Raw genomic sequence first — 57,468 nt, 5'->3', positions numbered from 1 at the left:
ACGAATACGAGGTAGGCGGATTTCATGAGCTTCCCCTTGAATGGCTTCAACGATCGGTGGACTGGGGTTCCGTGCCTGCCCGCGCGATCTGCGCGTGCGCGGCGGCCGGCAAGCCGTGCTTCGAACGCGGCGCGGGTTTTGCCGGCGCGGCGGAGCCGGCGGCCGCGAGACGCGCGGCAGCCGCTTCGATGCGCGCGATCCGCGCCGCGGTGGCTGCGGTGGCTGCGGTGGCCGCTTCGGCCTGCGGCTGCGACTGCTGTTGCGGCTGCGACTGCGGTTGCTCTTGCGGCTGCGCGGCCGGCGTCGGTTCTGCGCTCACCGCCCCTGCCGCGTCAGCCGCCGCGGCCTTCTGCGGCTCCGCCGGCACCGGCGCCGGTGCATCGGCGGGCTGCGGCGCACGCGGTGCGGGCAGTGCGGCGGCCGGTGCGGCCGGCTCGGCCGATTGCGGCGCCGGAGCAGGTGCGGGAGCCGGCGTCTGCGGTGCTTCCATCGCGCCGCTCGCCGGTTGTGCGCCCGCCCGGCGGACACCCTTGCGGCCTTCCATGTTGCCGGTCGCATACACGTCGGCTTCGTTCGGCTTCGAGAAGCTGTCGGTCGGCAGCGGCACGTCGGCGGTCTGCAGCGGCCTCACCAGGTGCGGCGTGATCACGAAGATCAGCTCGGTGCGATCCTGCTGGAACGACGTGCTGCGGAACAGCGCGCCGAGCACCGGTACTTCACCGACACCCGGGATCGCCTTCAGCGCACCAGTCCCGTTGTCCTTGATCAGCCCGCCGATCGCGAACGACTCGCCGTCGCCCATCTGGACCGTCGTCGACGCGCGCCGCGTCGTGATCAGCGGCAGGATCGACGTGCCGCCGATGTTGGACGCGCTCAGCGTCACGCCCGTCTGAGACAGTTCCGACACTTCCGGCGCGACCTTCAGGCTGATCCGGCCGTTCCCGAGCACCGTCGGCGTGAACTTCAGCGCGACGCCGAACTCCTCTTCCTGCAGCACGATCGACGACGTGCCGTTGCCGCTGCTCTGCGGCACCGGGATGAAGATCCTGCCGCCGGCGAGGAACGTCGCCTCCTGGCCGCTGATCGTCACGAGATTCGGCTCCGCGAGGATCTTGACGAGGTTGTCGGTGTTCTGAACATCGGCCGCGATGCTGAACGGCCTGTTGTTCGCCTTGTTGAAGACCGCGCCGCTTGCGACGCCCGCGAGCAGGTTGCTGACGAGCGCGCCGCTCCACGAGCCGAAGCCGCCCTGGATGTTGAATGCGCTGCCCATCTGGTTGATCAGCGTCTTCGACACTTCGGCGACCTTCACCTCGAGCATCACCTGCTGCGGCGACGTGACGGCCAGCATGTTCAGCACGCCGGCGCCCTTGCCGCTGCCGTCGCCGGCGCTGTCGCTGTACGCACGGGCGATCTGCACCGCCTGCTGCGCGGCCTGCGAGTTCGATACGTTGCCCGCCAGCACGATCGTGCCGGCGGCGGTCGATACGTGAATGTCGTGCTCGTTCGGCATCAGCTGCATCAGCGACGCCTGCAGGCCGCCGGCGTCCGCGCCGACCGCCACGTCGATCACGCGGCACGCACCGCTGCGACCCTGCACGATCATGTTGGTCGTGCCGACCGACAGCCCGAGGATGTACAGCGTCTGCGGCGACACCATCGTCGCCTGCGCGACGGCCGGGTTGCCGATGGTCCGGTTGCGGACCGGCTCCGGCATCGGCACCAGCAGCGACTTGCCGAGCGGCACGCTGACGCTGGTCGACTCGCGTACCGCGCCCACGCAGTTCGGCCCGCGCAGCGGCCCCGCCGCCGCCGCGGCGGGCGCGGCGGCCGGAGTCGGCGTCATGCTGATCGTCATCTGCATCGGCCCCTTGGCGGCCGCCGCCGGCGCGGCGGCACCGCCCTTCATCAGCGCGGCCGATTCGGCGGCTTCCTGGGCCAGTGCGCTGTATACGGTCAGCGTTCCGGCACAGAGGATCGCGGCCATCATCGCGCCCCGTGCGATACGCGTGCGCACCGGGCCGGTACCTGAATGTTGCGGATTGATCTTCATTTCGTCTGATCCCCCGAGTGACCGGCGAGACGCCGGTTGTCGACTTTCAAGGCCGCCGTGCCCTGACGGCGGCCGATCTGGTTAATGTGGTTATCTGGATGTGTGTTCTACCGTTTCAGAAACATTCGACGCTGCCGCGCACCCCGGTCAGCACGCCGACGCAATCGTGGCGCGCCTCCGGTGCCGCGTGCGACGCGACATGCACGCGCACGGTCTTCACGCGAACGGGTGCGGGTGCCGGCGCGTCGGGTACCGGTGCCTTGCCGAGCAGCGTGAGCTTGGTCGCGCCGTCGGTGGTCAGCGTCTTCTGGTCGACCTGGTTGCGCAGCACGAGCGACAGCGTGCCGACGCTGCGTGCGAGATCGAGGCGTTCGGCCTGGTCGGGCGTGACTTCGAGCGTCACCGCGTTGACGACCTTCGGTGCGGTGTCGTCGCGGCTGACCTGCTGCGCGACGGCCAGCACCAGGATGTGCTCGAGCACGATCTTGGAGATGCTCTGCCCGTCGGTCTTGCCTTGCTGTTCCTGCGTGTTGACGATCACGTCGACGTAGTTGCCCGGCAGCGCGAAGCCCGCGACGCCAACCACGTCGTTCACCCGCACGGTAATCGCGCGGCTGCCGTCGGCGATCACCGCGGACAGCCCGCCCTTCGTGCCGACCGGCGCGAGCTTCGACTCGATCACCGGCTCGCCGCGGGCGAGGCTCGTGCGCACGACGCGCCCTTCGAGTTCCTTCGTGTCGGTAAACGCGCCGGTCGGCACGCTGCCCGACGGCCAGCTCACCATGCGGATCTGGTTCGGCCCGAGCGGCTCGCCCAGGTTCAGGTCGGTGGTCGCCACCGCGACCGACGTGACCGAGCTGCTGGAGGTATTCATCAACCAGCGCGACGCGAACACGACCGCGGCAAGCCCCGCGACCATCGCGACGATCAGCATCATGAGCGCTCGACTGTTTTTCATGGCAATGCTCCTCAACGAATCGTGAAAGAAACGGCTCAACCGGTTACGTGCGTGCGACCGCCTTGGTCGGCAGGCGGCAGATACACGCCGTCGCGCTCGGGCGCCGTGCCGAAATAGCTGGCCCACGCGTCGTGCAGCGCGTCGTGCGTCACTTGGAGCGGATCGCCGCGATACCGCGCGCCGGCGGCGACGAGGCGCAGCAGATCCATCGGGAAGCATGCGAGATAGGCCTTGCCGGTCGGCAGGTGCAGCCGGTGCAGCAGATAGTCGAATGCGTCCTGCGTCGATACCAGGCCGAGCGACGCACATGCGGCGTCGAACACCGCGCGATAGTGGTCGATCGACAACGCGCCGACGTGAAGCTTGGAACCGAGCCGGCGCAGGAATGCATCGTCGGCGAACTGCTCCGGCGCCAGGTTGCTCGAGAACACCGGCCAGACGTCGAACGGCAGCACGAAGCGGTTGCCTGACTCGAGCGTCAGGAAATCGACGCCGCGATCGAGCGGGCGCAGCCAGCGGTTGAGCAGGTCGCGCGGCTCGACACGCTGGCGGCCGAGATCGTCGACGATGTACATGCCCATGTTCGCCTTCATGTGCGGCGGCGCCTGGTAGAAGCCCGCCGCGTCATCGCGGCGCAGGTCGAGCTCGTCGAGCGTCAGCTCGCCGCCGGACATCACGACCGGCCGCTCGCACAGGCGCCAGCGGCGATCGACCGATTGGCCGTCCGTTTGCGCTGCCGCATCGACATGCACGAGCGGGTCGTAGATCTGGATCACTTCGCCGGCGGCGCAAATCGCATACGGCACCGGCACATGGCCGCCCATCAGCGCGCCGAGCCGCTCCGCGAGGAAAGTCTTGCCGCTGCCGGCCGGGCCGTAGATCAGAAGCGGACGGCCGGAGTTCAGCGCGGCGGCCGCCGAATCGAGGATCGCCGTATCCATGACGACGCCGTCGAAGACGGCCCACACATCGTTCTGGGCCACGCGCAGCTTGCGCACCGAATGGGTGGACACGCAGTCGAGATACGCGTCGAGCGTCACCGGCGCAGGTCCGCTGTAGCTGCTGCGCGCGCGCTCTTCGAGCGCGGCCAGGCGGCCCGCCTCGGTCAGGCGGAACGTCACGTCGAGGTCCGTCTTGCCGCGATGGGTCAGTTCGACCAGATGCTCGCGCACCAGGAATGCGAAGATGTCGTCGAGCACGGCGAGCGGCAGGCAGTGACGCTCGATCAGGTCGCCGTAGGACGGGCGGCCGAGCACCAGCGTCGACTTCAGCACGAGCCCGGCGATGAACGCCTGGCTCAGTCCGGTTTCCTCGAGCGAGCGCGGTGCCGCCGGCAGTTGCGCGCCCGGCTTCGCGTGCGCCTCCCGCAGTGGCGACGGAAGCGGCAGGTGTGCAACCTGCGCGTCGCGTCTCGGTTCGGTGGGGTTAGTGTTCATGTTCGGTCCATCCTCGTTGCAGGTTCGGCGCGCTACGCGCACGATACGAACAGCATGCCCAGCGTGCCGGCGGCAATCGCCACGCCATACGGCAACGCACCGACCGACGCGCACTCCACGGGGCCGTCGGTTGCCCCTGCACGCGCCCCGGACGCGCGACGCGCGATCAGCGCCGCGACGTTCGCCCACATCTGGCGCATGCGTCCGCGCAGCAGCGCGAAAGCGATCGCGCCGATCCCGCCGGCCAGAAAGGCGGCCAGCACCATGTAGAACGTCATCTGTGCGCCGACCCATGCGCCGATCGCGAGCATCAGCTTCACGTCGCCTGCAGCCATCCCGCGCAACAGATAGAACGGCAGCAGCAGGCCGAAGCCGGTCGCGGCGCCGGCAAGCCATGCGAGCGCGCCAGCCTGGATGCCGTGCAGCGCGCACTGGGCAATCAGCGCACCGGCCAGCCCGAGCGCGACGAGCCGGTTCGGGATGCGTCGGCTCGTGATGTCCGTGCTGGCCGCGACGACGACGAGCAGCGTCACGCACAACGGAACCGGGTAAGGCAGCGCGGCAGGCAACATGGCGAACCTCGACGGGATGTAATGATCAGGATCACTGACCCAGTGCGGTATTGACCGCCGCGGTCACGATCGACGCGATCATGTTGTACATGTCTTCAAGCGAACCCTTCAGTACGACCACGCTTCCCAGCACGATGGTGGCGAACACTGCCGCGATCAGCGCATATTCGATCGACGTCACCCCCTGCTCGTCGTCGATCCATCGCGATACCGCTACCGCCCATCCCCTGGTCCGCATGACGGCCTCCGATTCGGTTGATCATGAGCACGGGGAGACTCGAGCAGTGCACCGGCCGAGTCATCCGCCGTTCGATCCATTCGACATCTGTTGGTTGGGTGTCCGGCCCTGCCCGAGCGACGGGATGGCGACGAACGGGCCGGACCCGCCGTTCGCCGCCCCGCCATTCAGATCGCCGCGTTGAGGTCGTCTGCAATCGTGTTGAAGACGTCCTTGAGATCGTTTCCGACCAGCGTCAGTGCTGCAACGAGGCCGACTGCGATCAGCGCGGCGATCAGGCCGTATTCGATGGCCGTCACGCCTTGTTCGTCTTGAACGAAACCGCGGATTTTCTGGATGAACGTGGACATGGCTACTCTCCTTTCGCACTACTATTGGAATCCCGTTGTCGGGAATCGACGCAGGGAGCGGGGTACTACCGGCACAGCGGCACAACAAAAGGATTCGATGCGGCGCTCAGCGACGCACACGGCAGGGTACGAGCCTGGCCGGGCGAACGATCGTCGGTGAGCTGATGCGTGCGATATGCATGCGCGCTGCGATCTGGCGAATGACGCGATCGAGCAGAACGGCGTAATGACCGTACCGGGCATGCATACGGATTGAATGCTGCTGCGGATAGCCTTCGCGGCATGCAAGCCGCGGCGTGCTCTGGTCTTTCATTTTTATTCCCCAAATGCTGTCATGTGATTCTTGTTGCGCGGACGATGCCGTCGTCTATTCGCTCGGTCGACGTTTCCGCCGGTTTTCACGGCCTGGGCGGCGCATTCCCCGACGCGCCCTCGAGCCGTTGCTTTCCGCAGGTGATTGAGTCCGGTCTTGTCAGCCTGTTGCTTCAACCGGTCTTTCACCACGTCGTCGACTTTCGTGCGGACCTTGACGCAAAGAGCAGGCCAGCCGGAAGGAAATCCAGACCCAGCAAGGGTTCCGGAGATTCACCCGTCAGTCGGGTTTCGGCGCGCTGCACAAAATGTTTCAGATTTGATATACGCACACAGGCCGCCCCGGGGTGCCGGCGGGGCTCCGCCGTGCTGTGCAAGGGCACCCAAAAATTTTCTCGGGACTTTCCCGAATCCGCGCAGCCCGTCGCCCGACGCGAGTTCCGCACACCGCCGGACCGGCGAAAAACCCGGAATGTTTCAGGCGAGAAACATCATTTGCGCCGGTACGGTTTTCTCAGACATGAAAACCCGGTTTTCCGCACTGTCGCTGCCGAGTCGATATCTCACGAGTCAGCCCGCGGTTTGCGTCGCGCGTTTTTTTCTCCAACAATGCATTCACCGGACAGCGCCATCGAATGCGATTCGATCCGGATACACGACAACACAAAAAGGTTGCGGCAGACCACGCAGCCTTCACTGCAAACGGGGCATCATGTACACAGCCAATCGTGGAGTGCGCTATCGCGCCAAACGCTGTGCTCAATGGCTGACAGCCGACCGGATCATTCCGTACAGCTGCATCATGCTGATGCTGTGTGTCGGATTCCTGATCACATGGGGCTTCGTGACGAATACCTTCACGTCACAGACCACCGCACGACCGGGTGTCGACTTCTCCGTCTTCTGGACCGCGTCGCAGCTCGTGCTGCAAGGTCATGCCGCAGCGATCTACGATCCGGTCTTCTTCTCCCATGCCGAGGTAGCGCAATTCGGTGCCTACATAGGTCACCAGTCGCTGCCCTGGCTTTATCCGCCGACGATGCTGCTGTTCATCGCCCCGGTTGCCCTCGTGCCTTTCCTGCCCGCGTATTTCCTCTTTTTTGCGGGCAGTCTTTTATGCTATGCGTACGCCGTCCTGCGACTGTCGGGTCTGCGTGCGCACCTGCCCGCTCCGCGCGCCGCCGCGCTCGTCGTGCTCGCCTACTCGGGCGTGTTCGCGTCCGTCCTGTACGGGCAGAACAGCATCCTGACCGCCGGCATCGCCGCATTCGCGCTGCATTTCCTCGGCCGACGCCCGATCGTCGCCGGCATGCTGATCGGGCTGCTCGCCGTCAAACCGCAGCTGGCGGTGGTGTTTCCGTTCGTGCTGGTCGCGACCCGCTCGTGGCGCACCTTCGCGTCGGCAGCGATCACCACGGTGCTGTTCACCGTGGCCGGCATTGCGCTGACCGGCATCAGCTCCCTGCACGGCCTGGCTCAGGTGATGTCGATCGTGCGCGGCATGCATTTCACCAATCCGGCCTACTGGTTCGTTTCGCCCACGACGTTCGCGGCGCTGCGGCTCGCTGGCGCATCGATTCCGGTCTCGCTCGCCGCCCAGGCCGCCGTGGGGCTGCTCGCAATCACCGCCGCCGTCCAGGTCTGGCGGCGCACGGTCGACATTCGGCTGCGCGCCGCGGCGCTGGTGATCGCCACGCTGTTGACGACCCCCTATCTGTGGCACTACGAACTCGCCTGGCTCGGCATCGCGTTCTTCTGCGTGATCGCCCACGGGTTCGACGAAGGCTGGCTGCCGGGAGACCAGATCGTGATCGTGATCGCGTGGCTGCTGCCGATCTTCGAGGTATTCAACCGGATCACGAAGCTGCCGCAGATCGGCCCGGTCGTGCTGCTCGCCGTGCTGTTCGTCGTCGTGCGTCGCTCGACGCTTGCATCGGGGGGTGCGCGATGAAATCACCACGCGCCCTGTTGCACGTCGATTCGGCAATCGACCCACATCCGGAACTGCCGATCGCCGGCCCGCACCGGTTCCCGCACTGGCTCAATCGTGATCGGGTACGCCTCTATGCGGCCGCGGTACTGCTGACCGAATTGCTGTTCCTCTGCGTCTACCTCGCACGCGTGCATTGGTCGCATACGTCCGTGCCTGAACCGCTCGCGCAGGATCTCGCGCCGCTCTGGGCCGCCGCCCGGCTCGGCGTGCACGGCCATGGGATCGACGCGTGGCATTTCCCCTCGCTGTTCGTGATCGAGAAGCTCGCGATTCCGACGATGAATGCCGCGGACGGTTCGCTGCCGTGGCTCTACCCGCCCACGATGCTGCTGTTCGTGCTGCCGCTCGGCTGGCTGCCGTATATGCTCGCGCTGGTGTTGTGGCTCGGCGTCACGTACGCGCTGTTCGTGGCGACGATCCGGGCAACCGTGCAGCGCGACGCGGCGCTGCTCTGCGCGCTCGCGTTCCCCGGCGCGTTTCTCGCGGTGATCGTCGGACAGACGAGCCTCCTGACCGCGACGCTCGCCGGCTGCGGGCTGCTGATGCTGAATCGCCGCCCCGTCGTCGCCGGCATCTGTTTCGGCATGCTGACGATGAAGCCACAGATGGCGGTGCTGTTCCCGCTCGCGCTGCTGTGCGCCGGACAATGGCGCGCGATGACCGCGTGGGCCGCGACGATCGCCGGCGGCATCGCACTGTCGACGCTCATGTTCGGCGTCGACGCGTGGGTCGTATTCGCGCATGGCTTGCACGACGCATACCAGATGATCGGCACCGGCCACGCACGGCTCGCACGCATGCCGACCGTGTTCGTGCTTGCCACGAGCGCCGGCTGGCCCGCTTCCGTCGCGCTCGGCCTGCAGCTGCTGTCGGCCGCGACCGCCGTGATCGTCGTCGTGTACTCGTGGCGCGGCGCGTGTTCGTATGCGCTGCGCGCCGCGACCCTCGCCTGCGCGTCCCTGATCGTCGGCCCCTATCTGTACGACTACGACCTGACCTGGTACGGGCTCGTGATCGCATGGTACGCACGCTATGCGTGGACGCACGGCTGGCGGCGCTTCGATCGCGAATGGCTGCTGCTGATGTGGGTGATGCCGCTCGCCGGCCTCGTGCTGGTCCCGCATCTGTCGTTCCAGTTCATGCCGCTGGTCACGCTGGCCTCGCTGGCACTGCTCGTCAGCCGGATTGCACAAGAAAGGCACGACGTGCCGTCGATGCCCGACGCACACGACAACTCGACCGAGACCAGCTTCCCGCATCCGGTCCGCCCACACCACCGCCCGGCGCACGGACTGCGCCGCAGCGGCCGCCCGACCTTCGGCGTCGGCCGCTGACACGTCATCACAGGGGAACCCATCATGCGCGAATCGCTCTACACACCGCTCGTCTCGCTGGTCGTACCGTTCTACAACGAAGGCGAAGCCGTCGAACGCTTCTTCGATGTCGTGATCCCGCTGATGGCCGGCCTCGACGCGATCCGCTTCGAGATCGTCTGCGTGAACGACGGCAGCCGCGACGACACGCTCGAGCGCCTGATACGGGTCAGTATGGGCGACCGCCGCGTGCGCGTGATCGATCTCACGCGCAACTTCGGCAAGGAAGCGGCGCTGACCGCCGGTCTGGACGAAGCGGCCGGCGACGCGGTGATCCCGCTCGACGCCGACCTGCAGGATCCGCCGAGCCTGATTCCGGTGATGCTCGAGCACTGGCGCGACGGCGCGGAAGTCGTCGCCGCGAAGCGCAGCAACCGCGCGTGCGATTCGTTCGCGAAGCGCACCGCCGCCGCGATCTACTATCGCGTGCACAACGTGCTGTCGGACGTGAAGCTGCCGGAGAACGTCGGCGACTTCCGGCTGATGGACCGCAAGGTCGTGAACGCGCTGCGCAGCCTGCCCGAGCGCCATCGCTTCATGAAGGGGCTGTTCGCGTGGGTCGGCTACCGGACCGTGATCGTCGAGTACCAGCGCGACGCGCGCAGCGCCGGGCATTCGAAGTTCTCCGGATGGAAGCTGTGGAATTTCGCGATCGAAGGCATCACGAGCTTCAGCACCGTGCCGCTGCGCAGCTGGACCTACATCGGCCTCGGCATCGCCGCGCTCGCGTTCCTGTACGGCGCGTTCATCGTGGGACGCACGCTGCTGTTCGGCAATCCGGTGCACGGCTACGCGTCGCTGCTGTCGGTCGTGCTGTTCATCGGCGGCATCGAGCTCATCGGCATCGGCGTGGTCGGCGAATATATCGGACGCATCTACGACGAGTCGAAGCAACGTCCCGTCTACCTGATCCGCCGCCGCTACCAGGCACACGGCAAGGTGATCGAACTGCCGGTCGCGCGCGATACGCGCCGCGCGGCCGCACGTCGCCGCGTCCAGCCGGCCCGCGTGCGGGTCGGCGCCCGCTGAGCGGCGGAGCCGGCGATGTTCGCACTGCTCTACGCCGAGCGCGTGCGGCTGGCGCGCTTCGGCCTGTCCGGGCTCTGCTCGACCGCGCTGCACGTGCTGATCGCGTCCGCGCTGTACGCGCTCTTCGATGCGACGCAAGTGATCGCGAACGCCGTCGCGTTCGTCGGCGCGACGGCGTTCTCGTATCTCGCGAATACGCTGTGGAGCTTCTCGTCGACGGTGCATTCGCGCAACCTGGTGCGCTATCTGACCGTGGCGCTGGCCGGCTTCGCCGAAACGATGGCGCTCGCGCGCGCCGCCGAACTGCTCGACGTGCCGCGCGGCTGGGCCATCGTCGCGATCGCGCTGCTGATCCCGCCGACGATGTTCGTGCTGCACCGGGTGTGGACGTATCGGTGAATCCTTCACGCCGGCGTCGCGATATGCGATTTCGGCGATTGCAAACGCGCAATCGATACAAGGTCCGCCGGCGCGGCCGGCTGCATGCCCTCGTGACATCGCCGAGCCATTCCACGCATCGCGACGAACGCATCCGCATCGGATTGCGTCGTCGGGGAGCAGGCCGGTTTCATCGCGAAGCCGGTCGCCGGATGCGCATGGACGATGTCGAGCATCGCGTTCGGGACGGCCCGCGGTAGGGTCGAAGCATTCATCGATCCGTCACGGAACCATCGCACCAGAGACGAGCGATGCCTGCTAGCATGGCGCGTGGCCTGTCCGAATCGCGATGCTACCGGCAACATGTCGCGCGGCGGTACGGGTCGCGCCGTCGCCTCCGTGTCGGTCATGCCGGAGCACGTCGACGCGGACGCTTCCCGCGGCACGCGTCGTGCGTGGCCATCATTCGCCCTCCACCCGACGGCCGGCTTCGCCGCATGCTGTCGCGCGCGCCGCCGGCACGAGATCCGTCCATGCCCAGGAAAAAATCCAGTCTCTGGCTGCGGCCTTTCGACCTGTTGACCGCCGCGACGCGCGCGCGGCCGAAAAGAAAGACCGCCAAACCAGCGCCATCGGCGAAGCGCCCCGCCACCGCACGAACCACGCGTCCCGCCCGCGCGCCGGCGCCTGCCGCCCGCACGTCGCCGCGCCAGGCACCGGGCACGTGGCTGCGCTCGTTTCATTCCGCGCGCCCCGCCGCCGGCCAGCTCGTCAACCATCTCGCGTACGCGCTGTACCTGCCCGCCGCACCGGCGACGACCGACGGCCTGCCCGTCGTCGTCATGCTGCACGGCTGCAAGCAGACCGCCGAGTCGTTCGCCGCTGGCACCCGTATTTGCCGTGTCGCCGAGCGCGCCGGATTTGCCGTGCTGTTTCCCGAACAGGCGAAGACCGCCCACGCCCATCGCTGCTGGAACTGGCATGGCGATGCGTCGCAGTCGGAGGCCCCGGCGATCGCATCGCTCGTCGACGCGATCGTGCGGGAGCGCGGGTTCGATCGCGACCGCATCTATCTGGCCGGCATCTCGGCCGGCGCCGGGCTGGCCGCGCGTCTGGCGCTCGACTTTCCCGATCGCTTCGCGGCCGTCGGCCTGCACTCAGGGCCGGCCATCGCGCCGCCGTTGTCGACGATGGCCGCGATGAGCCTGATGCGCCGCGGTCTGCGCGACGATCCGGTACGCGTCGTCGATGCCTGCGTCGACGGGCGCGCTTATCCGGGCATGCCGGCACTCGTCGTGCACGGCGGGCTCGACACGGTCGTCGCCGAGCAAAATGCGCTGCAGCTGGGTGTCGCGTTCGCGCGGATCAATCGGCTCGTCGACGCGCAGGGTGATCTGCGCGTCGGCGAGCAACATACTTACGCGCACGACGATGCGGATTACACCGACTATCTGCGCGGCGGCACGCTGATCGTGCGGGTCTGCATCGTGCGCCGCCTGGCGCACGCGTGGAGCGGCGGCGATCCGCGCGAAGCATTCCACTCCGCGACCGGGCCGGACGCGACCGCGATGTTCTGGAATTTCTTTCGAAGGCGGCGGCGCAAGCGGTAGCGGAGCGACGCGTCGCCTGTCATTCACGCGCGTTGCCCGACTGCCGCCGCCGCGTCCGCATGGCCCTGCGCGCGCCGGATCGGCAGTCGAACGCGGAACGTCGTGCCGCGCCCCGGCTCGCTCGTCACGTCGATTGTGCCGCGATGACGCTCGACGATCCCGTGCGACACCGACAACCCGAGCCCCGTTCCCTGCCCGACCGGCTTCGTCGTGAAGAACGGATCGAAGATCCGCCGGACGATATCGGGCGTCATGCCGGTTCCGGTATCGCTGATCGCGATCGACACCTGCTCGCCGTCGCTCGACGTGCGGATCGTGATCACGCCGCGCGTCGGCATCGCATGCGCCGCGTTGACGAGCAGGTTCATGAACACCTGGTTCAGCTGCGATGGAAGACATTCGACCAGCGGCAGGTCGCCGTACTCGCGCACGATGTCGGCCTTGTACTTGAGTTCGTTGTGGACGACGTTGAGCGTGCTTTCGAGGCCCGCGTGGATATCGGCCACGCTCCACTCGCCGCTGCCCGGCCGCGAGAAATCGCGCAAGTCCTGCACGATCCGGCGCACGCGCACCGCGCCGTCGATCGATTCGTCGATCAGCGTCACGATCTCGTCGCGCACGTAGTCGAGATCGGCCGCGCCGCGCAGCGCCGTCAGCGCGTCGCGCACCGCGGGTTCGAGCTGCGGCAGCGCGGCTTCGTGCGCGGCGATCACGTCCAGCAGGCTGCGCACCCATGTCCTCAGCGTATTGAGGTTCGCGCTGATGAAGCCGATCGGATTGTTGATCTCGTGCGCGACGCCGGCCGCGAGTTGGCCGATCGACGCGAGTTTTTCCGATTGCAGCAGCTGCACGTGGGTGTCCTCGAGCGCGCGCAGCAAGCGCCGCTGTTCGTCCTTCTCCTGTTCGAGCCGACTCTGCGCCGCGCGGCGCTCGTCGATCTCGCTCGCCATGTTCTCGCGCGTGCGTTGCAGCATCGCCGTCGTCTGCTCGTAGCGCCGCAACGCCGTTTCGAGTTCGGCGGTGCGCAGTCGCACCAGCCGTTCGAGCGTGTCCGTCATGCCGCGCAGAAAGGTTGTGCGCGCATCGAAGCGGCAAACGAGCAGCGTGACGATCAGCGTCGCCGTCGTGAACAGCGCGATGGTCGTCGCGAGCCACGGCGCGTCGATGCCGTTCGCGGCGCCGCAGCGCGCGTCCGGCGCGAAATGCGCGGCCGCCATCGCCGTGTAGTGCATGCCCGTGATCGCGATGCCCATGATCAGCGCGGCGCCGATGCGTTGCGCGGTCGCGTGGCGCGCCTGTTGCGCGCGCAACGTCTGCGCCATCCAGAGCGCGGCGGTCGACGCGATCACGGCCACGCCGATCGATGCCGCGAACAGCGCGGGCTCGTAGCGGATGCCCGGCGCCATGCGCATCGCGGCCATGCCCGTGTAATGCATCCCGACGATCCCGGCGCCCATCAGCGCGCCGCCCGCGAGCAGGTGCCGGCGGCTCAACCGCGCACGCGTGACGACGTTCAGCGCGAAATACGACACGAGCACCGCGATCGCAAGCGACGCGCCTGTATCCGGCAGCGCATAACCGAGCGGAATCGGCAGCGACAGCGCCAGCATCCCGACGAAATGCATCGACCAGATTCCGGTGCCCATCGCGGCCGCACCGCCTGCCAGCCACGCGCGCTTGAGCCGCGGGTCGTCGAGCAGCGAGATGAACGCCGCCAGGTCGAGCGCCGTATAGGAGGCCAGTGTCGCGATGACGAGCGACAGCAGGACCAGCAGCAGGTTATAGGTGCCATGCATGATCGGCGTCCCGGTCGAAATGAACGCGGTGCCGCGGCGGAGCGGCCCCGTGCAGCGTCACGCGGGCGGCGCGGCGGCGCTCGCCGGCGTCGACGCGGCCGCGCCGGTCTGCACGAGAATGTCGAACGACGTGCCCTCGCGTGCTTCGAAGCGCCGCACGAGCTCGATCTGGTGCGCCGACATCACGCTGCCCTTCGTCATCAGCAGCACGCCGCGATGCGTGCGCAGATCGTCGGCGAGCTGCATCCCTTCGCGCAGTTGTTCGGACCGGATCTCCGCGACGGACGCCGCGATGCGCAGGCTCGCCGGATCCCGCACCAGCTCGATGAAGCGCGCGACGAGCAGCGGGTCGTAACGCACGCCGGCCTGCGAATGCAGCACGTCGATCGCCTGTTCGACCGAATGCGGCGAGCCGATCTCGCCGTTTCGCAACCCCTCGAAATCGCGCGCGATCGCGACGATCCGCGAGCCGAGCGGGATCGCGTCGCCCGCCAGGCCGTCGGGCGTGCCGCGGCCGTTGAAGCGCTCGTACTGGTGCAGCACGATCGACGCAACCTTGTGCAGCTGCGCGACCGGCGTGAGCACCATCTGCGCGCGCAGCGGATGCTGCTGGAACAGGCTGTGCTCGTCCGTCGTCATCTTGACGAGCGGCTTGTGCAGCAGTTCGTCGGGCAGCGACAGCTTGCCGATGCCGTGCAGCAGTCCCGCGTAATACACGTCCTGCGCGTGCAGGCTGCTCATCCCGGCCGACAGCGCGAGACGGCGCGCGATCTCGCCCACGCGCATCGCATGGCCGCTCGCCGATCCGCAGCGCATTTCGATCATGCTCGCGCAGACCTGGACCATCGCGGTGAAACTGCTTTTCAGGTCGTGCTGTGCGGCTTCGAGGAACATCACGGTTTGGCCGAGTTCCTCGGTGCGCGCGCGCACCTGCGTTTCGAGTTCCGTGTTGAAACGGCGCAGCGCGTCGTTCTGCGCTTCGGTCAGCGCGGCCAGCCGCGCGGCTTCGCCGCGCAGGCGCCGCTGCTCGAGCGCCTGCTCGAGGGTCATCAGCAGGTCGTGATCGTCCCACGGCTTGTTCAGGTAGCGATACACGCCGCCTTCGTTGACGGCCGCCACGATCGATGCGATGTCGGAATAACCGGTCAGCAGGATGCGCATCGTGTCCGGATACAGCGCGCGGGCGCGGGCGAGAAACGCCGCGCCGCTCATGGTCGGCATGCGCATGTCGGACACGATCAGGTCGACTTCGGTCGACGCGAGGATCTCGAGCGCGGCTTCGCCGCTTTCGGCGGTCAGGATTTGGTAGCCCGCAGGCCGCAGCACGCGCCGCAGCGCGGACAGCACGCTCGGCTCGTCGTCGACCAGCAGGATCGATGCGGCGGCGGCGGGGGTGTCGGATGCGGCTTCGGCGATCGATTCGGGTGGTGTAACGTTCGTTCCGTTTGTCGCGGATGTCGTCATGGCAGGCCTCGGATTGTTTATCTTCACCACCTCTGTGACATCGGCGCGTGCCGCGTATTCCGTATTGGGGAAAACGCTGATTCGTATGAACCGAGGCGGCATGCGCCGCACGACCGGCAGCGCGCGAGCCGGTCATCCGGAACGCGCGACCACGACTTCCGGTATCGTTGCGGAACGCGTCGATCGCGGCGCCCCCGTCGCATCGCGATCCGTTCGCCTCATTCACCCCACAGGAGCATTCATGATTCTGGAAATGGCATCGCTCGAAATCGATCCGTCGCAGGCCGAGCCATTCGAGGCGGCGGTCCGCCAGGCCCTCCCGCTGTTCGCCCGTGCGCGCGGCTGCGGCGGCGCCGAGCTGCATCGCGTGATCGAGCGCAGCGGCGGCTACCTGCTCGTCGTCAAATGGGACAGCGTCGACGATCACATGGTGCATTTCCGGCAGTCAGACGACTTCCAGGCGTGGCGCCAGCTCGCCGGGCCGTTCTTCAAGAGCCCGCCGCAGGTCGTGCATACGGAAGTCGCGGTGAAGTAAGCGCGGTGAAGCAACCGCCGCAACGAGCCAACCGATCCATCGCGGATGACGCTGCGTCGGCGCCCTGACCGTCCGCCGCGCCAGCGCACCCGCCTTCCCAACGAGCCCTTTCATGACCGTCGACCCTTCCGTCCTCTCCGCGTTTACGCCGACCGGCAAGCTGCGCGCGTCGATCAATCTCGGCAATCCGATCCTCGCGAACCGCGACCCGGTGACGGGCGAGCCGTTCGGCGTGTCGATCGACCTCGCGCGCGCGTTCGCCGACCGGCTGTCGGCCGAACTCGAACTCGTCGTGTTCGATACGGCCGCCAAGTCGGTGCAGGCGCTGACCGAGGAGCGCGCCGATTTCGGCTTCTTCGCGGTCGATCCGCTGCGCGGCGAAACGGTCGCGTTCACCGAGCCCTATGTGCTGATCGAAGGCTTCTATCTCGTGCGCGACGCTTCGCCGATCCGCGGCAACGCGGACGTCGACCAGCCGCACAACCGCGTGGCGGTCGGCAAGGGCAGCGCGTACGACCTGTTCCTCACGCGTGAGCTGAAGGCGGCGCAGATCGTGCGCGCGCCGACGTCGCAGGCCGTCGTGCCGACCTTCGTCGAGCAGCAGCTCGAAGTCGCGGCCGGCGTGAAGCAGCAGCTCGAGGCCGATGCGGCGAAGACGCCGGGCCTGCGCCTGCTCGGCGAGCGTTTCATGGTGATCCGCCAGGCGATGGGCGTGCCGAAGAGCCGCGGCGAAGCGGCCGCGGCGGTGCTCGGCGCATTCGTCGAGGCAATGAAGGCGTCGGGCTTCGTCGCGGAGTCGCTGCGGCGGCATGGCATCGTCGGGGCGTCGGTCGCACCGCTGGCCTGATTCGCACACTCGTCAAGTGTCGACGACGATGCCGTCGCGTCAGGTTCGCGCGGCCTGTCGACCACCCGGCGCCACCTGGCACTCGACACTTCGCTCGCGCGGCTGAACGTCGTCATCGGCGGGATTCGGCGCGGCACGGCGTTTTGCGAACGGCTGCCCGTGCGCGCGTTCATGATGCGGCGCGATGTCCCGCTGCTGTTGCGCCGGCGGGCGATCGAGGTGCTGCCGTCGCGGGGTGCGCGGACGATGGGGACGCCGCGGCGCCCGGCCCGGCAGGCGGCTGCGACGCGGAAGCGGAAGCGGAAGCGGAAGCAGGCGCCGGATTCGGCGGCGACGAGGCGGGTTGGCTCGTGCGGGCACTCCCTGCCGAGCCTGACGCCGCTGATCCAGAAGCTGCTGGTCCTGAGCCCGCTGATCCCGACGCCGCCGACCCCGAACCTGCTGACCCCGAACCCACTGCCCCTGAACCCGCCGCCCCCGAACCCGCCGCCCCCGAACCCGCCGCTCCCGAACCCGCCGCTCCCGAACCCGCCGCCCCCGAACCCGCCGCCCCAACAGCCGGCGGCGCACGCAGCCCACCGTCCAGCGCGGTCCTACGAGCGGCCATGTCGGCCTGTTCGGCACTGCGCTGGGCGGCGCGATCGGCGGACAGGCGCGCCGCTTCTGCATCCGGATTGATCGTGTTGACGCGGATGCGTTCGACGTCCCCCACACCCGCCAGCCGGTTCAACGGCACGTAATCCGTCCGAAACACCAGTTCGACGCCGCTGCTCAGGTTGAGATCGGCGTGCGAGCTCTCGGTCGTCTGGGTCCGGTCGGTCGACACGTAGCCGATCGTGCTCTGCACGTTGGCCTCCGCACCCCACGGCCCGAAGCGCGCGCCCCCGCTCACGCCCACCGTGTTGCGCGTGTCGAACTGCGAACCGCGGTCGTTGGCGGCGACGCTGCTCGCGTCGATATGGAAATTCATCGCGGCGTTGAGCCGCCCGCTCTCGATGACGATGCGCTGCAAACCCATCTGCACCATCGTCGCGAGCAACTGCTGGCGGTTGCGGGCCAGCACCTGCTGGGCGAGCGGCACCAGGCGCTCGGGATCGGCGGCCGTCACCGCATCGCCCGGCCCCAATCCCAGCGCGGTGCGCAGCGCCGCTTCCGCCGGCGGGGTCGCGCCCGCACGCAACGCCAGCCGGGTCGACGCATCGCGCTCGGCCTGCAGTTCCTGCTGGCGCTGGCGGCGCTCGTCCGGCGGCAGGCCCGCCAGTTCGTCGGCGTCGTCGGCGGCCTCGTCATCGCCGGTGACCTCGTAGGCGGTGGGGAAATGCTCGGCCAGCCACTGCCGCGCGCCGGCGATGCCGACGTTGCTGTCCGCGAAGCCTTCGGTGGTCTGCGCGACATTGCGGATCAGGTCGACGAACGCGGTCAGCTGCTGCTGGTTCGAATCGTTCATCGCCTTGAAGACGCCCGTGATCAGCTCGGTCACGAAGCGCGGGAACGACACCGCGTTGAGCACGGCCCGCGTGGTGCCGGCCATCCGGTCGATGGCGGTGCCCGAATACGCCGAGCCCGCGTCCTGCGCGACGGCCAGTGCGGTGCCGGGACGCGCCGCGAGCTCGTCATGATCGACCGCGAGCGAGCCGATCCGTGCCAGTCCGGACGCGAGATCGCGGCGCATGGCCGGATCGAGTGCGCCGAAGCCCTGCTGCGCGGACAGCAGTTCACGGACACGGTGGCGAACGTCGGGCCGCGGCACCGGCGAACGCGCAAGGTGGGCGGTTGCCGTCATTTCGGCGGCTCCGCCGCGCATCGCGCATTCCGCGTCCCGCAACACGTGAAGCACGGCCAGACGGGCGACGGCACGTCCGCCGCCGTCGGCACCCGGGTTCTGCCGCCCGTCTCGCGACGGCCTGAGCGACGCGGTTCCATGTCAGCTTCCGAGCGCCGCCCACGGGTTCGACGGCGCGGCCGGGCGCGCGGCCGGCGGCACGGCGCGGCCGTCGTCCGGGACGGAAGACACCTGGCCGTCGGGTTTCTCGCCGAGGCTGAGCGTCGCCTCGATCCAGTCGGCGGCGGAGGCGATCACCGGATTGTCGGTGCGCAGCAGCGGCGACGCGCCGTCCAGCGCATCCGCGACGTCCGCCAGCCATGCGATCACGGTCATCCCGGCTTTGCCGCGCCGGACATAGGCGGCAGGCTGGGCCGGCGGCTGCCGCGAAAGCCGGCCGATGCCGGCCACCACGCCCCAGATGTCGCGCGCGGCGAAGCCGTGACGCAGGTCGGCATGGCCGAGGATCGCGAACGCGTCCCTGAGCATGCCGACGATCTCGCCGGCCATGAACGCGGTCACGCCGGTACAGGCGGCGCCGAGATTCTGCGCGAGCGCGCGCGCGGCGTTGCGGACCCGCGCCTGGCGCCCGGGATCCCCGCCCGGGTCGGCACCGGGCGTCTCGTCGAGCTTGTAGAGCGCCTCGCAAAGCACGAGCATGCATTCCTCGAACTGGACGTTGCGCTCGGCATCGGCGGCGGCCGGGCCGTACGCGGTGCCGAACAACCGTGCATAGAACGCCGCGCGCTCGCCGGCCGCGAGCTTCTCGGCGCGGTGACGCCACCAGTTGGCGACCAGCGGCTCCGCGCCGCCGAGATCGACGCCGACGGCGCCGCTCGCCGACAGGCCGGCGAGCGCCTCGACCGCGGGGATCACGCCCGCGGGCTCGAGGTCGGCCGCCAGATAGAGCGACGCGAGCGCCCGCAGCTGCGCCTTGTCGATGCGCGCGGCAACGGGATCGGGAATCGCGATGTCGCCGAGCTCGTCGAGCGCGAACGCGAGGCCGTGCGCGGTCGCGCGCTCGACGAGCCGCTCCCCCGACCGGATGGCCGCCGCGAGCCCGGCATCCACCGGCGGGACGATGAGCATGCGCGCCATGATTCAGTGCTGCCCGGCCGGCACGCCGGCGGCGGGGGCTGGCTTGTTGGGGTTGTACGGCGTCGAGTTGCCCTGGATCACCGACATCATCTCGGGCGTCGCCATCTTGTCGAGCGGCAGGTAGTCGCTCTTGAAGTTGACGCGGACCTCGCCCGACAGCTTCGCCTTCACCTCGGCCTTCGATTCGCTCGTGTCGTCGAGCGCCGACCCGACCGTGGCCACGTGTTCCTGCTGCCCCTCGAACGCGGCGTCGGCCGAATACGGCGTGTACCAGCTGCCGTAATGGGCGTTGAGCGATTCCTTGTATTTCTGGCTCTCGCGGTCGTGCATCGACGCGGTGTAGGTGCGTTTCGCCGTGTCGCTGGCGCGCATGTCGAACACCACCTTGGCGTTGATCGACCCGTCGGTGACGACGATGCGGTTGATGCCGAGCATGACCATCGACGACAGCAGCTGCTGGCGCTGCTTCGCCATCTGCAGGCGCGCCGCGGTGACGAGGCGCAGTTCCGACTTGTCGTCGGACAGGTCGGTCACGGGCGGATCGAGGTTGTAGTTCCGGCTGATCTCGGCAAGCCGCTGCTGCGCGTTGTCGCCCTGCGCCACCAGCCGCGTCGGGGCCGCCGCCGCGGCCGCGCCGGCGCTGTTCGCGTCGAACGCGTCGGCGCCATCCTGCGCCTGCACCGACAGCACGTCGGGAAACGAATCGGCGAGATAGTCGCGGCCGGCGCCTTCGCTGATGTTGTCGCTCATGAACTGGGCGGTGGTCTTGGCGACATTGGCGATCAGCTCGCCATACGCACGCATCTGCTCGATCGAGCTCTCGACGATCGCCTGGAACACGTTCTTGATCAGGCCTCCTACGAATTTCGGAAAATCGACCTTCTGCACCATCTGGCCGAACTGCTCGACGCCCTGCTTCACCGCGCCGGCCTGGAAGTCCTTGCCGGCGAAGCCGGGATCCTGCGCGAGCTGGCGCTTGGTCGCGGTGACGGGATCGTCGGCCAGCGCCGCGGCGGCCGGCGCCGGACCCGGCTGCGCGAGCGGGTGCGCGAGGCCGGTGGGCGGCAGTTCGCCGTTCGCCTCGCGCTCGGCGATCTCGGCATGCACGCCGTTCGGGTCGGCCAGGTAGGCGAGCACCCGCACCGTATCGGCGGCGATGCGGCGGCGCTCGTCGTCGGGCAGGTCGAGGAACGACGGAATCGCGGTGAGCAGGCGGCGCACCTCGGGCCGCGTCGCGTCGAACGCGGCGGCGCTCGTGGGCGGCCGCACCGGGTGGAGCGCGTCGGGGGGAGCGGGCAGGCGCATGGCTCAGTTTCCCCTGGCCGCAGCCGGCGCCGGCGCGGCGGCCGGCGCCGCCGCCGGGGCTGAAGCCGCCGCGGGGGCTGAAGCCGCCGGCGGCGTTTTCGGGCTGGGCAGCACGTTCGGATCGGCCGGCGTCGCGTTGCCGGTGATGGTGGCGATCATCTGCGGCGTCGCCATCTTGTCGAGCGGCAGGTAGTCGCTCTTGAAGTTGACGTCGACCGCGCCGGACAGCTGGATCTTCGTCTGCATCGCCGCGTTGCTGGTTTCCGACGCGGCCGTCGACGCGGTGATGATCGGCTTGTTCTCGTATTCGTAGTCGCCCTTCGCGTAGTAGTCGGCGCTGTACTGGCGGCCGTTGTCCTTGTCGTTGCTGGAGTCGTACTTGCCGCCGCGATCGTAGGTGCCCTTGCCGGCGTAGGTCGACTGGACGTTGCCGTCCTTGTCGCGGGCGAGGTCGACCGCGGTGGCGCTGCGCTGCTTCGAAAGCGTGTCCTGCGCGCGCACGTCGTAGATGATCTTCGCGGAGATCTTGCCGTCGGTGACGACGATGCGGTTGATGCCCATCAGCACGATCGACGCCAGCATCTGCTGGCGCTGCTTGGCGAGCTGCATCTTGAAGCGGTTGACGATCGCCAGCTCGGAGGCCTCGTCCGACAGGTCGAAGGTATCGCCGTCGCCCATCTGCAGGCGCGCACGCACGGTCTTCGACGCTGCGTCCGGGTCGACGCCGTCGCGCACCTGCACGCGCGGGCTCGGCGTGTCGCCGCTGTCGTCCATGCCGATCTCGAACAGGTCGGGAAACTGGCCGACCATATGATCGCGCGCCTGGTTCTCCGTCACATGTTCGTCGGCGAACTGGCCGAGCGATTTCGCCACCTGCGCGATCATTTCCTGATACGCCTTCATCTGCTCGATCGAGCTGTGCGTGATCGACTGGAACACGCCGCTGATCAGGCTCGCGACGAAGGTCGGGAACTTGACCTGGTTCAGCAGCTCGCCCGCGACCGCCGCGCCCTCGTGCGCGGCCGCCGCGGTGAATTTGGACTTGCCGATGCTGTCGACGGCCTGGTTGTGCGTCGAGAAATCCGCCTCGTGCGCGGAATGATCCGTGTTGTCGTCGAGCGCGCGCGCCGGCGCGGTGCCCACCCCGCCCGGAATCTCGTGGCCGGCGAACCCTTCGGGCCGCGCGAGGTAATCGGCGATCAACGCGGTGTTGCGCGCGATATCGCGGCGATCGGCGTCGGGCATCGCGTTGAACGCCTGCGACCGGGTCAACATCTGCGCGACGCCTTGGCGCACCTCGTCGGCGGGCACCGGCGGCGTGTGACGCGGAGCGGCCGCCGCGGCGCGTGGCGGCGGCGGCGCGATCGGCGTGGAACGGGCAGCTTGCGGGAACATGGCGACCTCGCGGGAAACGCGTGACGACGCGATTCGGATTCAGTTGGCCTGGGCGGGCGCGTCCACAGGCAGTTCGAACTCGATGGGGCGCAGGTAGAGACTCACCCGTGCCGGGCAGGCCGCGTCCGTGCGCAGGCTGATGATCGAGAAGCGGCCCGGCCAGTGCGCGTCCTCCGGCGTGAACGCGCCCATCCAGCGCTCGAGCGCCTGCAATCCGCGCGGACGCTCGGCGAGCCCCATCGTCAGCAGGCTGAGGAACGCGGGCGGCACGTCGGGGATCGCCGACAGCAGCACGTAAAGCTCGAAATCCGGCCCGTCCGGGCCGAGCCCGAACGCGAGCAGCGCGCCGTGCGGCGGCAGGTCGAAGCGCCCGCCGAGCACCAGCCCCAGGAGCTGCATGATGCCGGGCAGCCGATGGCCGATGCCGAGCGCATCCATGACCGGCTGCAGATCGGCGAGCCGCAGCGCGCGGGTGCACGCGAACGTGAGCCGCTGGCCGCCGAGATCGCGCTGGGCCGCCATCGTGGTGAAGAGCGGCTTGAGCCCCGGCACCATCTGCAGCGCGGCCTGGACGATGCCGGCCAGGTCGCGGGGCAGGTTCTCGATCGTGCCGGCATCGCCGGGCAGCTCGTAGTACACCTTGGACGCATAGAGCCCGTCGCGGTCGTAGCTGGAGCCGAAGAACGCGCCGTAGTCGAGGTTGCCGCCCGGCCGCGCGAAGCCCCGGAACGGCTCGCTCGCCTGATCGAACCAGTGCAGCGCCTCGCGGCCGATGAAGTCGCGGATCAGCTTGCGCATTTCGCGGGTCGACTCGTCGCGCCGGTCGATCGCCGACGCCTCCGGCGGCAACGGCTCGATCGTGAAGCGCAGCTTGCCCGGCTGGCTTTCCGAGAAGCTGGGCTCGAACGGCACCGCCATCGGCATCAGCGCGTTGTCGCGGAACCGCAGATCGTCGGCGCCGTCGCCGAAGGTGCGCAGGAACAGGTCGCGCGACGGCGCGAATGGATCGGCGGTGCCGAGGCTTCGCGCGGCGCTTTTCAGGCGGCGTTCGACCCGGGCGACGACCGGTTCGCGGATTGAGGTCAGGGGCATGGCTCGGCTCCGGCAGGGTTCGAAAATGGCGCGGCACACGCGACGCCGCTTCAGTGCGGACGGTTCGAGTAGTAGCTCGCGCCGTTGTGCGTGCCGACACCGTAGCCCGCCTTCACCGGCACGCCCGCGCCGAGGCCGATGCCGGCGCCGATGTCGCCGACGCCGTCCAGCATCTCGCGCGCCATCGCCGGGATCGGCACCGGCTTCGAGGTCATCTGCGGCGCCTCGCGCGGCTGCGAGAACTGCTCGATCTGCGTATCGGTGGTCGCGGTATCGGCCAGCCACAGCTCGCATGCGTTGACCAGGTCGTAGTCGGTCGGGTCGACGGTCGACTTGTGGTTCGACGAGACGTCCGGATTGGCGATCTGGTCGATGCTGAGCAGCGGGCCGGTCGCCTTGTTGACGCGATCGACGTTGTTGGCCAGCCACGCGGTGATGATCGTGCCGCAGGTCGCCAGCGTGCGATAGCGCGAGCTGGTGCGCGCGCCGCCCAGGTCGTAGGTCGCGACCTGGTCGATCACCTGCCACATGTCCTTCGCGCCGTAGCAGCCGCGGATCTCGGGGTCCTGCAGCAGGTCGATCATGAACTTGACCTGCGACTGGATCTCGCGCGCCGCGTAATGCGCCATGCCGTAGCCGTGCAGCGACAGGTTGCCGGCGAGATCGCGGGCGGCCTTGCGCACCTGCTGGTGGTTGATCGGGTTCGGCACGCTCGCGCGCAGCAGCGAGTCGACTTCGGTCTGGCGCACGAACGACGACACCGACGACACGAAGCGGATCCACAGGTCGTTGAACTCGCGGTTGCCGGCCGTGTTCGGATCGCCGCCCGGCACGCCGAGCGTGATGGCCGCGAAGTTCTTGCGCTCCTGCTCGGAGATGCGGTTCGGCGTTTCGCGCCAGTAGCGATAGAGCAGCTTGCCGGCATTGCCCGGGCCGATCGGCAGCGTGCCGTGCTGGAACTGCTCGACGATGCGGTCGACCACCTGGAACACCTTGAGCTCGTCGAACATCGCGGCGACGATCATCGGGCCCATCACGCGCACGTTGTCGGCGACGATGTTCGCGTCTTCCAGATCCTCGAGGTTCGGCAGGTCGATGCCGAGATCGGCGATCGCGTCCTCGCCGCCGATGTTCTGGACGGTGTTCAGCTCCTCGTTGATGCGGCGGCGCAGCTGCGGCTCGTCGGCCTGGATCTTGCGGGCCTGCAGGCCGCGCATCACGCGCGCGAATTCGGTGGTGACCACGCCCGGCTGCTCGCCGCCGCGGCCGTCGGGATCGCCCTCGATGCACAGCAGCGCCAGCACCCGCTGCGCGAGCCCACCGTACGAATTGGCCTCGCCCACCGCCGCGAAGAACTGGCGGGTAAAGGCGTTCATCAGCACGTTGTCGCCGTCCGGCACGGTCCGGCCATCCTCGACCTTCACGGGCGGCGGCGTGGCCCCGTCCACCGCGAGGATGCCCAGCACCAGCGCGACGAGCGTGATCGACACGGCCTCCGGGTCCGAGCCGTTCGCGCCATTGGCGCCATTGGAACCGTTGGCGCCGCTCACGTCGCCCGCGTCGAACACGAGCTGGCCGTTGACCTCGGACAGCAACGGCGGATTCACCAGCGACTTGCTGGCGAGCAGTTCGCGGGTGGCGACGAACAGCGGATCGCACACCTGCGGCACGCCGTCGGACGGCTTCGTGTCGTAGACGACCGCGAGGATGGCCTTGCACAGCGCGAGCTGCTCCCGCTCGGCGGCGACCGGCGGCCGCTTCAGCGACTCGAGCCGGTTGACGATATCGACCAGCCCGTCGCGTGCCCGGGTCTCGAGGTCGACGAGGTCGAGGAAGCGGACTTGATTGTTGACATGAAACATTTAACTTCTCCTTGAAATCCGGTCGGTTCGGGGGAGTGAGCGGGATCCCGTGCGCCAGTCAGCCGTCGTCGGCACGGCCGTCCTTGCCCGTGCAACCGTCGTCGCCCGCCGCTTCGTACGCGTCGATGCGGCCGGACAGCGCCTGCAACGCCGCCGCCGCGTCGAGAATGCCGGCGCCGCAGCCGTCGGCCGCGCCGGGCGCGAACGGGCGCGCGGTGGCGACGACCAGCTCGCGTACCGTCGCGCCGTCGAGCGGATAGGCGCGGCGCTGCGCGTACGCGACCAGCAGCGCCGCGGCGCCCGCGACGAACGGCGCGGCGAAACTGGTGCCGGTCGCGAGCTGATAGGCCTCGATCGCGCTCGTCAGCACCCGTTCGCCCGGGGCGCACAGCGCGACGTGCGGGCCGCGCGTCGAGAACGGGGTCGGCCGGCCGTCGTCGCCCACGGCGCCGACCGCGATCACCTGCGGATAGGCGGCGGGCCAGTAGCGGGTCACGGCGCCGTTGTTGCCGCTCGCGGCCACGAGGATGCAGCCGCGCGCGGCCGCATACGCGACCGTGTCGGCATGCGGTTTCGGGCGGTTGGCGGCGATCGTCGCGTCGTCGGTGCCGAAGCTCATGTTGATCACCTTCGCGCCGAGGTCGACCGCGAGCTTGAGCGCGCGATCGAGGTCGGCGATCGCGCCGAGCCCGATCGCATGCGCCTTGCCCGGCAGGCGGGCGGCCGCCAGCGCGCGCATCGGCAGGATGCGGCAATCGCCGCCGAGCCCGCGCGGCATCGCCACGCCTTCGGCGGCGATGATGCCCGCGCAGCCCATGCCGTGACCGACGAAGCGGTCCTCGGGAAAATCGCCGCGATGGCCGTGACCGCTCAGCAACTGCACGCCGGGCGACAAGTCGCCGGGTTCGAGCCGCACCGTATCGGCGCCCGCGCGGAAGGCATGCGCGAATTCGGGATGCTGGCGCGCGATGCCGCTGTCGATCAGACCGACCGTGACGCCGCTGTCGCCCGGCTCGATCGCGTGCGCGTCGTCCATGCGCACCAGCGCGCGCGCATCCTGCGCGACCCGCGCGGCCGGCGGCACCGGTGCGAGGCGGCCGGGCGCGTCCATCGGGACCGTCGCCACGTAGTTGGGCGTCACGCTTTCCACGGTCGCGAGCTGGGCGAGCGAGTCGCACAGCGCACCGATCGGCGTGCCGGCCGGCACGCGCAGCAGCAGCGTGCGGGCCATCCCGGTCGTCTGTTCGAGCGCGTCGTAGCCAAGGTGCGCGTGCCCGGGCACCCAGCGCCCGGCCGCCGCGCTGAACGGGCGCACCGCGAGAAAGCGGCCGGCGAACGCAACCACGATGCGGTCGACCGGGCCGCCGTCGATGCATTGCGCGGCGGCCAGCGCGCCGCGCGTCACGTCGCGGATCGACGGCACGTGCTCGGGCGCTTCGCCGAGCGCCAGCTTGACGAGCAGGCTGGTCGGCAGGCTGAACTGACGCTCGCCGGGCGATGCCCACGGCGTGCCGAGTGCATGGATCGTCATGGCCGCGCCTCCTCCTGGCCGGGCACGGCGGCCAGGGTCATGGGCCTGGCCGCGGGCGCCGGCGGCGGCGCGAATGCGCTCAGGTCGAACGCGAGCGCGGCGGCATGGCGGCTCGTCGGCGAGACGGCGAGTTCGCCGGCCCACTGGTCGCGGCTGGGCGCGAGCAGCAGCTCGTCGTCCGCCGATTGCAGCACGGCGACCGGGCGATTGCCGATCCGCACCAGCGGCGCGTGCGTGCCGTTGACGAGATTGCGCCCGATCACGCGCAGCAGCGGCGCCGCATCGGGCTGCGCGTCGGTGGCGGGCGCCACCGGTTCGATCCGCTCGACGCTCGGCGCGGACGCCCGGTCGAGCGCCCGGCGCAGCCGGTCCACGGACAGGTTGGTGACGCGGCCGATCGCATGCACCATGTCGCGCTGCTCGGCCTGCCGAAATTGCCGGACCGTGCGCACGCCGGCCCATTCCAGCCGCTTGCGGTCTTCGGCCGTGAGCTCGTCGCCCAGCGCGTCGAGCGGCTGGTCCTTGCTGTCCTCGGACAGCGCGATCGCGTTCTCCTCGATCGCCGGCCGCGTGATGGTCGTGAACACGAGATGGAAGGTGCTGCTGTCGGTGTCGCCCGGGCCGGCGGGACGAATCCACACCTCGCTTTCGACGAATTCGACATGGGCGCGCAGATCGAGGTTGACGTCCTTGATCGCGAAGGTCAGCGGCAGGTTGAGGTTGCGCGCCTTGATCGCCATCGCCGCCTGCGCGTTGTCGAGCTGGCTCTGCACGGCCTGGATGAAATCCTCGAGGCGCAGGCTGGCGTTGCTGTTCATCGCACCGCTCCGTCGACCGGCACGGCTTCGAGGACGATCGCGAGCCGCGCCGGCTCCGCATCGAAGGCCGTGCGGGTCAGGAACTGCGGCAGGTCGCCGACCAGCTCGATGCCGTCGGCGCCCCATGCGATGCGCAGGTCGAGCGGCAGTTCCATCGCCATCGAGCGCACCCGCAGCCCTTGCGCCGCGCCCGCGGCCAGCTGTCCGGCAACGTCGGCGAATGCGCCCAGCGTCTCGCCCAGCGGCCGCGGCGCAATCATGTGGGTTCTCCTCGTGCGGATGCGGGTGCGGGTGCCGCCGGCGCCGATGAAGCCGACGAAGCCGATGAGGCCGACGCGGCCGACGGGGCGGCGGACGCGGCCGGCAGCGCAGGCACGGCAGCGGGCGCCTGCGTCGCGGCGGGAACGAGCGCCGCCACCGGCGCCGCGGGCTGGGCGGCCGTCGCCGCCGGCGGCGCGATCCGCACCGCCGGCCGGCTGTGCCGCTCCAGCAGATTGCGCGACGCCTCGTCGACGAAACGGTCGAGCGGCAGCGTCTCCGATGCGAAATTGATGCTCACCTTCCCGGTCAGCGTCGCCTTGAGATCGGTGTCAGTTTGCGCATTGACCGCAACGGTCGAGACCGTCGTGACGACATCGCCCGACGTTCCTCGTCCGCCCCAGGTCGTCTGCCCCGACGACGGGTCGTTCGACGTCGCATACTGCACGGCGGCGCGGTCGCGCGCCTTGGCCTGGAAATTGAGGCTCGCCGCGATCGTGCCGTCCTTGACCACGACCCGCTGCATGCCCAGCAGCACCATCGTCGACAGCGTCGACAACCGATGCTGCGCGACGCGCTCGCGGGCGCGGGGCAGCACCACCGATTCGAGCGTCTGGGTATCGAACGCGCTGTCGGCCGCACCGAAATCGGCGAGCCACGTGGGCGCGGGGGCCGCGTCGTCGTCGCCGGGCCGGACGACCGGCGCGAGGCGGTAATCGCCGCCGTCCTGCGCCAGCGTCACGTCGTGCGGATACTGCTCGACCAGCCACGCGCGCGCCTGCCCGTCGGTCACGTTCTCCTGCGTGAACTGGTCCAGCGGCTTGGCGACCGCGCCGACCAGGTCGGCGAAACTCTCCACCTGCTTGATCGAGCTGTCGACGATCGCGTCGTAGGTGCCATGCACGAGGCTCGCGACGAAGGTCGGGAAGTCGATCGCATCGGCCAGCGCCGCCGCACGCCGGCCGATGGCGTCCGTCGCCTTCTCCCTGGGGGGCGCCGACCCGCCCGGGGCCGCGGGTGCCGCGCCGCCGGCCGGCATCGCTTGCGGCAACGCGCCGTCCTGCCTGCCCGGGTCGCCCGATCCGGACCCGTCGACGATCTCGCGGCCGAACGCGTCGCGAGCAAGAGCCACCGCGGGCGTGATCGCGCCGCGGGGTGGCGGAGGGGGAATGTGGCGAGCCATCGCGCGTGTCCCTCGGGGTCAGGCGGGTTGCAGTTCGCGCGGCGCCGGCTGCGTGCCGCTGGCCGGAAGCGGCGGCGCGCCGTCGGCGCCATGCACGGTCTGGAAGCGGCCGTCGCCATTCAGCGTCACCTCCGTCACGCCGACCTGGTCCTCCTCGCCGGCATGCCGGAACGTGGTGGTGATGCGCAGCCTGACGCTCGCCCGTTCGGGGGTGCCGGAACCGCGGCCGATATCCGCGCGCACGAACGCGCTCCAGCCGTCGAGCATCTGGCCGTGGTCCGCGGCGATCGTCACGTCGCCGACCGCGCCGCCCTGCCACGCCCAGTCGATCGACACCGGCGCCGACGTGCGGCCGCTCGGCCCGTCGATGTACGGCCAGTCGTCGAGGGTGATGCGCTGGCCGGCCATGCGCGGCTGCCCCGCGCCGCCCGCCAGCGCATTGGCCGGCTGGACCAGCCCGGCGAGCTGCGCGAGATCGTAGCTGCGCCCGTCGCGGCTCTCGGTGCGCCGGGTCAGGCTCACGCCGAAGCCGAATTCGCCGCCCGCGGCCGGCGGCTCGACGCCGAGCGCATAGCCCGCGCCCGCCGCGCTGCCGCGATTGATCATGTGGCCGAACGTGCCGCCCGAATGCATTAGCTGGATCACGCCGATGCCGGCCGCCGCCTCGTATTCCGACACGAAATCCTCGTAGGTCATGATGTAGCGGCTGCCGGTCGAGTGGGTCGGCGGCAGGGTCCGCGCGCCGGGATGGCCCGGCGTGCCGACCACGCGATCCAGCGGATCGGTGATCCGCACGAAATACGCGTCGCCGCTGCGATACATGCCCGTCACCACCACCGCGTGGAAGAAGTTGACCGGCGCGCGCACGACTTCGGCGACCCAGATCGGCCCGTTCGCCTCCAGCAGGCGCCGAAAGCCTTCGGGCGCGAAGCACGCATTGGGTTCGACCGTGAGCGTCGACACCCCGGCGAACCCCGCCACCTCGGCCGGCGCCAGGCCATCGCGCATCTGGCGCTCGAGGCTGATGCAGCGCGCGAGCAGCGTCGGGTCGACGCTCTGGTTGTCGCGCCAGCCGATCACCATCGATGCGGCCGTCGCCCAGCAGCCCATGTCGGTCGGCTGCGGGGTCAGTTGCACCTCGTCCCAGTTCACCGACCAGTCGTCGGCGCCCAGCGCGCGCGCGGCGCCCGGCGCGACCGACAGCGCCTGGCTCGTGCCGAAGAAGCCGCGGCTCGGGATCGGCGCCTTCAGATGGCCGACATACGCGAGCGTTCCGGGGGCCATCGTGCCGGTCGACAGGCTGGCGAGATCGCCCGGCGGCACCCAGTGCGGCGGCACGCTGACGATCGGCCTGCCCGCGTCCTGGAAGGACTGGGCGACCAGCTGCGAGCAGAAGAAGTTGTCGGTGTCGGCGCCTTCGCCGAGCTCGATGCGACCGACGAAGCGGCGGCAGCGCTCCGCCGCGTCGCCCGACAGCAGGTCGCACGCGTGGCGGTCGATCAGGTAGCTGCCGCAGCGGACCAGCCCGACGTAGTTGAAACCGCGATCGAGGTAGCGCGCGGCGGCATCGGCAACCTGCTGCCGCTGCGTATCGGTCAGGCCCGGCACCCGGAACGCGACCGCGAGGCGCGCGTCGGCCAGCGCGTCCGCGAGCGGGCGCAGCTGGACCCCGCCGGGAATCGCCTCGATCACCTGCCCGCCCTGGCCGACGTAGAGCATCGCGTGGCTGACCTCCGCACCCGAGCCGGCGCGAATGACGCCGGAGCCGGGATTGCCGGTGGTGCTGAGAATGATGTCGCCGATCTCCAGCGCGTCGGTGCCGATCGACAGGCCGCCGACGCCTGGATCGAGCGGAATGTCGTCGCCGAGGCCGCGCGCGGCGAGCCCCAGCGCCTGGCCGGCCGCCTGCGGCTGGCAGGTGCGGCTGGTGACCAGCCGCATGAAGTAGTCCCAGTCCCAGTTGCCGTCGGGGCACGCGGTATGGCCGGTCGAGGTGTCGGCCTCGCGATGGCCCATGATCGTCGTGCGATTGACCGGCAGCTGATACTTGTCGCACAGCGATGCGACCAGCGCCGCCGAGGTTTCGTACTGGAGCTGGGTCGGCGCCAGCGCATCGAAATGCTGGACGGTGCCGTTGCGACGCGGGTAGTCGGCGCCGCCGCGCTTCACCGCGATGTGTTCGATGCCGATGCTGCGCTGGTTCGAGCCCTTGCAGTGCCACGCCGTGTCGGCCTCGGAGACGAACTGGACGACTTCGCCCTCCTGCCCGACCAGGTAATGCGAACTCACCTTCGACGACGCATTGGTGAAGGTATTCACCACCTGCTGGACGGTGGGGACGTCGGCGATGTGGATGATGATGCGGTCGATCGTCTTGCTGCCGCGCCCCTCGTCGAAATTCGGGCTGGCCGCGGTGCGCGTGACGAGACTGTTCTCGCGCGCGCCCAGCGCCAGCGCACTGGCCGTCGCGGACGGCTCGGCGGCCGCATCGTCGTCGCTGTACGGCGGCGTATCGATGCCGTAGGCCTCCGGGTCGGCGCTCAGGCCGCGCGCCCACGCGAGCGACGACGACGACGAGGTGGCGATCGTGCCCGCCGCGGCGCGCGAGACGCCGACGAACACGCTCACCGGGCTGCCGACGCTGACGCCGGCCGACAGCGTGACGCCGACGAATTCGCCGCGGGCGTTGAACAGCGCCGAGATGCCGCCGGCCGGGGCTTCGCCGACCATCACGCCGACCGTCGTGCCGGTGCCCGAGAAATCGTCGATATGGCCGCGCAGCAGGCTGATCTGGCCGGTGAGGCTCGCCGACACGATGTAGCCGAAGTCCAGTTCGCCCGACACGAAGACGCCGATGTCGTCGCCATTGGCGTCGAAGATGAGGCCGACCGCGCCCGCGCCCCCGGATTCCAGCCCGGCGCCCGCACCCGCGCCGATCGAGACCGACAGGCCGTTGCGCATCGCGACCGGCAGCAGCAGCATCAGCGACGCGGTGGCCGGATTCGCGCTCAGAATCGCCCGCAGCGCGGCCCGCTCGACGGTCGAGAGCTTGCGCGGCCGCGGCCAGGTGAAGCCGCGGCGTTCGCCCGCGAGGCGGAACCCGGCATCGTCGCTCATCCCCTGCGACACGGGTGCCGGTGCGATGGCGGGTGCCGGTGCGATGGCGGGTGCCGGTGCGACGGCGGATGCCGGGCGCGCGGCCGGGGTCGACGCCGACGCCGGCGCGGCGGGCGTCGCGGCGCCCGGCGTTGCGGCATTGAGCGGCGGAAGCGGGCCGAAGCCGTCGTCGTAGTGAACGTCGTGGTGCGGCGCAACGGGCTCGACGGCCGGCTGCGCCGCGGTGGGAGCGGCGCCCGGTGCGCTCGGCGCCGGCACGGCGGTCGCGCCCGGCCGCGTGGCGTCGCCCGCCCAGTTCAGCAGCGGACTCCTGACGGCGGCAGCGCCGCGCGTCGGGAACACGCGAACCCGGCGCAATCCCCGGTCGCTGAGCCCCGACAGCGACACGTACGGACTGTCGGCATTCGGCAGGACGTCGACCGTCCACGCATCGGCAGCGGGCGACGCCGCGGTGGCGAGGCCGAACCACAGCCGGCTCGCGCCCGCGAAGCGCGCCAGCACGGCAGGCGGCACCATGAACACCGCTTCGCCGCGCGGAATCGCCAGCAGGCCGTCCTCGCGGCTGGTATAGAACGTCGACGACGTGCGCCCGTCCTTGCGCGTGAACAGTGCGGGATCGGTGGCGATCACCAGTTCCGCGACGCACGGCGCGTGGCCGACGCGAATCGTGAAGCCCAGTATCGGGAAACGGTCGCTCAGGACCATGCGGTTGGGATGGAGTTGCGCTGCCATGTCGTGTCCTCAGCTCTGGTTTTGATCGGGCTCGTCGCGACGGCCGCCGAGCATCGGCTTGCTGCGCGCATCGATCGCGCGCCGTTCGAATTCCTGCGGGGGAAGCATCGCCAGATCGGGTTCCGGGTCGCCGATGTCGGGGATTTCGTGGTGCGTCGCTTCGAACTGGGCGATCGCGCGCGCCAGCAGCTGCGCGAGCAGCTTCGCGTGCACCGGGCTGATCGCGACGCGGCTCATCAACTGGACGTTGCCGGACTGCGGCTCGACCTGCCCGGCATCGATCAGGAACTCGAACGCGTTGTGCCCGACCTCGAAATAGTTCGCATAACTGGCGAGCAGCGGCCGTGTCTGGCCGGCCGGCTGGGCCGGCTCCGGCGGGGCGTCCTGGCTTGGCTCGATGACGTGCACGACGGCCTCCTTGCATGGCGACGGGCGGTCTGTCCGTTCTGCTTCGCAAGGAGCGGGCCAACGCGGGTGCGCCGGCGCAAGCGCATGATTTGCCGTGGAATTTCCCGGCCGGTGCGGGATTCGGGAACGCTGCCGGGCTGTACCATGTGACAGCCCGGCTGTCACACCGATGCAGTGTTGCCGGCGTCCAGGTTGTATTTGGCCAGCTTGCGGTACAGCGTCATGCGCGACCAGTTCATCTGGCGCGCGGCTTCCATCTTGTTCCAGTTGGTCTGGCGCAGGACCGAGACCAGCCGCTCGCGCTCATGCTCGCCGGCCGAAAAATCCTGCAGGAACAGGCGCCGGAATGCCGGCGGCAGGTCGCCCAGCCCGAACGGGCGCCCTTCCGGCGCATCGATGAACAGTGCCTCGACCAGGTTGCGCAACTCGCGCACGTTGCCCGGCCACCGGTAATGCCGCATGCACTCGAGCAGGGCGGGATCGGGCCGCCCCACCCGCATCGCCCGCTGCAGGTTGTGTTCGGCGACGAAGTGATCGACGATCGGCGCGATGTCCTCCGGCCGTTCGCGCAGCGGCGGTATCTCGATGCGCGCGACGTTCAGGCGATAGAACAGGTCGGCACGGAAACGGCGTTCCGCGACCAGGTCCTCCAGGCGTTCGTTGCTCGCCGCCACGATCCGGACATCGACCGGGCGCCGGCGCAGCGAGCCGACCGGCATCACCGTGCGGTCCTCGAGCAGGCGCAGCAGCTTCGCCTGGACGGCGAGCGGCATCTCGCTGACTTCGTCGAGGAACAGCGTGCCGCCGTCGGCCTCGACGAAGCGGCCGGGAAACGCGTGCTGGGCGCTGGTGAACGCGCCGCGCTCGTGGCCGAACATCTCGGATTCGAACAGGCTGTCGGGCACCGCGGCGCAGTTCACCGCAATGAACGGCTTGTCGGTCCGGGTGCTGAGCCGATGGACGGCGCTGGCGACGCGCTCCTTGCCGGTGCCGGTTTCGCCGGTCACGAGCACCGTCGTATCGGTGCGCGCGACCTTCGCCAGATAGCGGCGCAGGTCGGTCATCGCCGGGCTCGAGCCGTGCAGCCCGAGTGACGTCGCGCCAATGCCTCCGATCGTGCTCATGCGCGCGCCGCCCGGCTAGCGAACCGTTGACGGATGATGCGCAGCCCCGATGTTCATCGCCACTTCCCCCCCCGCTGGATGTTGAGGAACAAGACAACCATCCTCGATGGCGATTGTTGGCACGCGTTTAATTAGTACTGTGATGCGTGTTGAATGGAGAGCCGCGTGTCACGGCGCCGGCCGATAACCAGTGTAGTTTCAATATGGAGATTCGTACAACCTGCCGACTACGCAATAACAAATATGTCATTTCACGCATTTTCATCAATTCATCCGCAATCGGGATGACGAACGGAAAGCCCGTCGCGGAATTCGGAGAATGCGTGTCGTTCACGAAGCGGGATCGGTGACTTCGCCAGTCGCGTACGTCGGTTGCGGTGAGGATGTGGCGCACGTGTCTGATGCGCGCGGAGACGGCGAGCCGCGTCGGGTTTCCGTGCCGCTCGATCGGCATGAACTGCCCGAGCGTCGAAACTCGAACCCGCAGCCTGCCGCCTCGCTGACGCATTCGCGCACGCTGCCATCGTCAATCGCGCAGATAGCCGTCGGTCGCCGAGTCCCGCATCCGGAACGACGCGAGCGCGGCAATCGCCCCCAGTGCACTCACGTACCAAAAGAATGCGGATTCGATACCGGCTGCCTTCAACGAAAGCGCCGCATACTCCGCCGACCCGCCGAATGCCGCATTGGCAATCGCGTAAGGCAACCCGACACCGAGCGTCCGCACTTCCGCCGGAAACATCTCGGCTTTCACGAGACCGCTGATCGAGGTGTACAGGCTCACGACCGCCAGCGCGGCGAGAATCAGGACGAAAGCCCACAGTGGATCGTGGACGGACTTCAGCGCCACCATCACCGGAACCGTGCCGACCGTTGCACCGACGCCGAACATCAGCATCGACGCCCGGCGCCCGATCCGGTCGGACAGCGCGCCGAACGCCGGCTGCATCACCATGAACACGACGAGCGCGGCGGTCATGATTGCACTCGCGGTCTTCGCCTGCATTCCGACGGTGTTGACGAGGTACTTCTGCATGTAAGTCGTAAACGTGTAGAACACCAGCGAGCCACCGGCAGTGAAACCCAGTACCGTTACCACGGCCCGGCCGTGCCCGCGCAGTCCTTTCAGCGTGCCCGCATCGGCCCGGTTGCGCGCATGCGCGGTCGTGGTCTCGTCGAGCGAACGACGCAACCTCATCGCGACAACCGCGCCGAGTGCACCCAGCGCAAACGGAATGCGCCAACCCCATGCGATCAGCTGATCGTGCGAAAGCCACTGCTGAAGCGCGACTACCACGACCAGGGCGAGCACCTGCCCGCCGATCACGGTCACGTACTGGAACGACGCGAAAAAGCCGCGCCGTCCCGGCTCGGCGATCTCGCTCATGTAGGTCGCGCTGGTGCCATATTCCCCGCCGACCGATAGCCCCTGCATGCAACGCGCGGCGAGCAGCAGCGCCGGAGCGAGCGCGCCGACTTGCGCGTACGTCGGCAGCACGGCGATCGCCAGCGACCCGCCGCACATCATCAGCACCGACAGGACCATCGCCCGCTTGCGGCCATGGCGATCGCCGATGCGCCCGAACAGCCAGCCGCCGACCGGGCGCATCAGAAAGCCGGTCGCGAACACGCCGGCCACATTGAGCAGCTGCGTCGTCCTGTCACCGGCAGGAAAGAGCGCATGCGCAAAGTACAACGAGCAGAACGAATAGACGAAGAAATCGAACCACTCGACCAGGTTGCCCGACGAAGCGCCGACGATCGCCCGAATGCGTCGCCGGGAATCCGCCGGCGCGCCGACCGCGTTCGGCCGCAGGGTATTGGTTTCCATTGCTTGGTGTCTCCAGATCCATGTTGTCCCGCGGTCCGGTCTGATGCCGCGTCGGGAGGATTTGCGTACCGCTGCTAGCGCATCACGAACGGATTCCCCGTCGGCGCGCCGGTGTTGATCCACACGCTCTTCGTCTGCAGGTATTCGTCGATCGCGCCGATGCCGTTCTCGCGTCCGAGCCCCGAATCCTTGTAACCGCCGAACGGCGACATGAAGCTCACCGCGCGATACGTGTTCACCCACACGGTGCCCGACTCGATGCGCTCGGCCATCCGGAACGCGCGGCCGATGTCGCGCGTCCACACGCCCGCGCCGAGCCCGAAGCGCACGTCGTTCGCGAGCGCGACGGCCTCCTCTTCCGTATCGAAGCGGATCACCGACAGCACCGGCCCGAATACCTCTTCCTGCGCGATGCGCATGTCGTTGCGCACGCCGGTGAAGATCGTCGGCTCGACGAACCAGCCGTTGCCGCATTCGACACGCGCCGCCGCGTGGCCGCCGAGCGCAAGCTGCGCACCTTCGTTGCGTGCAATGTCGATGTAGCTCAGCACCTTGTCGTATTGCGCCCGCGTCGTGACGGGGCCGACCTGCGTGCCCGCATCCATCGGGTCGCCCATCCGCGCGGTGCGTGCGAGCGCGACCACGCGTTCGACGACCTCGTCGTGGACTCGCGCTTGCACGAGCAGCCGCGAGCCCGCGATGCAGGTCTGGCCGGTCGCGGCGAAGATGCCCGATACCGCGCCGTTCACCGCATCGTCGAGATTCGCGTCGTCGAACACGATGTTTGGCGACTTGCCGCCGAGTTCGAGGCTCACGTGCTTGAAGTCGCGCGCGGCCTGCTCGTTGATGCGGCGCCCGGTCGAATCGGCGCCGGTGAACGTCACCTTGCGCACCAGCGGATGCGCGACCAGCGCACTGCCGACTTCGTTGCCGAAGCCGGTCACGACGTTGACCACGCCGCGCGGAAAGCCGACCTCGTGCAGCAACTCGACGAACTCGAGCGTCGACGCCGACGTGAACTCGGACGGCTTGATCACCGCCGTACAGCCGGCCGCGAGCGCGGGCGCGAGCTTCCACGCGAGCAGCATCAGCGGCGAATTCCACGGCGTGATGATCGCGACCACGCCGAGCGGCTCGCGTCGCGTGAAATTGAAGTAGCCAGGCTTGTCGAGCGGGATCACGTCGCCCTGGATCTTGTCCGCGAGGCCGCCGTAATAGCGATACCACTGCGGCAGATACGTGAGCTGACCGCGCATCTCCGCGTACAGCTTGCCGTTGTCGCGCACCTCGATCGCGGCGAGGCGCTCGGCGTGCTCGGCGATGCGGTCGGCGAGCCGGCACAGCAGCTGGCCGCGCGCGGTCGCGGACATCTCGCGCCATGCGCCGGCGACGAACGCACGATGCGCGGCGCGCACTGCGACATCCGCATCAGCCTCGTTGCCGCGCGCCAGCTCGGCCCACGGCTGGCCGGTAAACGGATTGTCGGTGTTGAACCATTGACGGCTGTCGGGCTCGCGCCGTTCGCCGTCGATCAAGTGAAGGTAGCGTTGCATGTCCGGCTCGCTGAAATCGGTGTGAATCGCCCGGACCGCTACCGGATGCACGCATTCGGCAGCGGTCCCGGCACGGCGGTCGCCGCCGTTCGACGGGAACGACGAGATTGCGTCGAACGACGGCGTGTCAAGCGCACTCAGAACGGCGCGTAACCGAGTGCTTCGCGGAAGCGGTTCTTCACGTACACGCCGTCGCGCGGCGGCAGCGCGCGCGGCGGCTCGTCCGCGCGGATGTGAACCTGGGCAAACACCGGCCCGCTGCGCGCATTCACGCGCTCGACGATCTGCGTGTAGTCGTGCGCGTCGCGTACCGCGAACGAATCGGCGAGCCCGAAGCCCTTCGCGACCGCAACGAGATCGGTGCCGAGGCTCGAATGGCTCTGCTGCATGCCGGTTTCGCCGTAATGACCGTTATCGAGCACGACGATCGTCAGGTTGTTCGGCTGCTTCGCGCCGATCGTCCCGAGCGCGCCGATCCCCATCAGCTGTTCGCCGTCGCCGGTCACGACGATGACCGGCTTCTCCGGCTGCGCGAGCGCGAGGCCGAGACCGAGCGCCGCCGCGCCGCCCATCGCGCCCCACAGATAGAAATTGCCGACGCGATCGCCCGCCGCGAACACGTCATACGAGGCCGAACCGAGGCCGCTGACGACGAGCGCGTCCGGCGCGCCGGCCAGCAGGTTCCGGACGAACGCACGGCGCTCGATGGTCTGGTTTTGTTGCTCGCTCATTATTTCCGCTCCCACTTCTTGCGACCGATCAGGCTCTGCGACAGCAGCACGGCAACCTGCTCGCCGGCTTCGAAGGCGGCGTCGAACCCCGCACTGACGATTTCCTCGACGTCCTCCGGGCGGTCCGCGCGCAGCACCGTGATGCCCATCAGTTCGAGCGCGGCCTGCGTCGTCTTGCCCATCGGACCCTGCCACGGATTGAATTCCGCGTATTCGCCGCGCATCGTCACCAGCGTGAAGAACGGAAAATTGCAACTGCGTAACAGCGAGAACATGTTCACGCAATTGCCAACGCCGCTGCTCTGCATCAGCAGCACCGCGCGCTGGCCGCCGAGCCATGCACCGCTCGTCAGCGCCACGCCTTCCTCCTCGGTGGTCAGCGCGATGGCTGCGATTTCATCGTCCGCGATCGCGCTGCGGATCACCTGCGTATGTCCGGCGTCCGGCACGTAGGCGATCTGCTTCACGCCGCCGGCCTTCAGAACGGAAAAGATGGACGTCTGCCATGCCGGCTCATGTCCCGTTGCGGTACTCATCGGTTGCGCTCCTTCACGAAGTTGTTTCAGGAATCATAAAATGCGATTACTCTCACGCAGAAATAGAGTTTCCTGATACACGGATCACGATTCGGCATGGACATCAAGCAATTGCGCGCGCTGCTGGCCGTCGCGGAAACCGGCAGCGTAACGCGGGCAGCCGACGTGCTGCACATCGTGCAGCCCGCCGTGTCACGCCAGTTGAAGCTGCTGGAGGAGGACGTCGGGATCGCGCTGTTCGAGCGCGGTCGATACGGGATGGAACTGACGGAATCCGGCGAGATCCTGGTCGAGCATGCGCGGCGCGCGCTGCTCGAGCTCGACCGCGCGCGGGCGGAAATCCAGCCGTCGGACGCGCGGATCTCCGGCATCGTGACGATCGGCCTGCTGCCGAGCACGGCCGACCTGCTGGCCAGCCCGCTGCTGACCGCCGTGAAGGCGCGGCATCCGTCGGTCAGCCTGCGGGTGTCGGTCGGCTACGCCGGCCATTTGCGCGACTGGCTCGAAGCCGGGGAAATCGACGCGACGCTGCTGTACAACCCGAAAGCCACGCCGACCATCCAGGTGCAGCCGCTGCTCGGCGAGAGCCTGTGCGTCGTCGGGCCGCGCTCGTCGGACCTTGCGCCCGACCGGCCGCTCGCGCTCGCGGACATCGCCGCATGGCCGATGATCCTGCCGAGCGCGCCGCACGGCATCCGCAACATGCTGGAGCAGGCGCGCCCGGGCGCCGGCGCGACGCTCGACGTCGTTGCGGAAACGAATGCGATGAGCGTGCAGAAGAGTCTCGTCGCGCGCGGGCACGGCTTCACGATTCTGCCCAGCATCGCGGTCACGGAAGATATCGCGCGGGATGCGCTGCGCGCGGCGCCGCTGTCCGATCCGGGGCTGCAGCGCACGATCGTGCTGGCGTTGCCGAATACACGCCGGATCGCGGCGGCCGTGCGGGCGGTTACCGCGCTGCTCGTCGACGAGATGCGCGCCGCGGTCGAACGCGGCGACTGGCCGTCCGCACACTGGCTCGCTGACTGAACCCGCGAAGGTCGCCCGTCACGACGGCGCGGATTCGCCCTCGCGCAGCGCGATGCCCGTCCAAGCGCCGCTTGCGGCCAGTTCGCCGATCAGCTCGACGATCGTCTGCCGCACGGCGAGCGCGGCGGAATTGACGGGAGACGTGTTCGACCAGCACAGGCTCGCGGGCCGGCGGATCTCCGGCTCGACGATCCGGCGCATCTTCGGCCGGCTGGACGGCTCGCGCGACGCCAGCGCGGACGCCGGCAGGATCGTGCACGCGAGGCCCGACTGCGCGAGCGAGATCATGGTCGGCAGCGAATCGATATCCGCGATGATGTTGAGCGGCACCTCCTCGCGCGCGAACGTGCGTTCGAGCAGCAGGCGCAGCCCGTTCTGCACGCCCGGCGCGACGAGCGGCACGCCGGCGAGCGACGCGAGCGGGCAGGTTCGCGCGCGCGACGGCACCGCGCCGCCCGGCTCGCCGAGCAGATACAGCACCTCGTCGAACAGCGGCATCGCGGTGATGCCGGTCGTGTTGGATTCGCGGAACAGGATCGCGAGGTCGAGCCGCCCGTTCGCCAGCAGCTCGTTGATGAAGCCGCTCATGCTCTCGAGGTACTGCAGCCGGATGCCCGGATAACGCGCCCTCACGCGCTCGAACAGCGGCACCGCGAGGATCGACGTCATCGTGGTCGGGAAACCCACCGCGACCGTGCCCGACTCGCTGCCCGCGCCTTCCCGCACTTCCTGGCGCAGCTGCTCCATCTGCCGGAGCACGAGCCGCGCATGGCGGTACAGCGCCTGCCCGGCCGCGGTCGGCTTCACGCCCTGCGGGCTGCGCACCAGCAGCGTGACGCCGATGTCGCCCTCGAGCTTCGCGATCTGCTGGCTCAGCGACGGCTGCGCGACGAACAGCTTTTCGGCCGCCTTCCCGAGGCTCCCGTATTCCACGATGCTGACGAAGTAACGGAGCTGGCGGATGTCCATGGCGGTTCGTTCGATGCGAAAGCCATAGGATACCCCTATGACCGGCACATCCAAACGGTATTTCCGCCGCGCCTGCGCTTCACCTAAAGTCACTTCATGCCAAGTCAGAACAGCCGGCCCGCCCGGCGATGGAGGTGACAGTGAATTCTCCCCGCTCGCATGCCAGCGACGATGTCCAACAGGTCGCGACCGACCTGATCAGCGCCGAACGTGCGATCGCCTTCGCGGCCACGCTCGACCATCCGGTCGTTCCCGTCGTGGGCGACGCGTTGCTGCCCGCCTGGCACTGGCTGTATTTCTGGTCGATCGCGCAGCAGGCCGAGCTCGGCCCGGACGGCCATCCGCGCAAGGGCGGCTTCCTGCCGGACCTCGGGCTGCCGCGCCGCATGTGGGCCGGCGGCCGGCTGACGTTCGAACGCCCGCTGACGATCGGCGCGATCGCGACGCGCACGTCGCGCGTGCTGTCCGTCGAACGCAAGGAAGGCCGCACCGGCACGCTCGGCTTCGTGACCGTCGAGCACGTGATCGAATCAGCGGGTGAAGTCGCGATCCGCGAGGAACACGACATCGTCTATCGCGGCGCGGCCGCGCCTGGCGCCGCCGCGCCCCCGCCGAAGGCCGCGCCCGACGCCGCGCAATGGCAGCGCGACATCACGCCCGACGAAGTCATGCTGTTCCGCTATTCCGCGCTGACCTTCAACGGCCACCGCATTCACTACGACCGCACCTACGTGCGCGACGTCGAAGGCTATCCGGACCTCGTCGTGCACGGCCCGCTGATCTCGACGCTGCTGCTCGACCTCGTGACGCGCTCGCTGCCCGGCGCGACGATCGTCGAATACGCGTATCGCGCGGTACGGCCGACCTTCCTCGGCAACACCTTCAGCGTGTGCGGCCGCCTCGCCGACGACGGCAAGACCGTCGAGCTCTGGGCAAAAGATCACGACGGCTGGCTGACCATGTCCGCGAGCGCGACCCTCGCCTGACTCATTTCGAGCATTCCCCGATACGAAACATGAATCCTACCGACGCGTACCAAGACATTCGCGAAGCCGTTCGCGACCTGTGCGGCGAATTTTCCGCCGAGTATTTCCGCAAGATCGACGAGGAACGCGGTTATCCCGAAGCGTTCGTCGACGCGCTGACGAAAGCCGGCTGGCTCGCCGCGCTGATTCCGCAGGAATATGGCGGCTCGGGCCTCGGCCTGACCGAGGCATCGGTGATCATGGAGGAAATCAATCGCGCGGGCGGCAACTCCGGCGCGTGTCACGGCCAGATGTACAACATGGGCACGCTGCTGCGCCACGGCTCGGCCGAGCAGAAGCAGCGCTATCTGCCGAAGATCGCGAGCGGCGAGCTGCGCCTGCAGTCGATGGGCGTGACCGAGCCGACCACCGGCACCGACACGACCAAAATCAAGACGACGGCGGTACGCAAGGGCGATCGCTACGTGATCAACGGCCAGAAGGTGTGGATCTCGCGCGTGCAGCACTCCGACCTGATGATCCTGCTCGCGCGCACCACGCCGCTGTCGGACGTGCAGAAGAAGTCGGAAGGAATGTCGATCTTCATCGTCGACCTGCATCACGCGATCGGCAACGGGATGACGGTGCGCCCGATTCCGAACATGGTGAACCACGAGACCAACGAGCTGTTCTTCGACAACCTCGAGATCCCCGCGGAGAACCTGATCGGCGAGGAAGGCCGGGGCTTCAAGTACATCCTCGACGGGCTGAACGCCGAGCGCACGCTGATCGCGGCCGAATGCATCGGCGACGGCTACTGGTTCGTCGACAAGGTGTCGCAGTACGTGAAGGATCGTGTGGTGTTCGGCCGCCCGATCGGCCAGAACCAGGGCGTGCAGTTTCCGATCGCCCGCTCGTTCGTCAACGTCGAGGCCGCGAGCCTGATGCGCTTCGAGGCCGCGCGCCGGTTCGACGCGCACGAGCCGTGCGGCGCGCAGGCGAACATGGCCAAGCTGCTCGCGGCCGATGCGTCGTGGGAAGCCGCGAACGCGTGCCTGCAGTTCCACGGCGGCTTCGGCTTCGCGTGCGAATACGACGTCGAGCGCAAGTTCCGCGAAACGCGCCTGTACCAGGTCGCGCCGATCTCGACGAACCTGATCCTGTCGTACGTCGCCGAGCACATCCTCGGCCTGCCGCGTTCGTTCTGACGGGAGTGACGAGCATGCGCCCACTGGAAGGCATCAAGGTCGTCACGTTCGAGCATGCGATCGCCGCGCCGTTCTGCACGCGCCAGCTCGCCGATCTCGGCGCGCGCGTGATCAAGGTCGAACGGCCGGGCGTCGGCGATTTCGCGCGCGGCTACGACGAACGCGTGTCGGGACTCGCGTCGCATTTCGTGTGGACCAACCGCTCGAAGGAGAGCCTCACGCTCGACGTTAAGCAGCCCGCGGCGCTCGACGTCGTGCACAAGCTGCTCGCGGATGCCGACGTGTTCGTGCAGAACCTCGCGCCCGGCGCGACGCAGCGGCTGGGGCTCGACTACGACACGCTGCGCGAGCGCTATCCGCGGCTGATCGTCTGCGACATTTCCGGCTACGGTCTCGACGGGCCGTTCCGCGACAAGAAGGCGTACGACCTGCTGATTCAAAGTGAATCCGGATTCCTGAGCATTACCGGATCGAACGGCGAGCCGGCCAAGGCCGGCTGCTCGATCGCCGATATCGCCGCCGGCATGTATGCGTATACGAACATCCTCGCCGCGCTGATCGAGCGCGGGCGCACCGGGCGCGGCCGGCACATCGACGTGTCGATGCTCGAAAGCATGGTCGAGTGGATGAGCTATCCGCTCTACTACGCGATCGACGGCCAGTCGCCGCCGCGGCAGGCCGGCGCGTCGCACGCGACGATCTTTCCGTACGGCCCGTTCAGGGCCGGCGACGGCAACACCGTGATGCTGGGCCTGCAGAACGAGCGCGAATGGAAGCGCTTTTGCGAGACCGTGATCGGCATGCCCGAGCTGGCGGCCGACGAGCGCTTCGGGTCGAACAGCCGCCGCGTCGCGAATCGCGACGCGCTCGCGGCCATCATCGTCGATGCGTTCTCGACGCTGACGTCCGCCGACGTGATCGACCGGCTCGAGCAGGCCGGCATCGCGAACGCGCGAATGAACGACATGCACGGCGTCTGGACGCATGCGCAACTCGCCGCGCGGCATCGCTGGACGCGGGTCGACACGCCCGCCGGCGAGATTCCTGCCCTGCTGCCGCCCGGCGTCGCGCCGGGCGACGATCCGCGCATGGACCCGGTGCCGGCGCTCGGCCAGCATACCGATGCCGTGCTGCGCGAGCTCGGCTATGCCGATGAACAGATTCACACGTTGCACGCATCCGGTGCCGTCTGACCGGGCCTTGCCGCGCTGATCGAAGCGCGCCCCTCACCTACGTTTCGAAGCGTCTCCGCGTCCGGTCACGGACGCGAGAGCGCCACATGACTGGAGACATCATGGCGAACACCGTCAATGCCGCCGGCCGGCTCGACCGGCTGCCGATTTCAAGGTTTCACTGGAAGATACTCGGCCTGATCGCCGGTGGCGCGTTCCTCGACGCGTTCGACATCTATCTCGCCAACGGCTCGGTCGCGGCGATGGTCAAGGAGGGATTCACCGACCTGCGGCATGGCGCGATGTTCGTGTCGTCGACGTTCGTCGGGATGATGATCGGGGCGTTCGTCGCGGGTTACGTCGGCGATCGGCTCGGGCGGCGCTATTCGTATCAGCTCAATCTGGCCGTGTTCGGGCTGGCTTCGATCGCCGCGTGTTTCGCGCCCGATATCGCGTGGCTGATCGTGCTGCGTTTCATCATGGGGATCGGGCTGGGCGCGGAACTGGTCGTCGCGGCCGGGACGCTCGCCGAGTTCGTGCCGCCCGAGACGCGCGGCAAGTGGGTGTCGCTGCTCGCGATCATCACCAACAGCGGGCTCTTCGCGGCGCTGGCCGCGGGGTACTGGATCATTCCTTATCTCGGCTGGCGGTACATGTTCGCGCTGGCTGGCGTCGGCGCGCTGGTCGTCTGGTTCATGCGCAAACGGATGCCGGAGTCGCCGCGCTGGCTCGAATCGGTCGGGCGGCTCGACAAGGCCGAGGCGACGCTTGCCGCGATCGAGCAGGAGGTCGGCCGGCAGGTCGGCACGCTGCCGCCGGTGCGACGCACCGTCGACCTGCATGTCGGGAAGGTGCCGCTCGGCGTGCTGTTTTCGAAGGGGATGCGGGGCCGGACGATCGTCGCGGCGTTGACCGCGATCGGTGTAAACGTCGGGCTCTACGGCTTCATTGCGTGGCTGCCGACGTTCTTCGTCACGGAGGGGTTGTCCGTCGTCAAGTCGCTCGGGTTCGTGTTCCTGATGTCGATCGGCTCGCCGGTCGGCGGGTTGATCGGCTATCTGATCGCGGATCGGATCGGGCGGGCCAAGGGCATCGTGATCGCGTCGATCCTCAGCATCGCGCTCGGCTGGCTGTATGTGTCGCTACGCGATACCACCGCGATCATCGTGGTCGGCTTCTGTCTCGTCAGCGCGATCTACACGATCACGACGCTCGGGCTGTTCGGCTACATTCCCGAACTGTTCCCGACCGAAGTGCGGCTGCGCGGCACCGGTGTCGCGGGCATGTGCGGACGGATGTCGTCGATCGGCACGCCCGCGCTGGCGCTGGCGCTTTACCAGGCGTTCGGCGTATCGGGCGTGATCGCGATGGTCAGCGCGACGCTCGGCGTGCTGTGTGTCGCGATTGGGCTGCTGCGCGTCGAAACCGGGGGGCAGGCGCTGGAGGAAGTCGCGCCGGGGATGCAGGACGCGGAAGACGCCGCGGTCCACTCCGGCGTCAGGCAAGCCTGATTGCGGGCGGGCCGGCCGCGGCGAACGCTTGCCGCGCGCAGACGGGCAGCCAGTCGGCAGGATGGTCGATATGGCGCAAAAACGTGTCGAGACCGGTTCTGGAGAGCGATACGCTCGCATCGTTCTCCAGCGGATGAAACAGAAAACGCTCCTCGCCGCGCAGTTCGACATCGATGATCAGACGCACACGTCCGGTTTCGTCATTGACGAGCGCGAGCGGGCTCAAGGACCCCGGACGAATACCCAGCAACTCGAAGAGCTTGTCCGCGGACGCAAACGACAGACGTTTGCTGCCGAGCGCCGCGGCGAGTTCAGCAAGATCGAGCGACTTCGCGGCCGTCGTGACGACGAGGAAATAGTGGCCCTTCCGGTCCTGCAGCAGCAGGTTCTTGCAGCGGGCGCCCGCCACGGATAGCGTCAGCATGTCGGACTCGGACATGTTGCGTACCGGGTCGTGTCCCTCGCACGAGAACGGAACATCGATTTCTTCAAGAAGCCTCAGCACTTCGTCTTTTCCCAGCATGGTGTCGTTCATGTTCGTTGATGCGAGGGACGACCCTGCGCCCATTTCAGCGTCGCCCCTCTTTCATTCAGGGTCAGGCATCGAAGACCGGGTACGACGCCGTTCGGATCGCAGCGATCGTGTCATCCTTCGAGAGCAGTCCCGATTCATCCAGAATCGTCACCAGCGAGCGGCCTTCAGCCACGGATTGGCGCGCGAGCTTGCTCACGCGAGCATAGCCAATCTTCGGCACGAGCGCGGTTGCGACAGCCATGGATTCCAGCACATGCTGCTCGTTGCGCGCGACGTCGGCCTCCATTCCGCTCACGCACTTCTCGCCGAAGCGTCGAATCCCGTTGGTGAGCAAGGCAATACTGTCGAACACGCGCGAAGCCACCACCGGCTCGAAATGATTGATCTCCAGTTCGCCGTACTGAACCGCCTGCGCGACCGCGACATCGTTGCCGACAACCGCAAAGCTCAACTGGATCATCGCCATCGGCAAGACCGGATTCACCTTGCCCGGCATGATCGACGAACCCGCCTGCGCTTCCGGCAGTTTCAATTCTCCGAGCCCGCCGGCCGGACCCGACGACAGCACGGTCAGATCGGATGCGATCTTCGCAAGCGACGCCGCGCAGGTACGCAATTCCGCCGAGATGCGCGAGAACACGTCCATGTTCTGCATCGCGTCGAACGGATTGGCCGGCGCTTCATAAGCGACGCCGGTGATGCTGCAAAGATGAGCGTACGCCGCCGCGCGATAACCGGCCGGCGCGCCGAAGCCGGTTCCGATTGCCGTGCCGCCGAGCGGCAGCGTGCGCAGCTTGTCACGCACCGCGGCAAGCTCGTCGGCCAGGCGAGCCGTCAATGAAGCGTAGCCTCCGAAGAGCTGGCCGAGCCGCATCGGCTGGGCATCCTGCAGACAGGTGCGGCCTAGGTGCAGGATATCGGCAAACTCGGTCGCCTTGTCGTTGAACAGGCCTGCGAGTTTCGTGACTTCCCCGATGAGCGAACCGAGCATCGTGTATGTGGCGATCTTCAATGCGGCGGGATACGCATCGTTGGTCGATTGCGAGCGGTTGACGTGATCATTCGGGTGGATGACCTCGTAGTTTCCGGCCGCGTGACCGAGGATTTGCTGGGCCCGGTTCGCAATGACTTCGTTGAAGTTCATGTTGGTCGACGTGCCGCCCGAGCCTTCCATCAGATCGACCACGAGCGAAGCATCGAGCTTCCCTTCGATCACTTCCCTGCACGCCGCGACGATCGCATCGCACTGCTCGCCGGTGATGACGTCGTTATCGCGATTAGCCAATGCCGCCGCCCACTTGACCTGCGCGAACGCGTCGCGAAACGCCGGATAGTGAGCGATGTTCAACGGCGACACCGTGAGGTTATCGACCCCTCGAACCGTGTTCACGCCATACAGTTTGTCGCCGGGAATGGCGACTTCGCCGACGTAGTCGCGTTCGATACGAGCGTCGCTTTGAGCAGGCTTATTCATGGAGATTCCTTCCGCCAACGGTAATGAGTTTTTCGATGTCCCCGCCGAGCGCGGCCAGCCTCGGCAGAAACGATGTTTCGATGACTTCGCGTGCCGTATCGCAGGCATCGTCGAAGAAAGCGTTATATTCGTCCCGGCGCGCCACGAGGTACAGCGAGCGCTCCAGGCCCAGTTGTTCGACCACGTGAACCGCAACGTTGCCCGCATGCGTCACGCCCTGAAGCAGGCACATCGGCGATGTAATGGCCCAGCCGATGCCTTCCGCCACCATCGAGGTCAAGGCATCGGCGTTGTCGAGTTCGAGCCGCGCGGGCGCGCGAATCTCGATGCGCCGAAGATATCGCTCGATCTGCAGGCCCACCTGCGACGTGCGGTTGAATCGCACAATGGGCATGCTGTTGGTCAGCGTGCGCAGGTCGTCGATCGTCTTCACGGCGATGCCGAGGCCTTTCGGCGTGATCACGAAATAGCGCTCGGAGAACAGCCTGTATCGCACGACATCGTTGGCATCGATCAGCGGATCGCTCGTGACGATCAGATCCAGATCCCGGCGCAGCAGCGCCTCGCCTTGTTGAGGGCTCAGGCCCGTGCGGATCGACAACTGCGACACCTTGCCGATCAGCTTCTTCGTGAAGACCGAGCCGCACGTGGATGCGAACGAATCGACCAGCCCGATGCGCAAGTCGGGTTTGATCCCGCGCCCCGCTTCGACGACTTGCGCCTTGAGATTCGCGATTTCCTCGCTCAGTACCACGCCGCGATTTCTGAGCGCGATGCCGAAGGGCGTCAGCGCCATCGGCCGCGTGGTCCGATTCACCAGCACGACACCCAGTTCGTCTTCCAGTTGCCGGATGATCTGGGATACGCCCGATTGCGATATGCCCATCCGCGCTGCCGCAGCGGACATGCTTCCCTCTTCCGCGACGGCGACGAAGACCTGCACCGCGTGCATGTCAATGGGTTTGTGAGACGGCATGTCGAGTCCTCATGTGGGCGTCCTGTAGCGGCCGTCATCGACGACACGCCGAAGGTCAAGGACGCGTCGTGCGTCCATTCGATGCGGATACCGCGAGCGTCGCATCATGGTGTCCCGCGGCATGGGCAAGATCTTCCGGCGCGCCATCGGACTTCACGTCGGCAAGATGCTCGCTGCCGGTTTCAGGCGCCATGAAGTGGCAGAACACGCCGCCGAAGACCAGTACCGCGACGCACACGCTCAATGCCGCATGAATGCCGGCCTGCTGGACGGCGATCGGCAGCAGGAAGGTGCTGATGGCCGAACCGAATCGGCTTGAAGCAACCGCAAGGCCTACGCCCGACGCGCGAAGATGCGTCGGAAAGAGTTCGGGCGGATAGACGAACTCGAGGTTCGCGGCGGCCGAAAGAATGCACGCGAAGAGACCGAAGACGAGCATCGTTCCGATGGGACCGAAGTTCGCATAAGTCAGCACCGCGAGGCCCAACGCCGCAAGATAGAAGGTTCCGATCAGGAACGTGCGACGCGAAATCCGGTCGATCAACAGCAGGCCTATCACGGCGCCCGCGAGGAGCAGAACGTTGTAGACGAGGCCGCCCACGAACTTGTCCTTGACGTGCAGCGCCTCGAGCACCTTTGGCGCAAACGTGCCCAACGCAAAATAAGGAATGACCTGGCAGGTGTAGAACACGCATCCGACCAGCGTGTTTTTGCGCCAGCGCGGCGAGAACAGCTGCGACCAGGCTCTTGTCGTTTGCTGTGACACGGCTGCCTTCGTCATCGCGAGCGTGACTTCCGGGCCGAATCTGCGACGGACGATGGCAAGGGCTTCGTCTCCCCGTCCGCGTTTCATGAGCCACATCGGCGATTCGGGCACGAGCAGGCGGAACGGGAGAATCAGCAACGCGGGAACGCCGCTCGCCGCCAGCATGATTCGCCACGCATCGGGGCCTGTATCGCGCATCGCGAAGCCCGCGAGGTAGGCGCCGACATAACCCGCCGCCCAGGCGGCTGCGAGCACGCTGAGCAGCCGGCCACGGTATCGGCGCGGCGAATATTCGGTCACGAGCGATTTGCTCACGACGTAGTCGGCGCCGAGGATGAGTCCGAGCACGAGACGCAACACCAGCAATTGCGCGGGCGACGTCACGAAATACTGGGCGGCCGAGACGAGCGCGAAAAGCAGCATGTCCCATGCGAATATCGTTCGGCGACCATACTTGTCAGCGATCGGGCCGGCGAACATGCTGCCGAAGAAAAGCCCTGCGAGCGACGCCGCGCCGAGCAGTCCCATCCAAAGCGCATCGAGGTGCATCGGACCGGCTGCCATGCTCACCGCGATGCCGATGATGCCCAGCACGAAGCCATCGCTGAATTGGCCGCCCGTCCCGCTGACCGCCACGCCCACATGGAATGGGCGAAGCGGCAAGTCTTCCAGTAATACCTGTTTGCTCACGTCTGTCTCCTGTCTCTGGTACGGCGCTCATGCCGATGCGCGTTGAAAACCAGTGTAGAGCGACGACTTCAGGAAAACAGCAGGTCATACGACAGTATTACGAACTCTGATAGTGCGTTCTATCAGGGCTGAAACCGAGGCCTTTGGGCGCGCGCGAAAAGCAAAGGCCGGACGGCTGTTGCCGTCCGGCCAGCAAAGCGGCGTCGTGCGTTCACGTGCCGCCTAGAACCGCTGAAACATCTGTTGAATCTGCTCGGGGTTATGCGTCACCGTAAGCGCGAGCATCAAGAGGATGCGGGCTTTCTGCGGATTGAGGTTGTCGCCGAGCAGACCGATATACGCCGGATCATCAGGGATGTAACCGCTTCCGGTCCTCGATGACCGGACGACGATCACACCCTTGTCGACGGCTTTCTTGATGGACGGAAGCGCAAGCAAGGATTCGCTGCCGGCCCCGACGCCCGCGATGACGATCCCGCGGGCGCCGTGCGCGACCGCTGCATCGTACAGGTAACCGCCATCATTCTGGTGCCCGTAGACGATATCGACCTCGGGAAGTGAATCCAGCTTCGCTACGTCGAACGGTGTCTGCGTGGTCTGCAGTCTGGTCACGGCGGTTTCGAAATGCGGTACGTTGTCGATCAGCGTGCCCAGATAGCCGTCGTCGGGGCTTTTGAATGTATCGAGCGTGTTCGCATTGGTCTTCGTCGTATATCGGGCGGAGCCGATGCGATCGTTGAGCACGACCATGACGCCTCGCCCGCGCGCCGCCGGCGACGCCGCAACCGTCACCGCTTGAAGGATATTGCCGGGGCCGTCGGCGCTGAGCGCGGTCGACGGGCGCATCGAACCGGTCATCACGACGGGCTTGTCGCTTTTCACGACGAGGTTGAGGAAATAGGCGGTTTCCTCGAGCGTGTCCGTGCCGTGCGTGATGACGACACCTGCGATGTCGGGCTGGCCAAGAAGCTGGTTCACGCGCTTCGCGAGCTTGAGCAAGACTGCGTTGGTGATGTTCTCGCTCCCGACATTCGACACCTGCTCTCCGAAAACCTGCGCCACTTTTCCGAGCGAAGGTACGGATTTCAGCAGCGCATCCGCCGTGAGCACACCGGACTTGTAGCCCGTGCTTTGCGTCTCGCTGAGACCGGTGCCGGCGATGGTGCCACCCGTCGCCAGCACGGCAACATGCGGAAGCGGCACGGGGGCGGGCGCTGCAGTTTGCGCATGGCCGATTGCAGGTGCAGTGAAGATCCAGGTCATCAGCAGAAGATTGCAGACAATCTTTCCATACTGGCTCGAACGAGCGCGTTCGTCTCTCACATCGGACTCCGAATGAACGATAAAAGATTTCCGGCACGTCAAGGGATGCGTGGTCCTTGACCGACTTGCGCAATAACGTGGCCGGGGAAAGTCGGCTCCTCGCCGACATCGAATGCCTCGGCTTCCGACGATGAAAAGTGTAGAGAACCGCACGCTCGGACAAATTATCCGGCAGCGACAATTATTGAATCTGATACTGCATTGGAGATTCTTTGAAGGCCGTCCAACCTGCGATTTCGTTTGGTATGGAGGTTAAAGCTCGACTTGCCGGTGGTCCCATCCGGTACGTACCCGCCTACCGCGCGGCCGAAGCTGACATAAAATAGAACGTACTCCGGACTGAAAAAAGGGGGCCGACATGAGGCGCCTCTATTTCCTCGTACCCGATACGCAGATGGCGAAGGCGATCGTGGATGACTTGCTGCGCGCTCGCATCATCTGGCGCCATATCCATGTCCTCGCGGATCACAGTGTCACGCTCGAAGAGTTACCCGAAGCGTCCTTGCTGCAAAGCAGCGATGTCGTGCACGCGCTCGAGCGCGGCGTCGCGCTCGGCGGCGCAACGGGCGCGCTCATCGGCCTCGTCGCGCTCGTGTTTCCGCCTGCCGAGCTCGTGATCGCGGGCGGCGCCGTCGTCGCATTGACGGTGGCGGGTGCAGGCTTCGGGGCGTGGACGGCCGCGATGATCGGCATCGCCGAGCCGAACGCGCGACTCGCGCGATTTCGGGAGGCGATCAAGGAAGGCCAGATTCTGATCATGGCCGACGTGCCGGCATTGCGAGAGCAGGAAATCGAGCAGATGATCGCCCAGCATTTTCCGAAGGCGGATCTGGAGGGCGGCGAGCCTACGTCACCGGTTTTTCCCTGACACGCGGAAACCGGCTTGCACGGCGCCGGGGGCCGCCCCGCATCGAGCGGGTCGGCACCAGGCAAGGGTGAAATCGGCGTCCGTCCACGCAGAAGATTTGTCGGGATACTTACTTTATCCCGGCGCGACGGCACGAGGACCATGCCGTGACGGCCCCTGCCCTTTTGGCGTTGCATTCAGTTGGATGCCCGTGACCGCGCAACGTCACGGCCTAATGTCGCGCCGCCAGCACGCCGATCCAGAACGGAACGCCGAACTGCCATACGCCGCGCAGGGTTTTTGCACCTTGCGTTGCCCCCCATATCTGCCATTCTGAATCGAATAGCCGACGTATTTCCGACGCGTATGGCGCGTGCTGAACCCGAGTGCCGAAGCTGAACCGTCAGCAAGGAGGTCGTATGGAACTGCGCATTCAATCGCACCATTGGCAACGGCGCATGCCGGACTGGCTCGCCGCGGCCGTGGCCGGGCTTGCGGGTGGCGCCCTGGTGATCGTGCTCGAATTCTTCTGGTCGACCATGGTGCTCGATGAAAGTCCGTGGCAGCCGACCCACAAGATCGCGGCGATGGTGATGGGCCGTGGCGCACTCGAACAGATGTCGGTGTTCAGCTTCAGCATCGTGGGAATGGCACTGCTGTTGCACTACGTGCTCGGCGCCATCATGGGGATGATCCTCGCCGCGATCATGGCGCCGTTCCGCTTCGATTCGAGCGTCGGCATGGAGGCCGTCATCGGGCTGGCTTTCGGGATCGTCGCGTACGTATGGAACTTCTACGTGATGACCGCCGTGTTCCCGTGGTTCATCTCGGAGCGGGGATCCGGACCGTTGCTGGCCAACCTGCTGTTCGGCGTGGTTACCGCCGTCGTCTACGGCATGCTCGAACGGCGCAAGCAGAACGCGATGCACTAACGTGCCGTTGCTTCGCGCCACGCGAGACGGCTGCCTCGACAACTCACGCCGGAGGCGGCCGTTTTGCATGTTGTCGCGGCAGGTGACGCCGTCCGTGGTGCGACGCGGGTATGGGGTGCTTCCCTCCTTCCTCTTGCGCTGCCTTGCACGATGCAAGGCAGCAGACTACCTTTTTCTTTAGAGCCGCCGACGCCGCCTGGCGAATCGGTCCTGGTGGATTGCCGGCAAACAATCATACGAAATTCGGCAAGGCGGCACGACGATGCCCGGAGCACCGGTTGGCGGCTCCGGCGAGTGACGCGCGGCGAGGCGGCCCATGGTGCTTGCGATTGCCCTGATCGTGATCATCGCGTTGGCGGTGGGGTTTCACTTTGCCAGTCCCTGGTGGATCACGCCGATCGCGTCGAACTGGGTGCGCATGGACGACATGCTGACGATCACGCTCGTCATCACCGGCGCGTTCTTCATCGCCATCAACCTGTTCATCGCGATCGCGCTGATGCGTTACCGCCACCGCGGCGGGCATCGCGCGGCCTACGAGCCCCACAACAGGCGGCTGGAATGGTGGCTGATCGGCCTGACCGCCGTCGGCGTCGCGGCGTTGCTGGCCCCCGGTCTGTTCGTCTATGCGGACTACATCCGGCCGCCGCGCAACGTGCTGCAGATGGAGGTGCTCGGCCGGCAATGGCAATGGCGCTTCCGCTTCGCCGGCCCCGCCGGCAAGCTGGGCACGACGGACGTGCGCTACGTCAGCAGCGGCAACCCGTTCGGCCTGAACCCCGCCGACCCCAACGGCCGCGACAACTACCTGATCGAGACGCCCGAGGTCCACCTGCCGCTGAACCGGCCGGTGCAGGTCCTGACACGATCGCTCGACGTGCTGCACGACTTCTATGTGCCGCCGTTCCGTGCGCGCATGAACATGGTGCCCGGCATGGTGACGACCTTCTGGTTCACGCCGACCAAGGCGGGACGTTACGACATCCTGTGCGCGCAGCTCTGCGGGATCGGGCACGCCAGCATGCGCGGCGTGGTGGTCGTGGAAGACGAAGCCTCGTTCTCGCGCTGGCTCGAGCAGCAGACCACTTTCGCGCAGCGGCAGCAGGCCAAGGTGCAGGCCGCGGCGGCAACGCCAGGCGGCAGTGCCCAGGCGCTTGCCGACCAGGGCAAGGCGCTCGCCGCGGCCAAGGGCTGTCTCGCCTGCCATACCGTGGACGGCAGCCCGCGCGTGGGCCCCACCTGGAAAGGCCTGTACGGCAAGACCGAAACGATGGCCGACGGCAGCACCGCGAAAGTGGACGAGGCCTATCTGCGCGCCTTCATCCGCGATCCGGCGGCCCGCGTCGTGAAGGGCTATTCGCCGATCATGCCGCATTTCGACCTGAGCGATCAGGAGTTGACCGCGCTGGTGACCTACATCGAATCGCAAGGCGGCCCGGCTGCCGGCAGCACGGCCAACCGCCAGCCCTAGCGGAGCAGACGCAATGCCCTACGCGCACCTCGACCACACCCCGAAAAGCTTCTGGACGCGCTATGTCTGGAGCCAGGACCACAAGGTCATCGCCGTGCAGTATGCGCTGACGGCCATCGCCATCGGTCTGGTCGGCCTCGTCCTGTCGGACCTGATGCGGTTGCAACTCGGCTTTCCCGGCAAGTTCAGCTTCATCGACGCCAACCACTACTACCAGTTCGTCACCATGCACGGGATGATCATGGTGATCTACCTGCTGACCGCGCTGTTCCTCGGCGGCTTCGGCAACTACCTGATCCCGCTGATGCTGGGCGCGCGCGACATGGTGTTCCCGTTTCTCAACATGCTGAGCTTCTGGGTCTACCTGCTGGCCGTGCTGGTGCTGGTGGCGAGCTTCTTCGTGCCGGGCGGGCCGACCGGCGCGGGCTGGACGCTGTATCCGCCCCAGGCCATCCTGCCCGGCACGCCGGGCGTCGAATGGGGCATCGTGCTGATGCTCGTGTCGCTGGCGATCTTCATCGTCGCGGCAACCATGGGCGGCCTGAACTACGTCACCACCACGCTGCAGGCGCGCACGCGCGGCATGACGCTGATGCGCATGCCGCTCACCGTGTGGGGCATCTTCATCGCGACCATCATGGCGCTGCTGGCGTTTCCGGCGCTGTTCGTGTCGGCCGTGATGATGCTGCTCGACCGGACGCTCGGCACCAGTTTCTTCATACCGGCCGTGGTGTCGATGGGGCAGTCGCTCAAGCATGCCGGCGGCAGCCCGCTGCTGTTCCAGCACCTGTTCTGGTTCTTCGGGCATCCGGAGGTCTACATCGTCGCACTGCCGGCCTTCGGCATCGCGTCGGACCTCATCAGCACCCACGCGCGCAAGAGCATCTTCGGCTACCGGATGATGGTGTGGGCCATCGTCGTCATCGGCGCACTGAGCTTCGTGGTCTGGGCGCACCACATGTTCGTCGCCGGCATGGATCCGTACTTCGGTTTCTTCTTTGCCACCACCACGCTCATCATCGCCATCCCGACCGCCCTCAAGGTCTACAACTGGGTGCTGACGCTGTGGCGCGGCGATATCCACCTGACCGTGCCGATGCTGTTTGCCATCGGCTTCATCAGCACCTTCGTGCTGGGCGGGCTGACCGGGCTCTACCTCGGCAACGTGAGCGTGGACATTCCGCTGTCGAACACGTACTTCGTGGTGGCGCACTTCCATATGGTGATGGCCGTGTCGCCGATCCTGGTGGTGTTCGGCGGCCTCTACCACTGGTATCCGAAGGTGACGGGCCGCATGCTCGACGACAGGCTCGGGCGCGCGCACTTCTGGATCACCTTCCTCGGCACGTACGCGATCTACTTCCCGATGCACTATCTCGGCATCCTCGGCATGCCGCGGCGGTATTACGCGTACGAGGGCTACAGCTTCATTCCGCATTCGGCGCAGACGCTCAACACGTTCATCACCGTCGCCGCGCTGATCGTGGGGGTCGGACAGTTGCTGTTCCTGTACAACCTGGCGTGGAGCCTCGTACGCGGCAAGCGTGCCGACGGCAATCCGTGGCGGGCCACCACGCTGGAATGGCAGACGCCGCAAACGCCGCCGGTGCACGGCAACTGGGGCGCCGCGCTGCCGGTCGTCTACCGTTGGGCGTACGAATACAGCCCGCCGGGACAAGCGGAAGACTTCGTCCCGCAAAACCAACCGCCTGCAACCGCGCCGGAGCCGGAACCGGCCCGCCCGACGGTTCAACCCGGCGAGGCACGCAAATGACCACGCTGCCGCGCCCCTTCGTTCCCGACACGCCGCCGCCCGTCTTGCCGAATGCGAGCCGCATCGGCCTGATCGTGTTCATGGCCGTGGCGACGGCCTTGTTTTCATTGCTGCTGCTCGCCTACGGCATGCGCATGCGCGAGCCCGACTGGCAGCCGATCCCGCACCCGGCGCTGCTGTGGTGGAACACCGGCGCGCTGGCGCTGGCCAGCGTCGCCATGCAGCGTGCCCGGCAGCTGACCGGGCATCGCGTGGCGTGGCTGGTGGCCGGCGGCGCGCTGGCCGCCGTGTTCGTGGTCGGGCAACTGATCGCCTGGCGCATGCTGTCCGCGGCCGGGCAAACCGTCGTCGCCAATCCTTCCAACAGCTTTCTCTACCTGCTCACCGGCCTGCATGGATTGCACGTGCTGGGCGGGCTGGCAGCCTGGGCCGTGACGATCGCGCAGCGGCGGCGTAGGGATCCGTTCCGCGCTCAGCGCGCCATTT

At 67.7% G+C, this 57,468-nt stretch carries 51 protein-coding genes (2 of these 51 running past the window's edge); 17 read left to right on the top strand and 34 right to left on the bottom strand.

The genetic code is table 11. The annotated features are described in order from the left end of the window. The 8 genes from NQV17_RS24750 to NQV17_RS24715 form a co-directional block, all read right to left on the bottom strand. Nucleotides 1–26, bottom strand: partial view of a hypothetical protein gene (locus NQV17_RS24750; RefSeq protein WP_124487329.1) — the 5' portion only. Its footprint begins 271 nt before the window's first position; 26 of the gene's 297 nt are visible here — the first part of the coding sequence; its start codon is at nt 24–26; the stop codon falls past the left edge of the window. A gap of 20 nt (nt 27–46) precedes the next feature. Next, nucleotides 47–2,053: a type II and III secretion system protein family protein gene (locus NQV17_RS24745; protein ID WP_257774242.1), complete on the bottom strand. Its 2,007-nt coding sequence runs from the start codon at nt 2,051–2,053 to the stop codon at nt 47–49. 115 nt (nt 2,054–2,168) lie between these two features. After that, the gene (gene cpaB, locus NQV17_RS24740; protein WP_257774241.1) at nt 2,169–3,011 is read right to left on the bottom strand and encodes a Flp pilus assembly protein CpaB; all 843 of its coding nucleotides are present in this window, start codon (nt 3,009–3,011) and stop codon (nt 2,169–2,171) included. 35 nt (nt 3,012–3,046) lie between these two features. Continuing rightward, nucleotides 3,047–4,447 (bottom strand): ATP-binding protein, encoded by a 1,401-nt coding sequence (locus NQV17_RS24735; RefSeq protein WP_257774240.1) that lies wholly within the window; start codon nt 4,445–4,447, stop codon nt 3,047–3,049. Nucleotides 4,448–4,479: 32 nt separating this feature from the next. Further along, nucleotides 4,480–5,019: a prepilin peptidase gene (locus NQV17_RS24730; protein WP_257774239.1), complete on the bottom strand. Its 540-nt coding sequence runs from the start codon at nt 5,017–5,019 to the stop codon at nt 4,480–4,482. A gap of 31 nt (nt 5,020–5,050) precedes the next feature. After that, nucleotides 5,051–5,257: a Flp family type IVb pilin gene (locus NQV17_RS24725; RefSeq protein ID WP_257774238.1), complete on the bottom strand. Its 207-nt coding sequence runs from the start codon at nt 5,255–5,257 to the stop codon at nt 5,051–5,053. A 167-nt stretch (nt 5,258–5,424) separates the two neighbouring features. Next, nucleotides 5,425–5,607, bottom strand: a complete 183-nt coding sequence (locus NQV17_RS24720) for a Flp family type IVb pilin (protein WP_257774237.1) — start codon at nt 5,605–5,607, stop codon at nt 5,425–5,427. 106 nt (nt 5,608–5,713) lie between these two features. Further along, a complete protein-coding gene (locus NQV17_RS24715; RefSeq protein WP_257774236.1) occupies nt 5,714–5,920 on the bottom strand; it encodes a hypothetical protein in 207 nt (68 codons plus the stop codon). A 711-nt stretch (nt 5,921–6,631) separates the two neighbouring features. Here NQV17_RS24715 and NQV17_RS24710 point away from each other — a divergent pair. The 4 genes from NQV17_RS24710 to NQV17_RS24695 are packed head-to-tail and all read left to right on the top strand — an operon-like array spanning nt 6,632 to nt 10,713. After that, a complete protein-coding gene (locus tag NQV17_RS24710) occupies nt 6,632–7,870 on the top strand; it encodes a glycosyltransferase family 87 protein (protein ID WP_257774309.1) in 1,239 nt (412 codons plus the stop codon). Then, entirely contained in the window at nt 7,867–9,246 is a 1,380-nt protein-coding gene (locus tag NQV17_RS24705) for a glycosyltransferase family 87 protein (RefSeq protein ID WP_257774235.1), read from the top strand. The genes NQV17_RS24710 and NQV17_RS24705 overlap by 4 nt, the downstream gene beginning before the upstream one ends. Nucleotides 9,247–9,270: 24 nt before the next feature. Further along, nucleotides 9,271–10,314: a glycosyltransferase family 2 protein gene (locus NQV17_RS24700; protein WP_257774234.1), complete on the top strand. Its 1,044-nt coding sequence runs from the start codon at nt 9,271–9,273 to the stop codon at nt 10,312–10,314. Between the two features lie 15 nt (nt 10,315–10,329). Further along, entirely contained in the window at nt 10,330–10,713 is a 384-nt protein-coding gene (locus tag NQV17_RS24695; protein WP_124519900.1) for a GtrA family protein, read from the top strand. A 5-nt stretch (nt 10,714–10,718) separates the two neighbouring features. On the opposite strand, the gene NQV17_RS24690 is transcribed toward NQV17_RS24695, so the two are convergent. Then, on the bottom strand, nt 10,719–10,928 hold the full coding sequence (locus NQV17_RS24690) for a hypothetical protein (RefSeq protein WP_257774233.1): 210 nt from the start codon (nt 10,926–10,928) through the stop codon (nt 10,719–10,721). 297 nt (nt 10,929–11,225) lie between these two features. Here NQV17_RS24690 and NQV17_RS24685 point away from each other — a divergent pair, with 297 nt between their 5' ends. Further along, entirely contained in the window at nt 11,226–12,302 is a 1,077-nt protein-coding gene (locus tag NQV17_RS24685; protein WP_257774232.1) for a PHB depolymerase family esterase, read from the top strand. A gap of 23 nt (nt 12,303–12,325) precedes the next feature. Here the strand turns inward: NQV17_RS24685 and NQV17_RS24680 are convergent, their stop codons facing one another. Further along, entirely contained in the window at nt 12,326–14,098 is a 1,773-nt protein-coding gene (locus NQV17_RS24680) for a histidine kinase (RefSeq protein WP_257774231.1), read from the bottom strand. A gap of 57 nt (nt 14,099–14,155) precedes the next feature. Continuing rightward, nucleotides 14,156–15,562 carry an HD domain-containing phosphohydrolase gene (locus tag NQV17_RS24675; RefSeq protein WP_257774230.1) on the bottom strand — a complete coding sequence of 469 codons (1,407 nt, stop codon included), beginning with the start codon at nt 15,560–15,562 and terminating at the stop codon, nt 14,156–14,158. Nucleotides 15,563–15,803: 241 nt separating this feature from the next. On the opposite strand from NQV17_RS24675, the gene NQV17_RS24670 reads away from it, so the two are divergent. After that, complete coding sequence (locus NQV17_RS24670; protein WP_044844322.1) at nt 15,804–16,097, top strand: antibiotic biosynthesis monooxygenase; 294 nt, start codon at nt 15,804–15,806, stop codon at nt 16,095–16,097. A 112-nt stretch (nt 16,098–16,209) separates the two neighbouring features. Then, entirely contained in the window at nt 16,210–16,944 is a 735-nt protein-coding gene (locus NQV17_RS24665) for an ABC transporter substrate-binding protein (RefSeq protein ID WP_257774229.1), read from the top strand. A 169-nt stretch (nt 16,945–17,113) separates the two neighbouring features. On the opposite strand, the gene NQV17_RS24660 is transcribed toward NQV17_RS24665, so the two are convergent. The 17 genes from NQV17_RS24660 to NQV17_RS24580 form a co-directional block, all read right to left on the bottom strand. Then, on the bottom strand, nt 17,114–18,616 hold the full coding sequence (locus NQV17_RS24660) for a hypothetical protein (RefSeq protein WP_257774228.1): 1,503 nt from the start codon (nt 18,614–18,616) through the stop codon (nt 17,114–17,116). 252 nt (nt 18,617–18,868) lie between these two features. After that, nucleotides 18,869–19,864, bottom strand: a complete 996-nt coding sequence (locus NQV17_RS24655) for a hypothetical protein (RefSeq protein WP_257774227.1) — start codon at nt 19,862–19,864, stop codon at nt 18,869–18,871. Nucleotides 19,865–19,867: 3 nt separating this feature from the next. Continuing rightward, nucleotides 19,868–21,169 (bottom strand): hypothetical protein, encoded by a 1,302-nt coding sequence (locus NQV17_RS24650; RefSeq protein ID WP_257774226.1) that lies wholly within the window; start codon nt 21,167–21,169, stop codon nt 19,868–19,870. Nucleotides 21,170–21,172: 3 nt separating this feature from the next. Beyond that, nucleotides 21,173–22,564, bottom strand: a complete 1,392-nt coding sequence (locus tag NQV17_RS24645) for a hypothetical protein (RefSeq protein ID WP_257774225.1) — start codon at nt 22,562–22,564, stop codon at nt 21,173–21,175. Nucleotides 22,565–22,603: 39 nt separating this feature from the next. Next, complete coding sequence (locus NQV17_RS24640; RefSeq protein WP_124487344.1) at nt 22,604–23,656, bottom strand: hypothetical protein; 1,053 nt, start codon at nt 23,654–23,656, stop codon at nt 22,604–22,606. Between the two features lie 50 nt (nt 23,657–23,706). Continuing rightward, nucleotides 23,707–25,518 carry a hypothetical protein gene (locus NQV17_RS24635; RefSeq protein WP_257774224.1) on the bottom strand — a complete coding sequence of 604 codons (1,812 nt, stop codon included), beginning with the start codon at nt 25,516–25,518 and terminating at the stop codon, nt 23,707–23,709. Nucleotides 25,519–25,576: 58 nt separating this feature from the next. Next, entirely contained in the window at nt 25,577–27,049 is a 1,473-nt protein-coding gene (locus NQV17_RS24630) for a S8 family serine peptidase (RefSeq protein WP_257774223.1), read from the bottom strand. After that, nucleotides 27,046–27,867 (bottom strand): hypothetical protein, encoded by an 822-nt coding sequence (locus NQV17_RS24625; protein ID WP_257774222.1) that lies wholly within the window; start codon nt 27,865–27,867, stop codon nt 27,046–27,048. Before NQV17_RS24625 ends, NQV17_RS24630 begins: the two co-directional genes overlap by 4 nt. Next, the gene (locus NQV17_RS24620) at nt 27,864–28,127 is read right to left on the bottom strand and encodes a hypothetical protein (protein WP_044844335.1); all 264 of its coding nucleotides are present in this window, start codon (nt 28,125–28,127) and stop codon (nt 27,864–27,866) included. The genes NQV17_RS24625 and NQV17_RS24620 overlap by 4 nt, the downstream gene beginning before the upstream one ends. Beyond that, nucleotides 28,124–29,257: a hypothetical protein gene (locus NQV17_RS24615; protein WP_257774221.1), complete on the bottom strand. Its 1,134-nt coding sequence runs from the start codon at nt 29,255–29,257 to the stop codon at nt 28,124–28,126. Before NQV17_RS24615 ends, NQV17_RS24620 begins: the two co-directional genes overlap by 4 nt. 69 nt (nt 29,258–29,326) lie before the next feature. Continuing rightward, the gene (locus NQV17_RS24610) at nt 29,327–33,157 is read right to left on the bottom strand and encodes an N-acetylmuramoyl-L-alanine amidase (RefSeq protein WP_257774220.1); all 3,831 of its coding nucleotides are present in this window, start codon (nt 33,155–33,157) and stop codon (nt 29,327–29,329) included. 9 nt (nt 33,158–33,166) lie between these two features. Next, nucleotides 33,167–33,565: a DUF3467 domain-containing protein gene (locus tag NQV17_RS24605; RefSeq protein ID WP_257774219.1), complete on the bottom strand. Its 399-nt coding sequence runs from the start codon at nt 33,563–33,565 to the stop codon at nt 33,167–33,169. 161 nt (nt 33,566–33,726) lie between these two features. Beyond that, the gene (locus NQV17_RS24600; protein ID WP_257774218.1) at nt 33,727–34,689 is read right to left on the bottom strand and encodes a sigma-54-dependent Fis family transcriptional regulator; all 963 of its coding nucleotides are present in this window, start codon (nt 34,687–34,689) and stop codon (nt 33,727–33,729) included. Nucleotides 34,690–35,215: 526 nt separating this feature from the next. Further along, entirely contained in the window at nt 35,216–36,520 is a 1,305-nt protein-coding gene (locus NQV17_RS24595; RefSeq protein WP_257774308.1) for an MFS family transporter, read from the bottom strand. A 74-nt stretch (nt 36,521–36,594) separates the two neighbouring features. Beyond that, the gene (locus NQV17_RS24590; protein WP_257774217.1) at nt 36,595–38,073 is read right to left on the bottom strand and encodes an aldehyde dehydrogenase; all 1,479 of its coding nucleotides are present in this window, start codon (nt 38,071–38,073) and stop codon (nt 36,595–36,597) included. A gap of 137 nt (nt 38,074–38,210) precedes the next feature. Then, nucleotides 38,211–38,804: a thiamine pyrophosphate-dependent enzyme gene (locus NQV17_RS24585; RefSeq protein WP_257774216.1), complete on the bottom strand. Its 594-nt coding sequence runs from the start codon at nt 38,802–38,804 to the stop codon at nt 38,211–38,213. Further along, nucleotides 38,804–39,340, bottom strand: a complete 537-nt coding sequence (locus tag NQV17_RS24580) for a thiamine pyrophosphate-binding protein (RefSeq protein WP_044846918.1) — start codon at nt 39,338–39,340, stop codon at nt 38,804–38,806. The genes NQV17_RS24585 and NQV17_RS24580 overlap by 1 nt, the downstream gene beginning before the upstream one ends. Before the next feature lie 96 nt (nt 39,341–39,436). Between NQV17_RS24580 and NQV17_RS24575 the strand changes: the two genes are divergently transcribed. Next, entirely contained in the window at nt 39,437–40,369 is a 933-nt protein-coding gene (locus NQV17_RS24575; RefSeq protein WP_044846919.1) for a LysR substrate-binding domain-containing protein, read from the top strand. An 18-nt stretch (nt 40,370–40,387) separates the two neighbouring features. Here the strand turns inward: NQV17_RS24575 and NQV17_RS24570 are convergent, their stop codons facing one another. Then, complete coding sequence (locus NQV17_RS24570) at nt 40,388–41,338, bottom strand: LysR substrate-binding domain-containing protein (RefSeq protein WP_257774215.1); 951 nt, start codon at nt 41,336–41,338, stop codon at nt 40,388–40,390. A 128-nt stretch (nt 41,339–41,466) separates the two neighbouring features. Between NQV17_RS24570 and NQV17_RS24565 the strand changes: the two genes are divergently transcribed. The 4 genes from NQV17_RS24565 to NQV17_RS24550 all read left to right on the top strand — a co-directional run bounded on the left by NQV17_RS24565 (nt 41,467) and on the right by NQV17_RS24550 (nt 46,194). After that, complete coding sequence (locus tag NQV17_RS24565; protein WP_374692740.1) at nt 41,467–42,324, top strand: MaoC family dehydratase N-terminal domain-containing protein; 858 nt, start codon at nt 41,467–41,469, stop codon at nt 42,322–42,324. A gap of 29 nt (nt 42,325–42,353) precedes the next feature. Then, nucleotides 42,354–43,511 (top strand): acyl-CoA dehydrogenase family protein, encoded by a 1,158-nt coding sequence (locus NQV17_RS24560; RefSeq protein ID WP_124529571.1) that lies wholly within the window; start codon nt 42,354–42,356, stop codon nt 43,509–43,511. 14 nt (nt 43,512–43,525) lie between these two features. Then, the gene (locus NQV17_RS24555) at nt 43,526–44,704 is read left to right on the top strand and encodes a CaiB/BaiF CoA-transferase family protein (RefSeq protein WP_044846923.1); all 1,179 of its coding nucleotides are present in this window, start codon (nt 43,526–43,528) and stop codon (nt 44,702–44,704) included. Between the two features lie 101 nt (nt 44,705–44,805). Continuing rightward, nucleotides 44,806–46,194: an MFS transporter gene (locus NQV17_RS24550; protein WP_257774307.1), complete on the top strand. Its 1,389-nt coding sequence runs from the start codon at nt 44,806–44,808 to the stop codon at nt 46,192–46,194. Here the strand turns inward: NQV17_RS24550 and NQV17_RS24545 are convergent. The 5 genes from NQV17_RS24545 to NQV17_RS24525 form a co-directional block, all read right to left on the bottom strand. Further along, nucleotides 46,181–46,729, bottom strand: coding sequence for a prolyl-tRNA synthetase associated domain-containing protein (locus NQV17_RS24545; protein WP_257774213.1), 549 nt, complete (start codon nt 46,727–46,729; stop codon nt 46,181–46,183). The two genes, NQV17_RS24550 and NQV17_RS24545, sit on opposite strands and share 14 nt — an antisense overlap. 61 nt (nt 46,730–46,790) lie before the next feature. After that, nucleotides 46,791–48,203 carry an aspartate ammonia-lyase gene (locus NQV17_RS24540; RefSeq protein ID WP_257774212.1) on the bottom strand — a complete coding sequence of 471 codons (1,413 nt, stop codon included), beginning with the start codon at nt 48,201–48,203 and terminating at the stop codon, nt 46,791–46,793. Continuing rightward, the gene (locus NQV17_RS24535) at nt 48,196–49,179 is read right to left on the bottom strand and encodes a LysR family transcriptional regulator (protein WP_257774211.1); all 984 of its coding nucleotides are present in this window, start codon (nt 49,177–49,179) and stop codon (nt 48,196–48,198) included. Before NQV17_RS24535 ends, NQV17_RS24540 begins: the two co-directional genes overlap by 8 nt. 55 nt (nt 49,180–49,234) lie before the next feature. Then, a complete protein-coding gene (locus NQV17_RS24530; protein ID WP_257774210.1) occupies nt 49,235–50,635 on the bottom strand; it encodes an MFS transporter in 1,401 nt (466 codons plus the stop codon). 222 nt (nt 50,636–50,857) lie between these two features. Next, nucleotides 50,858–51,958, bottom strand: a complete 1,101-nt coding sequence (locus tag NQV17_RS24525; RefSeq protein ID WP_308236910.1) for a type II asparaginase — start codon at nt 51,956–51,958, stop codon at nt 50,858–50,860. A 358-nt stretch (nt 51,959–52,316) separates the two neighbouring features. Here NQV17_RS24525 and NQV17_RS24520 point away from each other — a divergent pair, with 358 nt between their 5' ends. From NQV17_RS24520 to NQV17_RS24500, 5 genes are all read left to right on the top strand, one after another. Further along, entirely contained in the window at nt 52,317–52,826 is a 510-nt protein-coding gene (locus NQV17_RS24520) for a DUF1269 domain-containing protein (RefSeq protein WP_257774209.1), read from the top strand. A gap of 398 nt (nt 52,827–53,224) precedes the next feature. Further along, entirely contained in the window at nt 53,225–53,737 is a 513-nt protein-coding gene (locus NQV17_RS24515) for a hypothetical protein (RefSeq protein WP_257774208.1), read from the top strand. 316 nt (nt 53,738–54,053) lie between these two features. Next, the gene (locus NQV17_RS24510) at nt 54,054–55,208 is read left to right on the top strand and encodes a c-type cytochrome (protein ID WP_257774207.1); all 1,155 of its coding nucleotides are present in this window, start codon (nt 54,054–54,056) and stop codon (nt 55,206–55,208) included. 13 nt (nt 55,209–55,221) lie between these two features. Then, nucleotides 55,222–56,982, top strand: a complete 1,761-nt coding sequence (gene ctaD / locus NQV17_RS24505) for a cytochrome c oxidase subunit I (RefSeq protein WP_044846928.1) — start codon at nt 55,222–55,224, stop codon at nt 56,980–56,982. Further along, a protein-coding gene (locus NQV17_RS24500; RefSeq protein ID WP_257774206.1) for a cytochrome c oxidase subunit 3 crosses the window boundary here: on the top strand, nt 56,979–57,468 show its 5' portion. It continues 125 nt past the right edge of the window; the window shows 490 of its 615 coding nt (coding positions 1–490); its start codon is at nt 56,979–56,981; the stop codon falls past the right edge of the window. The genes ctaD and NQV17_RS24500 overlap by 4 nt, the downstream gene beginning before the upstream one ends.

The organism is Burkholderia sp. SCN-KJ (assembly GCF_024656005.1).
Classification (GTDB): Bacteria; Pseudomonadota; Gammaproteobacteria; order Burkholderiales; family Burkholderiaceae; genus Burkholderia.
Note: the sequence above shows the minus strand (reverse complement) of the source record. Positions and strands in the feature narration are given on the sequence as shown.

Bases quoted from the DNA above. Each gene is read 5' to 3' on its own strand.
- NQV17_RS24745 (WP_257774242.1), bottom strand. From the start codon at position 2,053: ATGAAGATCAATCCGCAACATTCAGGTACCGGCCCGGTGCGCACGCGT.
- cpaB (WP_257774241.1), bottom strand. From the start codon at position 3,011: ATGAAAAACAGTCGAGCGCTCATGATGCTGATCGTCGCGATGGTCGCG.
- NQV17_RS24735 (WP_257774240.1), bottom strand. From the start codon at position 4,447: ATGAACACTAACCCCACCGAACCGAGACGCGACGCGCAGGTTGCACAC.
- NQV17_RS24730 (WP_257774239.1), bottom strand. From the start codon at position 5,019: ATGTTGCCTGCCGCGCTGCCTTACCCGGTTCCGTTGTGCGTGACGCTG.
- NQV17_RS24725 (WP_257774238.1), bottom strand. From the start codon at position 5,257: ATGCGGACCAGGGGATGGGCGGTAGCGGTATCGCGATGGATCGACGAC.
- NQV17_RS24720 (WP_257774237.1), bottom strand. From the start codon at position 5,607: ATGTCCACGTTCATCCAGAAAATCCGCGGTTTCGTTCAAGACGAACAA.
- NQV17_RS24715 (WP_257774236.1), bottom strand. From the start codon at position 5,920: ATGAAAGACCAGAGCACGCCGCGGCTTGCATGCCGCGAAGGCTATCCG.
- NQV17_RS24710 (WP_257774309.1), top strand. From the start codon at position 6,632: ATGTACACAGCCAATCGTGGAGTGCGCTATCGCGCCAAACGCTGTGCT.
- NQV17_RS24705 (WP_257774235.1), top strand. From the start codon at position 7,867: ATGAAATCACCACGCGCCCTGTTGCACGTCGATTCGGCAATCGACCCA.
- NQV17_RS24700 (WP_257774234.1), top strand. From the start codon at position 9,271: ATGCGCGAATCGCTCTACACACCGCTCGTCTCGCTGGTCGTACCGTTC.
- NQV17_RS24695 (WP_124519900.1), top strand. From the start codon at position 10,330: ATGTTCGCACTGCTCTACGCCGAGCGCGTGCGGCTGGCGCGCTTCGGC.
- NQV17_RS24690 (WP_257774233.1), bottom strand. From the start codon at position 10,928: ATGCTCGACATCGTCCATGCGCATCCGGCGACCGGCTTCGCGATGAAA.
- NQV17_RS24685 (WP_257774232.1), top strand. From the start codon at position 11,226: ATGCCCAGGAAAAAATCCAGTCTCTGGCTGCGGCCTTTCGACCTGTTG.
- NQV17_RS24680 (WP_257774231.1), bottom strand. From the start codon at position 14,098: ATGCATGGCACCTATAACCTGCTGCTGGTCCTGCTGTCGCTCGTCATC.
- NQV17_RS24675 (WP_257774230.1), bottom strand. From the start codon at position 15,562: ATGACGACATCCGCGACAAACGGAACGAACGTTACACCACCCGAATCG.
- NQV17_RS24670 (WP_044844322.1), top strand. From the start codon at position 15,804: ATGATTCTGGAAATGGCATCGCTCGAAATCGATCCGTCGCAGGCCGAG.
- NQV17_RS24665 (WP_257774229.1), top strand. From the start codon at position 16,210: ATGACCGTCGACCCTTCCGTCCTCTCCGCGTTTACGCCGACCGGCAAG.
- NQV17_RS24660 (WP_257774228.1), bottom strand. From the start codon at position 18,616: ATGCGCCGCGATCTCGCGTCCGGACTGGCACGGATCGGCTCGCTCGCG.
- NQV17_RS24655 (WP_257774227.1), bottom strand. From the start codon at position 19,864: ATGGCGCGCATGCTCATCGTCCCGCCGGTGGATGCCGGGCTCGCGGCG.
- NQV17_RS24650 (WP_257774226.1), bottom strand. From the start codon at position 21,169: ATGCGCCTGCCCGCTCCCCCCGACGCGCTCCACCCGGTGCGGCCGCCC.
- NQV17_RS24645 (WP_257774225.1), bottom strand. From the start codon at position 22,564: ATGTTCCCGCAAGCTGCCCGTTCCACGCCGATCGCGCCGCCGCCGCCA.
- NQV17_RS24640 (WP_124487344.1), bottom strand. From the start codon at position 23,656: ATGCCCCTGACCTCAATCCGCGAACCGGTCGTCGCCCGGGTCGAACGC.
- NQV17_RS24635 (WP_257774224.1), bottom strand. From the start codon at position 25,518: ATGTTTCATGTCAACAATCAAGTCCGCTTCCTCGACCTCGTCGACCTC.
- NQV17_RS24630 (WP_257774223.1), bottom strand. From the start codon at position 27,049: ATGACGATCCATGCACTCGGCACGCCGTGGGCATCGCCCGGCGAGCGT.
- NQV17_RS24625 (WP_257774222.1), bottom strand. From the start codon at position 27,867: ATGAACAGCAACGCCAGCCTGCGCCTCGAGGATTTCATCCAGGCCGTG.
- NQV17_RS24620 (WP_044844335.1), bottom strand. From the start codon at position 28,127: ATGATTGCGCCGCGGCCGCTGGGCGAGACGCTGGGCGCATTCGCCGAC.
- NQV17_RS24610 (WP_257774220.1), bottom strand. From the start codon at position 33,157: ATGGCAGCGCAACTCCATCCCAACCGCATGGTCCTGAGCGACCGTTTC.
- NQV17_RS24600 (WP_257774218.1), bottom strand. From the start codon at position 34,689: ATGAGCACGATCGGAGGCATTGGCGCGACGTCACTCGGGCTGCACGGC.
- NQV17_RS24595 (WP_257774308.1), bottom strand. From the start codon at position 36,520: ATGGAAACCAATACCCTGCGGCCGAACGCGGTCGGCGCGCCGGCGGAT.
- NQV17_RS24590 (WP_257774217.1), bottom strand. From the start codon at position 38,073: ATGCAACGCTACCTTCACTTGATCGACGGCGAACGGCGCGAGCCCGAC.
- NQV17_RS24585 (WP_257774216.1), bottom strand. From the start codon at position 38,804: ATGAGCGAGCAACAAAACCAGACCATCGAGCGCCGTGCGTTCGTCCGG.
- NQV17_RS24580 (WP_044846918.1), bottom strand. From the start codon at position 39,340: ATGAGTACCGCAACGGGACATGAGCCGGCATGGCAGACGTCCATCTTT.
- NQV17_RS24575 (WP_044846919.1), top strand. From the start codon at position 39,437: ATGGACATCAAGCAATTGCGCGCGCTGCTGGCCGTCGCGGAAACCGGC.
- NQV17_RS24570 (WP_257774215.1), bottom strand. From the start codon at position 41,338: ATGGACATCCGCCAGCTCCGTTACTTCGTCAGCATCGTGGAATACGGG.
- NQV17_RS24565 (WP_374692740.1), top strand. From the start codon at position 41,467: ATGGAGGTGACAGTGAATTCTCCCCGCTCGCATGCCAGCGACGATGTC.
- NQV17_RS24560 (WP_124529571.1), top strand. From the start codon at position 42,354: ATGAATCCTACCGACGCGTACCAAGACATTCGCGAAGCCGTTCGCGAC.
- NQV17_RS24555 (WP_044846923.1), top strand. From the start codon at position 43,526: ATGCGCCCACTGGAAGGCATCAAGGTCGTCACGTTCGAGCATGCGATC.
- NQV17_RS24550 (WP_257774307.1), top strand. From the start codon at position 44,806: ATGGCGAACACCGTCAATGCCGCCGGCCGGCTCGACCGGCTGCCGATT.
- NQV17_RS24545 (WP_257774213.1), bottom strand. From the start codon at position 46,729: ATGAACGACACCATGCTGGGAAAAGACGAAGTGCTGAGGCTTCTTGAA.
- NQV17_RS24540 (WP_257774212.1), bottom strand. From the start codon at position 48,203: ATGAATAAGCCTGCTCAAAGCGACGCTCGTATCGAACGCGACTACGTC.
- NQV17_RS24535 (WP_257774211.1), bottom strand. From the start codon at position 49,179: ATGCCGTCTCACAAACCCATTGACATGCACGCGGTGCAGGTCTTCGTC.
- NQV17_RS24520 (WP_257774209.1), top strand. From the start codon at position 52,317: ATGAGGCGCCTCTATTTCCTCGTACCCGATACGCAGATGGCGAAGGCG.
- NQV17_RS24515 (WP_257774208.1), top strand. From the start codon at position 53,225: ATGGAACTGCGCATTCAATCGCACCATTGGCAACGGCGCATGCCGGAC.
- NQV17_RS24510 (WP_257774207.1), top strand. From the start codon at position 54,054: ATGGTGCTTGCGATTGCCCTGATCGTGATCATCGCGTTGGCGGTGGGG.
- ctaD (WP_044846928.1), top strand. From the start codon at position 55,222: ATGCCCTACGCGCACCTCGACCACACCCCGAAAAGCTTCTGGACGCGC.